The organism is Enterobacter sp. TCD1-1, assembly GCF_020567405.1.
GTDB lineage: Bacteria > Pseudomonadota > Gammaproteobacteria > Enterobacterales > Enterobacteriaceae > Enterobacter > Enterobacter quasiroggenkampii.
In genome coordinates this window covers 631,808-689,478 of the sequence record NZ_JAJCXF010000001.1, presented here as the reverse complement: position 1 = coordinate 689,478, position 57,671 = coordinate 631,808, and the positions used below count along the sequence as shown (strand labels likewise).

The 57,671-nt window shown below is 55.3% G+C and carries 43 protein-coding genes (2 of these 43 running past the window's edge); 12 read left to right on the top strand and 31 right to left on the bottom strand.

All coding sequences use genetic code 11. The annotated features are described in order from the left end of the window. On the bottom strand, positions 1–1,115 hold the 5' end (the start) of the coding sequence (pepN, locus tag LJA86_RS03250) for an aminopeptidase N (RefSeq protein WP_047651293.1). 1,498 nt of this gene lie to the left of the window's left edge; 1,115 of the gene's 2,613 nt are visible here — the first part of the coding sequence; the start codon lies at positions 1,113–1,115; its stop codon lies off the left edge, out of view. 254 nt (positions 1,116–1,369) lie between these two features. On the opposite strand from pepN, the gene pncB reads away from it, so the two are divergent. From pncB to aspC, 4 genes are all read left to right on the top strand, one after another. Beyond that, the gene (gene pncB / locus LJA86_RS03245; RefSeq protein ID WP_048027215.1) at positions 1,370–2,572 is read left to right on the top strand and encodes a nicotinate phosphoribosyltransferase; all 1,203 of its coding nucleotides are present in this window, start codon (positions 1,370–1,372) and stop codon (positions 2,570–2,572) included. Positions 2,573–2,738: 166 nt separating this feature from the next. Then, positions 2,739–4,139 (top strand): asparagine--tRNA ligase, encoded by a 1,401-nt coding sequence (asnS, locus tag LJA86_RS03240; RefSeq protein ID WP_023615887.1) that lies wholly within the window; start codon positions 2,739–2,741, stop codon positions 4,137–4,139. A 605-nt stretch (positions 4,140–4,744) separates the two neighbouring features. Then, entirely contained in the window at positions 4,745–5,878 is a 1,134-nt protein-coding gene (locus tag LJA86_RS03235; RefSeq protein WP_111966978.1) for a porin, read from the top strand. A 184-nt stretch (positions 5,879–6,062) separates the two neighbouring features. After that, on the top strand, positions 6,063–7,253 hold the full coding sequence (gene aspC / locus LJA86_RS03230) for an aspartate transaminase (protein WP_045908377.1): 1,191 nt from the start codon (positions 6,063–6,065) through the stop codon (positions 7,251–7,253). Positions 7,254–7,301: 48 nt separating this feature from the next. Here the strand turns inward: aspC and LJA86_RS03225 are convergent, their stop codons facing one another. The 7 genes from LJA86_RS03225 to cmoM form a co-directional block, all read right to left on the bottom strand. Continuing rightward, entirely contained in the window at positions 7,302–7,949 is a 648-nt protein-coding gene (locus LJA86_RS03225) for an MBL fold metallo-hydrolase (RefSeq protein ID WP_063621313.1), read from the bottom strand. Between the two features lie 20 nt (positions 7,950–7,969). Then, the gene (locus LJA86_RS03220; RefSeq protein WP_014169403.1) at positions 7,970–8,521 is read right to left on the bottom strand and encodes a YcbK family protein; all 552 of its coding nucleotides are present in this window, start codon (positions 8,519–8,521) and stop codon (positions 7,970–7,972) included. 174 nt (positions 8,522–8,695) lie between these two features. After that, positions 8,696–10,519 carry a L,D-transpeptidase gene (gene ldtD, locus LJA86_RS03215; protein WP_229225636.1) on the bottom strand — a complete coding sequence of 608 codons (1,824 nt, stop codon included), beginning with the start codon at positions 10,517–10,519 and terminating at the stop codon, positions 8,696–8,698. Between the two features lie 178 nt (positions 10,520–10,697). Further along, positions 10,698–15,149, bottom strand: a complete 4,452-nt coding sequence (mukB, locus tag LJA86_RS03210) for a chromosome partition protein MukB (protein WP_229225635.1) — start codon at positions 15,147–15,149, stop codon at positions 10,698–10,700. Further along, entirely contained in the window at positions 15,149–15,853 is a 705-nt protein-coding gene (gene mukE / locus LJA86_RS03205; RefSeq protein WP_008499954.1) for a chromosome partition protein MukE, read from the bottom strand. The genes mukB and mukE overlap by 1 nt, the downstream gene beginning before the upstream one ends. Continuing rightward, positions 15,834–17,156 (bottom strand): chromosome partition protein MukF, encoded by a 1,323-nt coding sequence (gene mukF / locus LJA86_RS03200; RefSeq protein ID WP_008499955.1) that lies wholly within the window; start codon positions 17,154–17,156, stop codon positions 15,834–15,836. Before mukF ends, mukE begins: the two co-directional genes overlap by 20 nt. Before the next feature lie 3 nt (positions 17,157–17,159). After that, the gene (cmoM, locus tag LJA86_RS03195; RefSeq protein WP_032649174.1) at positions 17,160–17,939 is read right to left on the bottom strand and encodes a tRNA uridine 5-oxyacetic acid(34) methyltransferase CmoM; all 780 of its coding nucleotides are present in this window, start codon (positions 17,937–17,939) and stop codon (positions 17,160–17,162) included. Positions 17,940–18,063: 124 nt separating this feature from the next. Here cmoM and elyC point away from each other — a divergent pair, with 124 nt between their 5' ends. Further along, positions 18,064–18,843: an envelope biogenesis factor ElyC gene (gene elyC, locus LJA86_RS03190; RefSeq protein ID WP_048027210.1), complete on the top strand. Its 780-nt coding sequence runs from the start codon at positions 18,064–18,066 to the stop codon at positions 18,841–18,843. On the opposite strand, the gene LJA86_RS03185 is transcribed toward elyC, so the two are convergent. The 13 genes from LJA86_RS03185 to LJA86_RS03125 form a co-directional block, all read right to left on the bottom strand. Next, positions 18,820–19,713: a YcbJ family phosphotransferase gene (locus LJA86_RS03185; protein WP_229225634.1), complete on the bottom strand. Its 894-nt coding sequence runs from the start codon at positions 19,711–19,713 to the stop codon at positions 18,820–18,822. The two genes, elyC and LJA86_RS03185, sit on opposite strands and share 24 nt — an antisense overlap. 142 nt (positions 19,714–19,855) lie before the next feature. Next, positions 19,856–20,602, bottom strand: coding sequence for a 3-deoxy-manno-octulosonate cytidylyltransferase (gene kdsB, locus LJA86_RS03180; RefSeq protein WP_008499959.1), 747 nt, complete (start codon positions 20,600–20,602; stop codon positions 19,856–19,858). Then, positions 20,599–20,781 (bottom strand): protein YcaR, encoded by a 183-nt coding sequence (gene ycaR / locus LJA86_RS03175; RefSeq protein ID WP_006174474.1) that lies wholly within the window; start codon positions 20,779–20,781, stop codon positions 20,599–20,601. The genes kdsB and ycaR overlap by 4 nt, the downstream gene beginning before the upstream one ends. 45 nt (positions 20,782–20,826) lie before the next feature. Further along, positions 20,827–22,056, bottom strand: coding sequence for a winged helix-turn-helix domain-containing protein (locus LJA86_RS03170; protein ID WP_229225633.1), 1,230 nt, complete (start codon positions 22,054–22,056; stop codon positions 20,827–20,829). A gap of 44 nt (positions 22,057–22,100) precedes the next feature. Continuing rightward, complete coding sequence (lpxK, locus tag LJA86_RS03165; RefSeq protein WP_111966982.1) at positions 22,101–23,078, bottom strand: tetraacyldisaccharide 4'-kinase; 978 nt, start codon at positions 23,076–23,078, stop codon at positions 22,101–22,103. After that, positions 23,075–24,823: a lipid A ABC transporter ATP-binding protein/permease MsbA gene (msbA, locus tag LJA86_RS03160; RefSeq protein WP_045908385.1), complete on the bottom strand. Its 1,749-nt coding sequence runs from the start codon at positions 24,821–24,823 to the stop codon at positions 23,075–23,077. Before msbA ends, lpxK begins: the two co-directional genes overlap by 4 nt. A 35-nt stretch (positions 24,824–24,858) precedes the next feature. Beyond that, on the bottom strand, positions 24,859–27,123 hold the full coding sequence (locus LJA86_RS03155) for a ComEC family protein (protein WP_229225632.1): 2,265 nt from the start codon (positions 27,121–27,123) through the stop codon (positions 24,859–24,861). A gap of 214 nt (positions 27,124–27,337) precedes the next feature. After that, positions 27,338–27,625, bottom strand: a complete 288-nt coding sequence (ihfB, locus tag LJA86_RS03150) for an integration host factor subunit beta (protein ID WP_008499965.1) — start codon at positions 27,623–27,625, stop codon at positions 27,338–27,340. A gap of 170 nt (positions 27,626–27,795) precedes the next feature. Continuing rightward, the gene (gene rpsA / locus LJA86_RS03145; protein ID WP_008499966.1) at positions 27,796–29,469 is read right to left on the bottom strand and encodes a 30S ribosomal protein S1; all 1,674 of its coding nucleotides are present in this window, start codon (positions 29,467–29,469) and stop codon (positions 27,796–27,798) included. A 111-nt stretch (positions 29,470–29,580) separates the two neighbouring features. Next, positions 29,581–30,264: a (d)CMP kinase gene (gene cmk / locus LJA86_RS03140; protein WP_024907794.1), complete on the bottom strand. Its 684-nt coding sequence runs from the start codon at positions 30,262–30,264 to the stop codon at positions 29,581–29,583. Positions 30,265–30,448: 184 nt separating this feature from the next. Further along, on the bottom strand, positions 30,449–31,732 hold the full coding sequence (aroA, locus tag LJA86_RS03135; protein ID WP_045908387.1) for a 3-phosphoshikimate 1-carboxyvinyltransferase: 1,284 nt from the start codon (positions 31,730–31,732) through the stop codon (positions 30,449–30,451). 69 nt (positions 31,733–31,801) lie between these two features. After that, the gene (gene serC, locus LJA86_RS03130) at positions 31,802–32,890 is read right to left on the bottom strand and encodes a 3-phosphoserine/phosphohydroxythreonine transaminase (RefSeq protein ID WP_045908388.1); all 1,089 of its coding nucleotides are present in this window, start codon (positions 32,888–32,890) and stop codon (positions 31,802–31,804) included. A gap of 162 nt (positions 32,891–33,052) precedes the next feature. Further along, positions 33,053–33,745, bottom strand: a complete 693-nt coding sequence (locus LJA86_RS03125) for a DUF421 domain-containing protein (protein ID WP_045908389.1) — start codon at positions 33,743–33,745, stop codon at positions 33,053–33,055. A gap of 127 nt (positions 33,746–33,872) precedes the next feature. On the opposite strand from LJA86_RS03125, the gene ycaO reads away from it, so the two are divergent. The 4 genes from ycaO (at position 33,873) to pflA (ending at position 40,175) form a co-directional block, all read left to right on the top strand. Then, complete coding sequence (gene ycaO, locus LJA86_RS03120; protein ID WP_045417297.1) at positions 33,873–35,633, top strand: 30S ribosomal protein S12 methylthiotransferase accessory factor YcaO; 1,761 nt, start codon at positions 33,873–33,875, stop codon at positions 35,631–35,633. A gap of 406 nt (positions 35,634–36,039) precedes the next feature. Beyond that, complete coding sequence (gene focA, locus LJA86_RS03115) at positions 36,040–36,897, top strand: formate transporter FocA (RefSeq protein WP_008499974.1); 858 nt, start codon at positions 36,040–36,042, stop codon at positions 36,895–36,897. Positions 36,898–36,948: 51 nt separating this feature from the next. After that, positions 36,949–39,231 carry a formate C-acetyltransferase gene (gene pflB, locus LJA86_RS03110; RefSeq protein ID WP_023310992.1) on the top strand — a complete coding sequence of 761 codons (2,283 nt, stop codon included), beginning with the start codon at positions 36,949–36,951 and terminating at the stop codon, positions 39,229–39,231. A gap of 203 nt (positions 39,232–39,434) precedes the next feature. Further along, a complete protein-coding gene (gene pflA, locus LJA86_RS03105; RefSeq protein WP_008499976.1) occupies positions 39,435–40,175 on the top strand; it encodes a pyruvate formate lyase 1-activating protein in 741 nt (246 codons plus the stop codon). Positions 40,176–40,211: 36 nt separating this feature from the next. Here pflA and LJA86_RS03100 read toward each other — a convergent pair whose 3' ends face one another. The 10 genes from LJA86_RS03100 to lrp all read right to left on the bottom strand — a co-directional run bounded on the left by LJA86_RS03100 (position 40,212) and on the right by lrp (position 54,236). After that, entirely contained in the window at positions 40,212–40,742 is a 531-nt protein-coding gene (locus tag LJA86_RS03100; protein WP_024907800.1) for an anti-virulence regulator CigR family protein, read from the bottom strand. Between the two features lie 123 nt (positions 40,743–40,865). Next, complete coding sequence (locus LJA86_RS03095) at positions 40,866–42,014, bottom strand: MFS transporter (protein WP_008499979.1); 1,149 nt, start codon at positions 42,012–42,014, stop codon at positions 40,866–40,868. 276 nt (positions 42,015–42,290) lie between these two features. Continuing rightward, positions 42,291–43,154, bottom strand: a complete 864-nt coding sequence (locus LJA86_RS03090) for a dimethyl sulfoxide reductase anchor subunit family protein (RefSeq protein WP_048027192.1) — start codon at positions 43,152–43,154, stop codon at positions 42,291–42,293. 1 nt (position 43,155) lies between these two features. Further along, the gene (locus LJA86_RS03085) at positions 43,156–43,773 is read right to left on the bottom strand and encodes a DMSO/selenate family reductase complex B subunit (protein ID WP_021240882.1); all 618 of its coding nucleotides are present in this window, start codon (positions 43,771–43,773) and stop codon (positions 43,156–43,158) included. Positions 43,774–43,783: 10 nt separating this feature from the next. Then, positions 43,784–46,228 carry a dimethylsulfoxide reductase subunit A gene (gene dmsA, locus LJA86_RS03080; RefSeq protein WP_229225631.1) on the bottom strand — a complete coding sequence of 815 codons (2,445 nt, stop codon included), beginning with the start codon at positions 46,226–46,228 and terminating at the stop codon, positions 43,784–43,786. Between the two features lie 210 nt (positions 46,229–46,438). Then, positions 46,439–47,731: a serine--tRNA ligase gene (gene serS, locus LJA86_RS03075; protein WP_008499983.1), complete on the bottom strand. Its 1,293-nt coding sequence runs from the start codon at positions 47,729–47,731 to the stop codon at positions 46,439–46,441. A gap of 92 nt (positions 47,732–47,823) precedes the next feature. Next, positions 47,824–49,167 carry a replication-associated recombination protein RarA gene (rarA, locus tag LJA86_RS03070; protein WP_008499984.1) on the bottom strand — a complete coding sequence of 448 codons (1,344 nt, stop codon included), beginning with the start codon at positions 49,165–49,167 and terminating at the stop codon, positions 47,824–47,826. Positions 49,168–49,176: 9 nt separating this feature from the next. Then, positions 49,177–49,791 (bottom strand): outer membrane lipoprotein chaperone LolA, encoded by a 615-nt coding sequence (lolA, locus tag LJA86_RS03065; protein WP_024907806.1) that lies wholly within the window; start codon positions 49,789–49,791, stop codon positions 49,177–49,179. 128 nt (positions 49,792–49,919) lie between these two features. Beyond that, entirely contained in the window at positions 49,920–53,606 is a 3,687-nt protein-coding gene (locus LJA86_RS03060) for a DNA translocase FtsK 4TM domain-containing protein (protein WP_229225630.1), read from the bottom strand. 135 nt (positions 53,607–53,741) lie between these two features. Then, the gene (lrp, locus tag LJA86_RS03055; protein WP_000228469.1) at positions 53,742–54,236 is read right to left on the bottom strand and encodes a leucine-responsive transcriptional regulator Lrp; all 495 of its coding nucleotides are present in this window, start codon (positions 54,234–54,236) and stop codon (positions 53,742–53,744) included. Between the two features lie 544 nt (positions 54,237–54,780). Between lrp and trxB the strand changes: the two genes are divergently transcribed. The 3 genes from trxB to cydC form a co-directional block, all read left to right on the top strand. Beyond that, positions 54,781–55,749, top strand: a complete 969-nt coding sequence (gene trxB, locus LJA86_RS03050) for a thioredoxin-disulfide reductase (RefSeq protein ID WP_032638969.1) — start codon at positions 54,781–54,783, stop codon at positions 55,747–55,749. A 114-nt stretch (positions 55,750–55,863) separates the two neighbouring features. Beyond that, positions 55,864–57,630 (top strand): heme ABC transporter permease/ATP-binding protein CydD, encoded by a 1,767-nt coding sequence (cydD, locus tag LJA86_RS03045; RefSeq protein ID WP_045908396.1) that lies wholly within the window; start codon positions 55,864–55,866, stop codon positions 57,628–57,630. Next, positions 57,630–57,671, top strand: partial view of a heme ABC transporter ATP-binding protein/permease CydC gene (cydC, locus tag LJA86_RS03040; protein WP_229225629.1) — the 5' end (the start) only. 1,680 nt of this gene lie beyond the right edge of the window; the window shows 42 of its 1,722 coding nt (coding positions 1–42); its start codon is at positions 57,630–57,632; its stop codon lies off the right edge, out of view. The genes cydD and cydC overlap by 1 nt, the downstream gene beginning before the upstream one ends.

The following is a 57,671-nucleotide window of genomic DNA, read 5'->3' as shown; positions in this document are numbered from 1 at the left end:
ATTTCGATGACTTTATCCGGGCGGATTGGATGCGCCATTGGGCTGGCATCTTCCGCAAACTGCAGGCCGCGCATGGTACGCACGTTGTTGATGCGGTTCACCGCGCGTGACCCCAGATCGGAGCTAAACTCCTGGTCACGGAAGACGGTCAGGCCCTCTTTCAGGCTCAGCTGGAACCAGTCGCGGCAGGTGACGCGGTTACCGGTCCAGTTGTGGAAATATTCGTGGCCGATGACGCGTTCGATATCGAGATAATCTTTATCGGTGGCGGTATCGGTGCGCGCCAGCACGTATTTGGAGTTAAAGACGTTCAGGCCTTTGTTTTCCATTGCGCCCATGTTGAAGAAATCAACGGCGACGATCATATAGATGTCGAGGTCATATTCGAGGCCGAAGCGCTCTTCGTCCCACTTCATGGAGTTGATGAGCGAGGTCATCGCCCACGGCGCGCGGTCCAGGTTACCACGATCAACAAACAGCTCCAGCGCCACCTCGCGGCCTGAGCGCGTTTTGAAGGTGTCGCGCAGCACGTCGAAATCGCCCGCCACCAGCGCAAACAGGTAGCACGGTTTCGGGAAGGGATCCTGCCACTGAACCCAGTGACGGCCATTCTCCAGCTCGCCTTCACCTACGCGGTTGCCGTTGGAGAGCAGGAAGGGATACAGGGTTTTATCGGCGATGATTTTAGTGGTGAAGCGCGCCAGGACATCCGGGCGGTCGAGATACCAGGTAATGTGGCGGAACCCTTCCGCTTCACACTGGGTACACAGCGCCACGCCAGACTGGTACAGCCCTTCCAGCGCGGTATTGGCGGCCGGGCTGATTTCATTCACGATGCGCAGCGTAAACTGATCCGGCAGGTTGTCGATGACCAGCTGGTTGTTTTCTTCTTTATAGTCCGACCAGGCTTCATCATTAATATGCAGGGAGACCAGCGTCAGGTCTTCGCCATCCAGACGCAGCGGCACGGCAGTTGCGCTGTGGCGCGTCACCTGACTCACCGCCGTGACAACGGTTTTAGTGGCATCCAGGTCAAAAGTCAGATCGATTTCGCTAATCAGATAATCCGGCGCACGGTAGTCGTGGCGGTATTTGGCTTGTGGCTGTTGTGTCATAGAAAACCTTATGCATCGTTTGTCGAGTAACGTTTCAATATATTCCTGTTGCGCAAAACGCGCTATGCAGAATGTTCATCTTTTCAGGGTCAACACCTTTTTTTGCTACATTTGTATAACACGGGGCACAAAATGCCCTCGACCATAAAACGCGCTTATGTTGTGATCGGGGTTCAATAAATCACTAAACAAGGTATACTCCGGAGTTGTTTATTGTACTAAACGCTCCTGTGAGAGGATGCTACTGCGCACCTATGACTCAATTCGCTTCTCCAGTTCTGCATACGTTGCTGGATACCGACGCGTATAAACTGCACATGCAGCAAGCCGTTTTCCACCATTACTATGACGTTCATGTCGCGGCGGAATTCCGCTGCCGTGGCGACGACTTGCTCGGTATCTACGCAGACGCCATTCGTGAACAGGTCAATGCTATGCAGCATCTGACGCTGCAGGACGAGGAATATCAGTGGCTTTCTGGCCTGCCTTTCTTCAAAGCCGACTACCTGAACTGGCTGCGCGATTTCCGCTATAGACCGGAGCAGGTCACCGTGGTTAACGATAACGGCAAGCTGGATATTCGCCTTGAAGGTCCGTGGCGGGAAGTGATCATGTGGGAAGTGCCGCTTCTGGCGGTGATCAGTGAACTGGCTCACCGCTATCGCTCACCGGAAACGGGCGTAGCGCAGGCGGTTGCCTCGCTGGAAAATAAGCTCGCTGACTTCTCCACGCTGACCGCAGGGCTGGACATGTCCCGCTTCCGCCTGATGGACTTTGGCACCCGTCGCCGTTTTTCGCGCGACGTCCAGGAGGCCATCGTTAAACGTCTGCAACAGGAGCCATGGTTCGTGGGCACCAGTAACTACGATCTGGCCCGTCGCCTCAACCTGACGCCAATGGGTACCCAGGCACACGAGTGGTTCCAGGCGCATCAGCAGATCAGCCCTGACCTGGCAAACAGCCAGCGCGCGGCACTGGCCGCATGGCTTGAGGAGTACCCGAATCAACTCGGGATCGCCCTTACCGACTGTATTACGATGGATGCCTTCCTGCGCGACTTTGGACCTGAATTTGCGGAGCGTTATCAGGGGCTACGCCACGATTCAGGGGATCCGATTGAGTGGGGCGAGAAGGCCATTGCCCATTACGAGAAACTGGGCATTGACCCGATGAGCAAGGTGCTGGTCTTCTCCGATAACCTCGATCTGGCGAAAGCCGTCGAACTCTATCGCCATTTCAACGCCAGAGTGAACCTGAGCTTCGGGATTGGTACCCGGTTAACCTGCGACATCCCTCAGGTAAAACCTCTGAATATCGTGATAAAGCTGGTGGAATGTAACGGCAAGCCGGTGGCGAAACTCTCCGACAGCCCGGGCAAAACCATCTGCCATGACAAGGCGTTTGTCCGCGCATTGCGCAAAGCCTTCGATCTTCCCCAGATCAAAAAAGCCAGTTAAGCGCTTAAGGGAGCCTTCATGGCTCCCCTCTTCTTATTTATTTCTCAATTCTTCTCTTTTGACTGCGAAATTTACTTGTCTGATAGCGGATGGCAGGTAACATAGATATCCCCCCATAAGGGTGGACAAGTGTTTATTTTTTCCGACTATTAACAGAGAGAATATTATGAGCGTTGTGCCTGTAGCCGACGTACTCCAGGGCCGTGTCGCCGTTGACCAGGAAGTCACCGTGCGCGGATGGGTGCGTACCCGCCGAGATTCTAAAGCTGGCATCTCCTTCCTTGCCGTCTATGACGGTTCCTGCTTTGATCCTGTACAGGCCGTCATTAATAATTCTCTGCCCAATTACAATGATGACGTTCTGCACCTGACGACGGGCTGTTCCGTTATTGTCACCGGCGTGGTCGTGGCATCCCCGGGTCAGGGTCAGAGTTTCGAAATTCAGGCTTCTGCCATTGAAGTCACCGGCTGGGTTGAAGATCCGGATACCTATCCGATGGCGGCTAAACGTCACAGCATTGAGTATCTGCGTGAAGTGGCGCACCTGCGTCCACGTACCAACCTGATTGGTGCGGTTGCTCGCGTACGTCATACGCTGGCGCAGGCGCTGCATCGTTTCTTCGATGAGCAGGGTTATTTCTGGGTGTCTACCCCGCTGATCACCGCGTCCGATACGGAAGGCGCCGGTGAGATGTTCCGCGTCTCAACGCTGGATCTCGAAAACCTGCCGCGCACCCCGGAAGGTAAAGTGGACTATGACAAAGACTTCTTTGGTAAAGAGGCCTTCCTGACCGTATCCGGTCAGCTCAACGGCGAAACGTACGCCTGCGCGCTGTCTAAAATCTACACCTTTGGCCCTACCTTCCGTGCCGAAAACTCCAACACCAGCCGTCACCTGGCGGAATTCTGGATGCTGGAGCCTGAAGTGGCGTTCGCCAACCTGGACGATGTCGCGGGTCTGGCGGAAGCGATGCTGAAGTATGTCTTCAAAGCGGTGCTGGAAGAGCGTCCGGACGACATGAAATTCTTCGCCGAGCGCGTAGACAGCGACGCAGTAGCTCGTCTGGAGCGCTTCGTCTCTGCCGATTTTGCGCAGGTGGACTACACCGATGCGGTGGCGATCCTCGAGAAATGCGGTGAGAAGTTCGAGAACCCGGTTTACTGGGGCGTAGACCTGGCGTCTGAGCACGAGCGCTATCTGGCCGAGAAGCATTTCAAAGCGCCGGTTGTCGTTAAAAACTATCCGAAAGACATTAAGGCCTTCTATATGCGCCTTAACGAAGACGGTAAAACCGTGGCGGCGATGGACGTCCTGGCGCCGGGCATCGGTGAAATCATCGGTGGTTCACAGCGTGAAGAGCGTCTTGACGTGCTGGACGCGCGTATGGAAGAGATGGGTCTCAACCCTGCGGACTACAGCTGGTACCGCGATCTGCGTCGTTACGGTACCGTACCGCACGCTGGTTTTGGTCTGGGCTTCGAGCGTCTGATCGCCTACGTGACCGGTGTGCAGAACGTTCGTGACGTGATTCCGTTCCCACGTACACCACGTAACGCCAGCTTCTAATCAGTAAAGACTAAAATGGCCAGCTTATGCTGGCCATTATTTTATTCTGCATTGTCAGTTTTCGTCAGCGCAAAGTCAGCTTCTTTAAACCATCACCCCGTCACAATCCCTGGTTGTTACGTTTTATTTCCACGAAATATCCAGCCACAAAAAATAAACCCCATTCTTATTGCGATTATTACATTCTCAAGCGATAGCACAAGTTTCAACCAGTTTTACAGCCATCTAGAAGGCTTTTCGGCGCCATAAGAAAAAACGAGTCGTTTAGCGTCTGTTTATATGAAATGCCTTTATCCAAATTAATCATAAGGAATTCATATATATAGGATATGTCCTGTCGCTTAATTCGCCAGGACGCTCTGAAGTTTGAGGTGGTTCACAAAGTTCCCAAAAATACACATTTAGTTACACATATTTTCTTTTGGTTACCTAATCTTGAGAATTGTAGCACTTTCAGGCTAGCGAAACGCTTCGGCGAATGGAAAGATGCCTGTCAGATACATAAAGACACCAAACTCTCATCAATAGTTCCGGAAATATTTATTGACAGAATTTATTGACGGCAGTGGCGAGTGTCATAAAAAAACCAATGAGGGTAATAAATAATGATGAAGCGCAATATTCTGGCAGTGGTAATCCCTGCCCTGCTGGTAGCCGGTGCAGCGAACGCTGCAGAAATCTATAACAAGAACGGCAACAAACTGGATCTGTACGGGAAAGTTAATGCTGAGCGTGACTTCGTTACCAATGGTGATAACACCAATAACTCAGATTCAACTTACGCTCAGATCGGTTTCAAAGGCGAAACTCAGATCAACGACCAACTGACCGGTTATGGTCAGTGGGAATACCGTGCACTGGCAAGCTCTGCGGAAGGTGAACAATCTGCAAACAACTCTACTCGTACTCGTCTGGCTTTCGCTGGCCTGAAAATGGCTGACGCTGGTAGCCTCGACTACGGCCGTAACTACGGCATCGTATACGATGTAGAATCCTACACCGACATGGCGCCAACCTGGTCCGGCGAAACCTGGGGTGGTGGTTATGTTGATAACTACATGACCAGCCGTTCTACTGGCCTGCTGACCTACCGTAACAACGATTTCTTCGGTCTGGTTGATGGTCTGAGCTTCGGTCTCCAGTACCAGGCTAAAAACGAACGCGCTGACCTGCGTCGTGCGAATGGCGACGGTGTTGGTTACTCTGTAGCTTATGACTTCGGCAGTGGCTTTGCTCTGACTGGTGCGTACAGCAATGCTAACCGTACTGTTGACCAGAAGGCCGATGGTAAGGGCGACAAAGCTGAAGCATGGGCAATTGGCGGTAAATACGATGCCAACAGCCTGTATCTGGCAGCTGTGTATGCAGAAACCCGCAACATGAGCATCCTGGGCAACAGCACCGGTTCTAATACTCCGGATGCTGATGGTGACGTGTTCAACGTAGCGAATAAAACCCAGAACTTCGAAGTCATTGCTCAGTACCAGTTCGACTTCGGCCTGCGTCCGTCCCTCTCCTACGTCCAGAGTAAAGGTAAAAACCTGAACACCGTATCTGGCGGCGATGCAGATCTGGCTAAGTACGTTGAAGTTGGTGCTACTTACTACTTCAACAAAAACTTCAACGTATCTGCTGACTACCGTATCAACCTGATCGACGAAGATCAGGCCAAGCGCACTGGCGGCGGCTGGGTTGGTACCGACGACCAGGTTGGCCTGGCAGCTGTTTACCAGTTCTAATCAGTACACCACTTTGTTATATGCTTAATGAACAGGGCTTCGGCCCTGTTTTTTTATGCCTGACAGAAAATAATGGCGACTTTTGAAAAGCCGCACGCTTTTCGTCGCAAACGGTTGGCATTTTGTAAATCTACCGTTAACCTGATAGCGGATTTCACTTCTGTAATCACAATGGAACTTCGTCATGTTTGAGAACATTACCGCCGCTCCTGCCGACCCGATTCTGGGCCTGGCCGATCTGTTTCGTGCCGACGACCGCCCTGGCAAAATCAACCTGGGTATTGGTGTATATAAAGATGAAACCGGCAAAACTCCGGTACTGACCAGCGTTAAGAAAGCTGAGCAGTATCTGCTGGAAAACGAAACCACCAAAAACTACCTCGGTATTGATGGTATCCCTGAATTTGGTCGCTGCACCCAGGAGCTGCTGTTCGGTAAAGGCAGCGCAATTGTGAGTGACAAACGTGCCCGTACAGCTCAGACCCCGGGCGGTACCGGCGCGCTGCGCGTGGCGGCGGATTTCCTTGCGAAAAACACCTCTGTGAAGCGTGTCTGGGTAAGCAATCCAAGCTGGCCGAACCACAAGAGCGTGTTTAACTCTGCGGGTCTGGAAGTGCGTGAATACGCCTACTACGACGCAGCAAACCACTCTCTGGACTTTGACGGCCTGCTGGCAAGCCTGAACGAAGCGCAGGCGGGTGACGTGGTGCTGTTCCACGGCTGCTGCCACAACCCAACCGGTATCGATCCAACGCTTGAGCAGTGGGAACACCTGGCGAAGCTGTCCGTAGAGAAAGGCTGGCTGCCGCTGTTTGACTTTGCCTACCAGGGCTTCGCCCGTGGTCTGGAAGAAGATGCTGAAGGCCTGCGCGCGTTCGCTGCCGTGCATCAGGAGCTGATCGTTGCCAGTTCCTATTCCAAGAACTTTGGTCTGTATAATGAGCGTGTAGGTGCCTGTACGCTGGTTGCGGCTAACGATGAGACCGTCGATCGCGCGTTCAGCCAGATGAAATCCGTTATCCGCGCTAACTACTCTAACCCGCCGGCTCACGGTGCATCTGTCGTTGCGACTATCCTGAGCAACGATGCGCTGCGCGCCATCTGGGAACAAGAGCTGAACGATATGCGTCAGCGTATTCAGCGCATGCGCCTGCTGTTTGTGAACACCCTGGCGGAGAAAGGCGCGGATCGCGACTTCAGCTTTATCATCAAACAGAACGGCATGTTCTCTTTCAGCGGCCTGACCAAAGAGCAGGTTCTGCGTCTGCGTGAAGAGTTCGGCGTGTACGCCGTGGCGTCTGGCCGCGTGAACGTTGCAGGCATGACGCCTGACAACATGGCGCCGCTGTGCGAAGCGATTGTCGCCGTACTGTAATTTGCGCCTATAAAAAAGCCTGCATTATGCAGGCTTTTTTTATGCGGGTTACCAGACAGGCATTTCATCCTGAAGGAACGGATTATGGAGCCGTTCATAGCCCAGCGTCGACATCGGACCGTGCCCAGGGATAAACGTCACATCATCACCCAGCGGCAATAACTTCTGTTTAATCGACTGAATCAGCTGTCCGTGATCGCCGCGCGGAAAATCGCTGCGTCCTACGCCACCTTTGAAAATCACATCGCCGGAGATCAGCAGACGGGACTGGTCATCAAAGAAGACGATATGGCCTGGCGTATGCCCAGGACAATGCAACACCTGTAAAGTCACATTCCCTATGCTAACGCGCTCTCCTTCATCCAGCCAGCGATCGGGCGTCAGAGGCTGACACTCATCAAGGCCAAACATGCGGCTTTGGGCAGGTAACCCCTGCAGCCAGAACTCATCTTCTTTTTCCGGACCGACAATCGGCACGCCGTAGTGTTCAGCCAGTTCAGCCGCTGCGCCCACATGGTCGAGGTGACCATGCGTCAGTAAAATCTGCATGAGCGTCACGCCGCTGTCGGCGACTTCCTGCTTGATCTTCTCAGCGTCACCGCCGGGATCGACAAGCGCGGCCAGTTTAGTTTGTTCGCACCAGATGAGTGAACAATTCTGGGAGAACGCGGTAACCGGAATAATACGATAGTTCATACTGCTCCTGTGTTTCGTTATTACCAGTGCCGAACCGGACCGGTATCAATATGCACAAAGTTGCTGCTGGGGTAATATCCTACACCACCTGCGCGCATAGATAACGCAGCTTTGCGAATATTGGCTAACGAAACGCCCTCAATATGGAAATCCATTGCCTGGCCCTTCGTGTGATAGCTTTTTTTCGCTACCCCGCGACTGTGGGCGCGCAGTTCATTATTGGTATCAACCGAGCGATAACCAGAAATAAGCTGCACCGGCTTGCTGGTACCCAGCAGGCCCTGAAGGCGGAAAAGCTGATCAAACAGTCCTGGGTCGATGGCTTTAATTTTATTCGCGCGGAAATCACGGAAAAAATGGTTAAGTCTTGCTAATTCATCCTGAATATAGCCTCTGCCATCGAAGAACTCCGCTTTTAACGACTCACCGGTATGAAGATTGTTGAGCGTTAAAACTCGCGGACGAGGTGTCGAGAGGGTGGCAAATGCTGGCGTCGGCAAGATGGCCGCTGCGCCAAGCGCAACACCACCTAACGCCAGCAGTTTGCGGCGATTAGCGTCAAATTTGTCCATGATAATCAGGTCTACAGGTAAAAGAAATCGTAATATGCTTAGCGCACGAAGGGCACCTTAACTGGCAAAACCGGGTACGTCAAGGCGCCCAACCCCAGTGAATACGCGGCTTGCAGCGATATAGCCCCTTATTCACCCTAACTTACGACAATCATTTTTCCCGAACTGCTTCATTTACCTGATTAATTGTTCCGCTTTTGGCAAAATTTGTGCGCCGGATCGCGCGGTGAGATCATAATTGTAAATATCTGTACGGTACTGAGTCCGCCCGTCTTCGCCAACAAACGCCGTCAGATAGTAAAGATTGACCGGAATATTGTGTCGAATATTAACGTAACGCGTATCCCCCTGCTTCAGGGCATCCGAAATGCGCGTATCGTTCCAGCCCGCATCCTGCAGCAGCATATTGGCCAGCTCCGAGGCTTTGTTCACGCGCACGCAGCCAGAACTCAGCGCGCGCGTATCTTTCTGGAACAGATTGTGGTTCGGTGTATCGTGCAGATAGATAGCGTCAGAACTCGGCATATTGAATTTGTAACGCCCTAAAGAGTTATGCGCCCCCGGTGCCTGCTGGAAACGGAACGGCAGGTTAGAAGCCGTGATTGTCGACCAGTCGACCATATAAGGATCGATGGCCTCTTTACTGTTCCAGCCACGCATCACCGTATAACCATGACGTTCCAGATAACCCGGATCGTTCCAGACCTTCGGTAGAATGTCTTTACGCGCCAGCGTCGGTGGCACGTTCCACGGCGGGTTAACCACCACGTTATTCAGCGCGCTGCTCATCATCGGCGTTTTGCGATCCGGACGCCCGACAATCACGCGTGACGCCAGTTTTTCGCTACCGTCCTGGTAATAGACCAGTGAATACGCCGGAATGTTAACCATAATCCCGGTAGAGAGGGTTCCAGGCAGCAGGCGCAAACGCTGGATATTGAGCGCCAGCACCCCAGCCCGCTGCGCAGGCGATACGTTCAGCCAGTCTCGTGTCGTCTGGCCAATGACTCCATCGGCTCCCAGTCCCTGAGCGGCCTGGAATTGCTTCACTGCCGCAACCAGCTCACGATCGTATGCTGCAGGTTTATTGCTGACGGCAATCGCTTTTTTCTCTTTCACGGGCGCTGACGGGCTGACCGCCGCGTTTTGTGGATCGTCACCAGGCAGAGCGATATGTGGCCCGCCATCAAGAAGACCGGAGCGCGTCAGGATCTCACGCAGAGCAGGCACATCGCTGCTCCACTGCCCCGGACGCAGCGTCGCGGTGCCGCGCATCTGCGGCCATGGACGCGAGTCGCCCACCAGCGCGAGAAGCGACTGGTGCAGAGTGGCATATTGTGGATGTGCCGGTGCGAGGCTGGCAATAAAGCGCGGCAGTTCGCCGTTATCCAGGGCTAACTGCCACTGGTTAATCACCGACAGCGCCGGCGTCGCCAGCTTATACGGCTTATCGCTGTACAGCCAGCGGTTGCCATTGACCGGAATACCCGCCACAAACTGCAGATAGCCCATCATGGCATCGGAAAGCACGACGTCACGTGCCTGACCGGACACGGCAGGATCGGTTAACAACTCAACCCACTTTGTAAACTGTGGCTGAAACCCGGCAATCGCGACCTCCGCCAGCTGCTGCTGGAAGGCGCGCACGGCATCGCGGTTTTCCCACATCGGTTTCATATCGCGGGCAGCATAGAGGAGCGTGAGCTGATTGATATAGACCGGCGTGTAGCCTGACGGCAGCCCTGACTGCAGCTGCTGGCTGAGCGATTCGGCATCGATGCCTTCCGGCAGCGGCTTAATACCGGCCATGATAGCCGTCGCCGGAGACTGTTCCAGCGGCTGGGACAACGACGTAGGCTGCGTGCCTGTCGTTGCCGAGCTGTCAGTCGGCACAATTTCAGGCTCGTCGGCCTGGGCGGTTAACAGTGGAGCAAACATCACTGCCAGGCATAAACTAAGCGCCGACAGCTGACGACCACATTCTTTCTTAAGCAACATCCCTTGCCCCCTGTTTTCACGACATGCCCATCACGTTGGGGCTTTCTTTCATTATAGGTAGACGGCTAAGCTGTTGCCTTACCTTATGTAAAGAAGTTTAAAGATAACGCAGCCCTAAGCACAAGTTAAGTTTAAAAAAAAAGCGGCGCCAGGGCGCCGCTTCGGATCGGAAAATGCGTCAGGAAGCGTCCGCCGTGGTTTCTGGCAGTGACTCTGGCGGCTGCGGCGCAAAGCCACGCAGCCCCACAACGTGGACGTGTTCGCTGTTCTGGAACACTTTACGCACCAGCTTGTAGGTTGTCCCTTTTTCAGGACTGATGTTCTCTGGTGCCGCAATGATGAGCTGCATATCGAGACGTTCGCAAAGCTCAAACAGCGTAGCAATGGAGCGCGCATCAAGACGCGCCGCCTCATCCAGGAACAGCAGTCGGCATGGGGAGATATCTTTGCCGCGCAGGCGGCGCGCTTCGTCTTCCCAGCTCTGTACCACCATCACCAGAATTGACATACCGGTACCGATCGCTTCACCGGTTGAGAGCGCTCCGGATTCCGCACGCAGCCAGCCGTCTGAACCACGGTTTACCTCTACCTCCATTTCCAGGTAGTTACGGTAATCCAGCAGCTCTTCACCGATGGTTTGCGGCGTACGCTGACCCATATCAATTTGCGGGTTCAGGCGTTGATACAGTTTCGCCAGCGCTTCAGAGAAGGTCAGACGGTTACTGTTGAACAGATCCTGATGCTGTTCGTGCTGCTCAGACAGCACTTCCAGCAGGGTGGCATGCGCTTCGCGCACGTTAACGTTGAGGCGCACGCTGTTCACCTGGCCAAACGACACGCTCTGCAGACCCTGGTTGAGCTGGCGAATACGGTTCTGCTCGCGCTGAATGGTTTTACGAATGATGTTCGCCACGCTGCGGGAGCTGATTGCCAGCTTCTGCTCGCGGGAGGTCAGCTCTTCCGTCAGACGACCCAGCTCGATTTCCATCTGTTCGATAGCCTCGACCGGATCGTCAGTACGAATGATGTCCTGACGAATACGTTCGCGCAGGTGCTGGTAAACCGCCACGAAGAACTGGATTTTACGTTCAGGACGTTTCGGATCTTCGGACATGCGCAGGACATCGCGCAGGTGTTCGTTATCCGCCACCGCCAGACGCAGAGCACCCAACGCCTTATCCGACATGGAACGCAGCTCATCGGCAGAAAGATATGCCAGCTCGCGACGGTGCAGGCGACGCTCAACGTTATTGTCTTTCACCATGCGCATCACCGCGCACCAGCCCGCCTTCGCGGTCACGACCTGCTCGCGCATCTCAAAGTAGTCGCGCTCCAGCTTGCGCAGGCGACGGGTCAGGTTATCCATTTCTGCTTCGCAGAAGGTCAGCGCTTTTTCCAGCTGATTGCGACGCGCACGGTTGTTGCTCAGCTGAGCATGCAGCTCGTCACGACGAATGCGCGCGCGCTCCTCTGCCCCGCTGTCGGCACGAACGCCTATGTCCTGAAGCTCTTTCTGCAGGTCGTTTAACAGCTCCTTCTTGGTATCGAAGGAGCTTTTCAGCGAGGCCAGCACCTGGTTGTACTGGTTCAGCTGAGCGGAATGGCTGCGCATTGCTTCGCGGGCGCGGGTACGTTCCGCTTCCGCCTGCTCAAGGCGCTGACGCAGCTTTTCATTCAGATCGCTGTTACCGCTCAGCATTTCTGCCGAATCGGAGTAGCCGAAGTGGGCGCGACGCTGCACCACCTCCGTCAGGGCGAACGCCTGCTGACGCGCCTCGCGCTGCACCTGCTGCGACCAGGCATAGTCTTCTTTCAACTGCTCAAACTGTTCCGGGTCGCTCTGCAGGACAGAGACAACCGGCTCCAGCTTCGCCAGCTGATTGCCGTGCTGCTGCACGAAGCGCGCGGCTTCCTGCGCTTCATCCAGGCGCTCCTGGATCTCGTCCACGCGATCGGCCAGGGTGTCATCCGCCAGCAGATTCAGGCGCGGCAGAATGCGGTTAAGAGCCGCGACGCCCTCTTTCGCCTGCTCGAACTGGACGCGGCTCTGCTGGTTGTCGCTTTCATGACTGGCAATCGCCCGCTCCAGCTCGCCGCGACGGGTATTGAGCTTGCGAATTTCCGCTTCCGGATCAGCTTCAAAGGCCACGGCCAGATGGCTGCCGATAAAGCGGCTAAACGCCTGATGCAGGCGCTGGGTTTTCTGCACGTCAAACGACAGCGTCGCAAAACGTTCAGATAGCGTTTCACGCTCGGCGTGCAGGCTTTCGATGCGGCTTTCGCGCGCGGCGCGGCCAAACAGCGGCAGCTCAGGGAAGCGGGAATAGCGCCACTGACGGTCAGCGATTTTCACCACCACCGCTTTTTCCAGTTCGTCGACGCTGAATACGCTGTCATCGAACGACTGCGGATCCCCTTCGATCAGGTAGAGATCTTCCGGACAATCTTCCAGGCCGGCAAGCTGCTCAGAAATCAGCGACAGATCCGGCACCACAATCGCATTACGGGATGGACCGTACAGCGCGGAGAAGTATGGCGCATCGTCCAGACCGACATCGTCGTAAATCTCGGACAGCAGCACGCCGCCAAAACGCTCCGCCAGGGCATTGAGACGCGGGTCTTCCGCACCGCCCGGCTGGCTTAAGCGTTCAATTTCTTCGTCGACTTCACGCTTGCGCGTGCCGACTTCATCACGCTCAACAATGGCTTCGCGCTCGCGCTCCAGCAGTTGCTGCAGGTATTCGGTCACTTCCTGACTGGATTCAAACTGCTCGCCGCACTGTTCGCTGAGCTGGTTAAGGCTACTCTGGGCCGCCAGCCAGACCGGTGCACGCTGCAGAAGCGCTTGCGAACGGGACTGCAGCTGTTCCAGCTCCTGACGCAGGGTCATACGCTGTTCGCTGGCGCTGGAGACCGTGTCTGAAAGCGCAGCGATACGCGCCTCGAGTTCCTGATGCAGGGCCTCAAGCTCGTCAAAATCGTAATTTTTGCCCTGACGTTTGCAGAATTCCGCCAGCAGACGCTCGGCTTCCTGCTGCTCGCGCAGGCGCTGTTCCAGCTCGTTCAGACGCATACGCAGCGGCTGAACCTGCTCGGCCAGATGGCGCTGGTTCACGCCGTCGCGCAGCAGTTCACGGGCAACGTCCCAGGCTTCGTTACGCGCCAGCGGGCCGTTAATCGCCACAACTAGCTGATAAGCCTGCTCAAACTGGCTGTGCGCCGTTTGCGCAACGCTCATTTTCTGTTCGAGGGACAGCAGTTTCTCAGTGGCTTCCTGCTCTTTGGCCTGGAAGGTATCCAGCCACTCGTCGGCGCTTTCCGGCGTCAGGTCAGGCAGATGGCACAGCTCTTTCGCGCGCTGTAATGCCTGCAGTGCCTGGGTGTACTGGATCGCACGCGTCTGCTGCACGTCCAGCGCCTGCTGGTAATCGGCAAGCTGGCTTTTCAGCTCATCCACTTCCAGCTCGGCCGCTTCGGCGCGGGCTTCGTTCTCTTCCTGCATCTCGGCGGCTTCGGCCACCACTTCATTTTGCTCTTCGAGACGGATCTGCAGCTCGTCGAGGTCCGCTTCATAGCGCTCGATTTTTTCCTGCTGACGGAGCGCAGTTTGCACCAGGTTCAGGTGATCGCTGGCGGCCTGGTAGTCGGCTTCCAGGTCGCCCTCGGCACCGTTGTGCTCACCGAGCTCGCGCGCCATTTCGACGTGCTTGTACTGCTCGGCCACCAGCTGTTTACGGGAGGTAAACAGCTCGCGGCGATATTCTAATGCCTGATCGAGGTGGACGCGGCGCTCGTTGGCGTGGCGCATGTAGTCCGCCGCCACGTAGTTGGTGGCTTCGCTGATCAGGTGTTTAAACAGGTCACGGTCAGACTGGGTAACGCGAATCGCTTCCAGCGTCATGCGGTTTTCACGCAGCGCCGCTTCCATATCCTGGAAGGCCTTACGCACGCCGCTGTTTTCCGGCAGCAGGTAGTCGCGCAGGGAGCGGGTAATGGCGCTGGAGATACCGCCGTACAGGGACGCTTCAATCAGGCGATAGTATTTGCTGCGGTCTGATGCCGTGCGCAGACGACGCGCCACCACGCCCAGATCGAACATTAACGAGTGGTAGTCGGTAATCGAGTTGAACTGCTTGAACTGCACGCCTTCGATCGCTTCGAGCTTATCTTTCAGCTCCTGGAGCGTCAGCACGCGCGCCTGGCGTTCGTTCAGGGTTTCCGTCAGCAGCGCCGTTGGCTGCATGGACGTTGGCAGCCCCTGGATGGCGAACGGTTTAATATCGACTTTACGATCGCGACCGGCAACCTGCTGCAGGCGTACGCCCACCACCACGCGCCGATGGCGGGAGTTAATGACGTCCAGAACCGAATAGCAGACGCCGGCCTTCAGCTTCCCGTGCAGACCTTTGTCACGGGAGCCGCTTGTGGCACCCGCTTCAGTGGTGTTACGGAAGTGAAGCAGCGTCAGGTCAGGGATCAGCGCCGTGACAAAGGCCGCCATGGTGGTGGATTTACCCGCCCCGTTACCGCCGGAGAGCGTCGTGACCAGCTCATCCAGATCGAACGTTCGGGCAAAGAAGCCGTTCCAGTTAATCAGCGTCAGTGAGCGAAATTTACCGCGTTCAATCATTACTCTTCCTCCCCGCTATCCGGCAGATTCTCTTCATGCTCATCATTGAGCTGCAAATGGTTTTCCACCGGCATCGCTTCACCGTCGCGGATCATGCGAAGCTGCGCTTCACGCGCGTCATCGCCCGCACGCACGTCGGCGCCGAAGCGGAAGACAGATTCCGTAATGCGGAATTTGCTGCTGTCGTGACCCATAAACCAGACCATCCCCAGACGACGCAGACGGTTCAGGGAAGAGCGAACCTTTTCCTGTAATTTCTGACGGTCAAGATCCGACCCTGTGGAGCGGTTGTTCACCAGCTTGAGCAGCTTGCTCTCATCTGCCAGCGTCAACAGCTCGTCGTAAAGCTCCTGCTGGGTGAAGATCCCTTCATTCGCCAGACGTTCCGGGCTGAGGTAGAGGTAGCAAAGAATTTTGCCGACCATCATATCCAGCTCGGAGAGCACGGAACGCGGAATCAGCGTCGTGGAGCGCGGGCGCAGGTAGAAAAACCCTTCCGGCGCGCGGATAAGCTCCACGTTGTAGCGTGCGTAAAACTCTTCCAGGTACTCCTGGAAGTCCATCAAAAAGGCGTGATTATCCAGCTCGTCTAAGCCAATGTGACGACCGGCACGCAGCTGGCTGTCCAGCGCCGGAAATAACGGATTCGCCAGCGCCTGTGCCAGCTTAACCGGCATCACTTGTTCAATATTTGTCAATGACATGCGCCTGTACCTTGGCTCCGTAATCGTTAATTGGCTGCCACTTCGGCGGCAGTCCGGTGAAGTCTGCTTGCGCGATACCCAGGCGAACCGCCTGGTCTACCACAATGCGGGCAACGTCGAAGTGGCGCGCGCGCGGATATTGCGCCAGATAGTCGCGCACCACGAGTCCAAGATCCAGCGGAGCTTGTCTGGTTTTATAGACCGCGAGCTGTTCTTCGATCATCGCCGCAAGCTGCTCGCGAATTTCGTTAAATTCTTCGTATTCGAGATCCGGCGGCAGTTCACCGGTCACCTCTTCATCGCGCAGCGCCATCTCTTCGTCGCGCATATCCAGCAGACGATCGGCATTGGCGTAGGTCAGCGCCCACGGCGCATCGAAATAGGTCTGCACCGACTGGCGCAGACGCTGGGCAAAGACGCGGTTTTTATCCATATCGATCGCGGTACGGATAAATTTATGCACGTGTCGGTCATAGCCAATCCACAGGTCGATCGACTGCTGGCCCCAGCTGATAATACGGTCCAGTTTGCTCTGCAGGTCGAACACTAAACGATCGATAAAATGCAGATCGTCGTGCGCCAGCGTCGCGTCCTGGATGCGCAGCAGGTTCGCCTGCAGCTTATCCCCTGCGGCTTCCAGCGTATCCTGCAGCTCACGCAGCGTACCGGAGGTTTCTGACAGCAAAAGTTCACAGCTGGAGATGGCCGCTCGCCAGTCTTTATTCAGCAGCTGTGCGATATCGTCTTTCACCTGCTGCTGCTGTTCGTCCATCAGGCGCTGGGTCAGATCGATACTGTCGAAGATTTCCGCCACCGAATATTTCAGCGGTGCATAGACGTTTCGGTGCCAGTGGAATTCGTCACCGTCTTCATCTGCCGCATCGGCGGCGCGCTTAAGCTCACCCGCCACGATCGACAGCTGCATGGAAAGACGCAGCGTGGAAAATTCACGCTGGCGGATATAATAATCGGTGATGCCGATGCCCAGTGGCGTCAGGCGATAGATGGCGTTTCCTTCCGCCTGCTCGCTGGTAAAGCGGTTCAGCAGACGTTGACGCACCATATCGTTGATCGCGTTGTTGGCACGGACGCTAATGGTTTCGCTGGTTTGCTCAAACGCATCACTGACGTGGCGGAACGCATCCACCAGTTCACCCTCGCTCATTTCACCATCCAGCCGCTCGCCGTTCAGCGTGGCGACCGCCAGCAGGAAAGAGAGTCTGTCTACCGGCAGCGAGATGGAGAAATCGTTTTTCCTGGCCCAGGCAACCAGTTCGGGGACTGTCTGGGAAAATTCACTCATAGGTTATCCTTGCATCTGCGGCTTGTGCGCGGTGACGTGAATATAGCGGCCAAGGCTGACAAAAGGCTCCTGACGGCAATACCGCGTTTCCAATTCTGTTAAGGTGTCAAAACAGTCACGCTGTTTGTGTTTTTCACGCAGATAATCATGAAACACCCTGACGCCCGTCTTCCCGACAATCTGCCAGCCAATCGCTTCCAGCCAGCCATAAACCTGCTGTGGATCGCGCGGATAGTCCGGGGAAAGCGTGCGCTTTTTCTTTTTAGGCATCCCGACCTGAACATAGTCGAAGTTTCCCGCAACCATGTTGTGCATCAGGAAGCCGTTAGCATTGTAGAACATCAGCGACAGCGTGCCGCCCGGGCGCAACATAGACCACAGGGTTTGTAACACGCTTTGCGGATCGGCAACCCACTCCAGCACCGCATGAAACAATATCAGATCAACCTGGGTTTCCAAATGCTGTGCGATGTCCTGAGCGGCGCATTGTATAAAATGCATGTTGTCGCTCACACCTTTCTCTTCTGCCGCACGCGTCGCGCGGGCGACCATTTCAGCAGAAAGATCGCAAAGCGTGACGTGATGACCGCGTTCAGCCATTTTTATGGCCGTCTGCCCTTCACCACCACCGGCGTCCAGCACGCGCAACGTTTGGCCACCGAACGTAGCCAGAATGGTGTCCAGATCCTGCCAGAGGATCGTCTGACGAAGCTGCCCCTTCGTGGTGCCATAAATGTTGCGCGAAAATTTTTCCGCGATGTCATCAAAATTGCGATCCCGCATTGGGAGAGTTCCACTCGCTAACTGCAAAACCGCTATTTTGTCACACCCGCGCGGAGAATGAACCTCTCTGGTGTAATATCACCGGCAATCACCTGCTATATGGTCAAAAAAGGAACCAAAAAGGATGCTTTTTACCCTTAAGAAATACATTGGAGGGATGATGCTTCCCCTTCCGCTGCTGCTCATCATCATCGCGCTGGGGCTGGCGCTGGTGTGGTTCAGTCGCTTTCAGAAGAGTGGTAAAACGCTTATCACGCTCGGCTGGCTGGTCTTATTGCTGTTGAGCCTGCAACCGGTCGCGGATGGCCTGTTACGCCCCATCGAAAACAGGTACCCAACATGGCAGGGAAATCAGAAAGTGTCGTACATCGTGGTGCTGGGCGGTGGATATACCTGGGATCCTGACTGGGCCCCGAGCTCAAACCTGATCAACAACAGCCTGCCACGGCTGAACGAAGGTATTCGCCTGTGGCTGGCGAATCCGGGATCAAAAATGATCTTCACCGGCGCGGCGGCGAAAACGAACCCGGTGAGTACGGCTGAAGCGGGCGCCAGGGTCGCGGAATCTCTCGGCGTACCGCGTTCCTCGATCATCACGCTGGACAGCCCGAAAGACACCGAAGAAGAGGCTGCTGCAGTGAAGCAGGCGATTGGCGATGCCCCGTTCTTGCTGGTGACCTCCGCCTCACACCTGCCGCGTGCGATGATTTTCTTTGAGAAGCAAGGCCTGCACCCGCTTCCCGCACCGGCAAACCAGATGGCCATCGACGCACCGCTCAACCCGTGGGAACGGGCGATCCCCTCCCCGGTATGGCTGATGCATAGCGACCGCGTCGGCTACGAGACGCTCGGACGCCTCTGGCAGTGGCTGAAAGGATCCTCAGGCGAGCCAGGGCAAGAGTGATTTTGTTGCCAGATCGAAGTTTGCGCGATTGAATCGTCCGGTGTTCACCAGCTGCGCGACTTCGTCCCAGAGCAGGTAGAGCCAGCGTCGCCAGAGAAACGCTTCCGCAACGGGGGCGCGTTGAAGGTAATGCCACAGTAAGCCTTCCGCCGCCCCGCTGTCGCTGAGCCTGAACAGCTCATATTCGCGCGGTGCCCAGAGCATGATGCCCGGCCCCACCATTGCCAGAAGCTGATCGCTGCGGGCGTCTTTGAGCATGCTGCGCAGGGTAAAATTGCCGTGGATCAGCACGCAGTTGTCATTAAAACCTTCGAACAAGGCCGGTAAGCACTCCCGGGTACGAAACAGGATACGTTTGTCCTGCATGGTTAAACCGGTATTGTTGAACTGGTTAAGCGTTCCCCACAGCACTTCAACCCGCTGGCGGTACCACATCGGCCAGAGGTTTTCCTGGGTGCTGTCAACCGGTCCGACAAGTCCACGGCTATCCTGACGGTGCCAGGCCAGCAGCGCCTCGACAATCTGATCTTTCAGCTGCTCCCAGCGTTCCGGCGTTCGCGCGGGCGCTTCAACGGGCACACCGCGTAAACGTTCAATCAGCAGTACGTCCGGGCCGGGGTGTTCCTCATGGGTCATCACGCCATATACCGTCGGCATACGCACGGTTCCCTCCCGCGCCAGCATCGACATTTTCCATGCAAGCTGCCTGGCAACGCCGGGTGACGTGAAACTTCTTGCCATTAGCGGCATCGGGTTACCCTGACTGTCGTAAAGCGACCAGAGCGCGGTATCGGCTTTTTCACTCACGCATTCGACCCGGCTTAACTTTTCACCCAGCAGATGGCTAAGTTCGGCACGCAGCTGTTCCATATGAGATTACCCCCATTAAGACTACTGCTTTTATAATGAGCGTCCTTAATGAAGATGTCACCCGGAAGAGATCAATCAGGAAAAAGAAAGTGAAAAATAAAGCGGAGAGTGCATCCCTCCCTGCGGAGAGATGCCGGTAAGATTAACGCAATTCGGCGCGAACGCGCTCAAGATCTTCAGGGGTGTCTACGCCCGTGCCGGGGACTTCCTCAGCAACGGCAACGTGAATTTTCTCGCCGTACCAGAGCACGCGAAGCTGCTCCAGCATTTCGATATGCTCCAGCGGGCTCGGCGCCCAGGCCACATAGCGGCGAATAAAGCCCGCGCGATAGCCGTAGATCCCAATATGACGCAGGAAGGTATCACCGATGGTCTCTTTAGAGAGCGCAAAGCGATCGCGATCCCACGGGATCGTGGCGCGGGAGAAATAAAGCGCATAGCCTTCCGCATCCATGACGACCTTCACCGCATTCGGGTTGAAAGCTTCTTCTGCATGATGAATGGGTACCGCCAGCGTCGCCATTCCGACCTGACGCTGCGCCAGGTTTTCGGCCACCTGACGGATAATGACCGCGGGGATCATCGGCTCGTCACCCTGCACGTTTACGATGACCGTATCATCACTGAAACCGCATTTCTCAACCACTTCCGCCAGACGTTCGGTGCCGGACTGGTGATCGGCGCGAGTCATGCACACCTCTCCGCCTGCGGCCTCAACCGCACGAGCGACATCCGGATGGTCGGTGGCAACAATCACGCGGTCAGCACCCGATTCACGCGCGCGCTCGAGGACATGCACAATCATCGGCTTGCCGTTAATATCCACCAGCGGTTTACCCGGCAGACGCGTTGAGGCATAACGAGCAGGAATAATGACGACAAAACTCATGGCTTGCTCTCTTCTGCCACCAGGGAACGGGCTTCATTTTCCAGCAATACCGGAATACCGTCACGCAGCGGGAAAGCCAGACTATCCAGCTTGCAAATGAGCTCTTGTTTGTCCTGGCTGTAGTACAGTTTGCCGTTGCATACCGGGCAGGCAATAATTTCAAGTAAACGGTGATCCATAGTTCCTCCGTATGGGTAATCGCTAAAGCTTAACACATTCCCTTTTCAGGGCGTGCCTGTTTCCCAGCCACTTCGACAGGATGTAAACAATCCATCAGGTACCCTGCCCAGCGTCACGTCGTCGGCACCCTGCCAGCGCGCGAATTCGCTAATGACGGACGTTAATCCTTTTTCCAGGCTCGCCGTCACCCTGACGCCCTCTTGCAGATAAAGCGCAATGATTTCAAGCGTGCCGGTCTTGCGGTGCATTTTGGCATCCATGCGCCCGACCAGCTGTCCCTTATGCAGCAGCGGTAAAACAAAGTAGCCATACTGGCGCTTTGGGGCCGGGGTATAACATTCCAGCCGGTAGCTGAAATCAAAGAGCTGCTCGGCGCGTTTTCTGTCCCAGACGACCGGGTCGAAAGGCGACAATACCGCGCTGTGGGTTGCCTGAAGTTTCCCCTCCAGAGCCTGCGGCAATAGCGGAAGGAGATCCGCATGCAGCCACATTTCGCCCAGTGTTTCCACGGTAACGGAAATAACGCGCTGCTCGTGTTGCCACATGTCCAGCAGCGGTTTCAGCACAGGCTGGCGCAGGCGATAATAATCTGCCAGCCACTGCGCGCGAAAAATCCCCAGACTGCGGGCGCTGTTCTCCAGCATAATGGCCTCGGCCGCCTCCTGGGTAAGCAGGTCGCGCTCGTCGTCCCAGTGCGGCATCACGCGATGCGTCAGATCGTAGACGCGCTGAAAGTTACGCCGCTCAATCACCATGACTTTCCCAGAGGTAAATAACCCTTCGAGATGACGTTTGTGCGGTTTCCACTCCCACCAGCCGCTTGTCCCCTTGCGCGGGTGTTCAAAATCGGCGGAGCGTACAGGGCCGTTTTCCTGAATATGCGCGATGAGCTGCTCTATTTCAGCCGCATGTTCCTGCATCCAGGCCTGTCGGTATTTCCAGCCCATCTTTTCCGGCGCAAGCATACGGTGACGCACCAGGGCAAAATCGCTGCGAGGAAGGAAGCAGGCTTCATGCGCCCAATACTCCATCAACTCCCCCTTGCTGAGCGCCTCATCCAGCCACTGGGAAGGATAACTCCCCAGGCGGCTAAACAGCACCAGGTAAGGGCTGCGGGCCACAATATTAATGGTGTCGATCTGGAGGAGCGACATGCGCTGTACGGTAGAGAGGATATCGGCAGGCTGCGCGCGGCGGCGGGGCTTTTTGAGCAGCCCCTGCGCGGCCAGGTGGAGATTACGTGCGGCTGAAAGCGAGAGTTGCGGTAGAGACATGCGTTTTCCTGTCAGTCAAAGCGTCACCAGAACCGCGTAAGCCTTTAGTGCACCAACGCAATCAGTTCCTTGAGCAAATGTTCCGGCTGCTCACCGCTGAGTTCGGCGTCAACCGGCAGATACCACCAGTTATCTTTCGCAAAGGCGCGGCATTTCACCGCATCTTTTTCGGTCATGATCAGCGACTGCCCGGGTGCGGTCAGGGCGTCTACCTGCCCTTCCACCAGCGCCTGATGGTCGGCCAGCGGAACGCGTTTTTCCAGCCGGGCACCACACTGTTCCAGCGTCGCGAAGAAGCGCGGCGGATGACCAATGCCCGCCATCGCTACCAGTGAAGGCAACTCTGAAACCGACCGGCGTTCCCCCGTCACCAGGTTGATTGCCAGACCCGGCTGCAGGTGCATCGGGATTTCACCCGTTTTCGCCTCACCCCCGTTCACGATCACCGCATCCACAGACTTCAGACGTGAAGCGCGTTCGCGCATGGGCCCGGCAGGTAACCACCAGCCGTTACCAAAACGGCGAACGCCGTCGATGACCACAATCTCTTTATCACGCGCCAGGGCGTAATGCTGCAGACCATCGTCAGTGATGATGATTTGTACCGCGTGTTCGGCAAGCAGTGCCTGTACGGCATCGCTGCGCACCGGGGAAACCGCGACCGGTACGCCGGTACGCTGGAAAATCAATACCGGTTCATCACCCGCTTCAGCCGTCGTGGTTTCCGCCGTCAGCAACAGCGGGTAATGCGCCGCTTGACCACCATATCCGCGCGATACCACGCCCGGGCGTATACCGCGTTTTTGTAACTGCTCCACCAGCCAGATCACCACCGGCGTTTTGCCGTTGCCGCCCGCCGTAAGATTACCGACAACCACAACCGGCACCGGCGCGCGCCAGGCCCGCTTCACCCCCAGACGATAAAGCAGGCGGATGATGCCGCTCACCAGGCCGTAGAGCCAGGAGAGCGGCAAAAGAAGCAGCCACAGCGGGGACTCCCCGGACCAGATGCGTGCAATCATTCGCCGAACTGCATCTTATGAAGCTGAGCGTAAACGCCGCGGTGTTCCAGCAGGTCAGCATGGCTTCCACGCTCAACAATGATACCGTCCTCAACCACGACGATTTCATCAGCCTGCTCGATAGTCGACAGACGGTGCGCAATCACCAGCGAGGTACGGTTCTTTTGCAGCTCATCCAGCGCGGACTGAATCGCGCGTTCAGATTCCGTATCCAGCGCAGAGGTCGCTTCGTCCAGGATCAGGATCGGGCTGTCGCGCAGCAGCGCACGGGCAATAGCGATACGCTGACGCTGCCCACCGGAGAGCAGTACGCCGTTCTCACCGATGATGGTATCCAGACCGTTATCCATCTTGTTGATAAAGTCCATCGCGTAGGCCATACGCGCGGCGTTCTCAATCTGCTCGCGGCTGTACTCTTCAGTACGCGCATAGGCAATATTGTTTGCCACGGTATCGTTGAAAAGGTGCACGTTCTGAGAGACCAGCGCTACCTGGTTACGCAGCGACTGCAGGGTATACTCCCGCAGGTCGTGGCCGTCTAACAGAATTTCACCTTCGTCAATGTCGTAGAAACGGGTGATCAGGCTGGCAATGGTCGATTTACCCGAGCCAGAACGGCCTACCAGCGCAACGGTTTTCCCCGCTGGAATGGTCAGGTTGATATTGCGCAGAGCCGGTGTTTCGCGGCCAGGATAGGTAAAGGTCACATTGCGGAACTCAACGTCGCCGTTCGCGCGCTCAATGACGCGTTTGCCTTCATCTTTTTCCTGTTCGGAATCCAGAATGCTGAACAGGGTCTGGCAGGCGGCCATCCCACGCTGGAACTGGGCGTTTACGTTCGTCAGTGACTTCAGCGGACGCATCAGGGCAATCATTGAGGAGAAGACCACGGTAATGGTACCCGCCGTCAGCGTCTCCATGACGCTCGGGAAGCTTGCTGCATACAGGACGAACGCCAGTGCCAGCGAAGCAATCAGTTGAATAATCGGGTCAGAGATGGAAGAGGCCGAGACCATTTTCATTCCCTGCAGACGCATTTTGTTGCTGACTTTATCAAAGCGTTTGGTTTCGACGTCCTGACCACCAAAAATCAGCACTTCTTTATGCCCTTTCAGCATCTGCTCTGCGCTGGTGGTCACCTGCCCCATCGTGTTCTGCATATTCTTACTGATATTGCGGAAGCGCTTTGACACGACGCGGATAGCAATGGAAACCACCGGTGCCAGAACGATAAGGATAAGCGACAGCTGCCAGCTGTAGTAGAACATCATCACGAACAGGCCGATGATCGACGCGCCCTCGCGCACAACGGTAATCAGCGCGCTGGAAGAGGAAGAAGCAACCTGCTCGGAGTCGTAGGTAATACGCGACAGCAGCGTCCCGGTTGACTGCTTGTCAAAGAACGCAACCGGCATGCCCATCATGTGACTGAACAGTCGACGGCGCATGGTCATCACCACTTTCCCGGATACCCAGGAAATGCAGTAGCTTGAGATATAGCTGGTGATACCGCGTAAGATCATCAGTCCGATAACCACCAGAGGCATCCATAGCAGCACTGAGCGATCCGTTTTACCAAAACCGTCATCCAGTAACGGTTTAAGAAGCGATAGCATAAAAGTATCGCTGGCTGCGTTGAGGATTAACGCTACACCCGCCACGATCAAGCCTGCTTTAAAAGGGGCAATCATCGGCCAGAGTCGGCGGAACGTTTGCCACGTGGAGAGATCTTTGTCGTTATGCATTCAAAAAACCAGCATTGTTGAAATAGCCGCATATTCTACCCGTTATCGACGGGCGCGCCAAACCACTGATGATACCAACGTGGTAAAATTTGCTCTCGCAAGCGCCGGATTTGCCAGTGATGTTGCGAGAATGTCACCGATATTTGTCCTGAGTGAGGGGTATCGTGCCAGATATAACCCTCTTTTCGATAGCGTCGGACAACTTTTGGCGACGGGAAATGCCATGCGTTATAGCGGGCCGCGGAATCCAGGGCAATCTGTCCTCCCACCCGCTGTACCAGCGGCAATGAAGACGAGGTATTGCTGCCATGATGGGGCACCTGTATCAACGTGGACGTCATATAGCGCCAGTAATGGCTAAGCATAGCCTGTTCCGCTTGCGCTTCAATATCTCCTGTTAACAGAACACTTTGCTCCCCGTCGTCCACCTTTACCACGCAGGAACGGTTATTCCCCTGGGCCGGGTAATTTTCAGGGGGCCAGTGGACGGTGAAAGTTAACCCCTGCCATTCCCATTTCTGCCCACGAAAACAGGGACGGTGTCCCGTCCTGCGCAACGGGCTTCTTATCCATATATCCGGCCATGCTTTTTGCAAAGAAACGAGACCTCCTGCATGGTCAAGATGTTCATGACTGAGAATCACCCCGTCTGGCGGCAGGTGATGCCAGCGAAGCCAGGGAATAATTAACCGCTGCGCGCTGTCTCCGTCCGGCCAGGCGAGCCCGGTATCATAAAGAATGGCTTTTCCCTGCCTTTCAATAACCATGGCCAGCCCCTGCCCCACGTCCAGCATATGCAGCGTCCAGCTCTCGCTTTTTGCCGCTCGCCAGACGGGAAACGTCAGTAAGACGCTGCCTGCAAGACAAACGGCAGGAACGGTTTTCCAGGCACGAAAACGCCAGGCAATGATGATCAACCACGGCAGTAATGCCATGGTTTGCCAGCGTTGATCGACATTCTGCCAGCCATCAGGCAGGCGCATCAGTAGCCAGAAGAGTCCCGCAAGCGACTTATCGGCAGCAAACCAGATGGCACTTTCAACCGCTGCCAGCGGTAGCAGATGGAGCAGCATACCGAGCAGGATCAGCGGGACAGAGACAAACGTTACCAGGGGCACGGCAAAGAGATTCGCGACCAGGGATGAGAGGCTGAAGCCATGGAAAATCAGAACCTGTAGCGGCATGAGCAGAAGCAACATGCCAACCTGCAGATAAATCAGGTTCACTAGCGGCCGTATACGTCTTATCCGCTGCCAGTCAGGAAGCGGCAGCCACTGAAACCAGAAAATCAGCGCGGCGACGGCAAAGGCTGACAAAGCCAGACTCTGCGAAAGTACGGCTAACGGATCGTTTAACAGTATCGCCGCGATACAACACCCCCATACCTGCCAGGGAGACCATTGACGGCCAGCGATCCGCAACATAGCAAGCACAGCAAGTGCGATGACCGTCCGCAGCGCAGGCGGTTGCAGGCCGGTAAGCCAGGCGTAAAAAGCAGCAAAGATTAACCCGGCAAGGAGAGGCATTTGCCAGTGGACCCGATGGCTGGGTAATAAAAACTGGAGTCCACGTGCAAGTAACCAGACGAGAGAGGCTGCCAGTGCGATATGCAGACCCGAAATCGCCATCAAATGCAGCGTGCCGGTTTCCCGCATCAGATCTTTTATTTCCCGTGGTACATCCAGGCGTTCCCCCATCCCAAGGCCCAGGATAACCGCTCCCCATGGATAAGCAGAAAGTCGGTTTTGCAGCGACAGCAGATATTGCGCACGCAGGCTGCAGCGCCCGTCGACGAGTTCCGCACGGGTGAAGCGCCCGCTCAGCGTTTGATGTCGGGCAAAAGCGCTGCGCTGAGCATCATAACCGCCATCGTTCAGTTCGCCGTGTGCAGGCCTGAGCCTGAGCGTCATGGTCCAGCGCTGACCGGCACAGGCTTTCTGCGGCAGATAATTGCCATACAGCGTTACACCGGTGGAGGCCCGCCAGCGCTTGCCATCGACGCTGCGAATGTTTCCCTGATGCAGAGTGGCGCCGTCGGTCGCGGTGAGCTCTACCTCAGCCTGCACGGCCCCCATTGTTAAATGCTGCATCGGCCAGACGCTCTCTTGCGCGGCCAGAATGCCCCACGCACAAAATAACAGCGTGATACCAGCATACTTCATTCGACGGTTTTGCCATGCAGCAAGCACTATCCCGCCAGCCACCATGACCCACACGGTGTAAGGTGACGGCAATTCAGGTAACCAGAGTAACGGAACTATCGCCAGCATGGCGCAGACACTAAGCGCGGGAATTCCCATTGCTACCTCCCTGTTTCAGGGTGGCAGTATGCATGCAGGGTGAGCGGGTCGTCAGGTGTGAAGGATGCGATTTACAGCAAGCGCAGCAAGGTATTTAACGGGTTGCAGAAAACGAAACGGAAAATGCGGGGCACCTTCAGAAAGAAAGCGACAGGTACAAAAAAAGCACCCGCAGGTGCTTTCTTTCGAACCCAGTTTAACCGGCTGGCTAAACTCAGTTGCCGTAAATATTGGCGCGATCGCGCAGTTCTTTACCCGGCTTAAAGTGTGGAACGTACTTACCTTCCAGCTCGACTTTATCGCCAGTTTTCGGGTTACGCCCGGTACGTGGAGCACGATAGTGCAGAGAAAAACTACCGAAACCGCGGATTTCAATGCGCTCGCCCTGGGCAAGAGTGGAGGCCATATGCTCCAGCATCTCTTTTACGGCATCTTCCACTGCTTTGGCAGGGATATGCGGTTGCTGACTGGCAAGTCTTTCAATCAATTCTGACTTGGTCATGATTCCTCCGGTTCCTTTCAAACCAATTAGCTGAACAGCTCATTAAACAAGGGCGGCCGTAGCCGCCCTTTGTTATTGATTACAGGACGAATCCTGTAATCTGTCAAGTTTGCTCCTCATCCTTCACGCTGTAAATGCATTACAGCGCACATGATGCTGAGAACCTGATATTACTCGCCTTTAGCTGCTTTGAAAGCTTCAGCCATTGCGTTGTTAGAGAAGTTTGCATCTTCCTGTTTGTTAACAGTTGCGATTGCATCTTTCTCATCAGCTTCGTCTTTAGCACGAACAGACAGGCTGATTGCACGGTTCTTACGGTCAACACCGGTGAACTTAGCTTCAACGTCGTCGCCTACGTTCAGAACCAGAGTGGCATCTTCAACGCGGTCACGGGAAGCTTCAGAAGCGCGCAGGTAACCTTCAACGCCGTCAGCCAGTTCTACGGTTGCGCCTTTAGCGTCAACTGCAGTCACTTTACCGTTTACGATTGCGCCTTTCTTGTTCAGTGCAACCCAGTTGTTGAACGGATCTTCTGCGAGCTGTTTAACGCCCAAGGAGATACGCTCACGCTCTGCGTCAACCTGCAGAACAACTGCAGCGATTTCGTCGCCTTTTTTGTATTCACGAACTGCTTCTTCGCCTGCAACGTTCCAGGAGATGTCAGACAGGTGAACCAGGCCATCGATGCCGCCGTCCAGGCCGATGAAGATACCGAAGTCAGTGATAGACTTGATTTTACCTTCAACACGGTCACCCTTGTTGTGGGTTTCCGCGAACTGCTGCCATGGGTTGTTTTTGCACTGCTTCAGGCCCAGGGAGATACGACGACGTTCTTCGTCGATATCCAGAACCATCACTTCCACTACATCACCAACGTTAACAACTTTGGATGGGTGGATGTTTTTGTTGGTCCAGTCCATTTCGGAAACGTGCACCAGACCTTCAACGCCTTCTTCGATTTCAACGAAGCAGCCGTAGTCAGTCAGGTTGGTTACGCGACCAGTCAGTTTAGTACCTTCTGGGTAACGCTTAGCGATAGCTACCCATGGATCTTCGCCCAGCTGTTTCAGGCCGAGGGATACACGAGTACGCTCACGGTCGAACTTCAGCACTTTAACAGTGATTTCGTCGCCCACGTTCACGATTTCGCTTGGGTGCTTAACGCGTTTCCACGCCATGTCGGTGATGTGCAGCAGGCCATCAACGCCGCCCAGGTCAACGAATGCGCCGTAGTCAGTGAGGTTCTTAACGATACCTTTGACTTCCATGCCTTCCTGCAGGTTTTCCAGCAGCTGATCGCGTTCTGCGCTGTTTTCGGATTCGATAACGGCACGACGGGAAACAACAACGTTGTTACGCTTCTGGTCCAGCTTGATTACTTTGAACTCAAGCTCTTTGCCTTCCAGGTGCAGAGTGTCACGAACTGGACGAACGTCTACCAGAGAACCTGGCAGGAACGCACGAATACCATTCAGCTCAACAGTGAAGCCACCTTTAACTTTGCCGTTGATAACACCGACCACAGTTTCAGCTTCTTCGTAAGCTTTTTCCAGCGTGATCCATGCTTCGTGACGTTTCGCTTTCTCACGAGAAAGCAGGGTTTCACCGAAGCCGTCTTCTACTGCGTCCAGAGCAACGTCAACTTCGTCGCCAACCTGGATTTCCAGCTCGCCCTGGGCGTTTTTGAACTGCTCTGCCGGAATGGCGGACTCAGATTTCAGACCGGCGTCAACCAGTACTACGTCTTTGTCGATAGCAACAACAACACCGCGAACGATGGAACCCGGGCGGGTTTCGATTTCTTTTAAGGATTCTTCAAACAGTTGAGCAAAAGATTCAGTCATGTTTAATCTTCAGGTTAATATTAACGTCCACCTGGCTCCGTGCCGGATGGGGTTGTTTCACATACCCGCCGTCAATCCCTTGCAGCGGGGGTACTGCTAAATCGGTCGCGATTACGCGAGTGCCAGTTTTTGGCGCGCATATTGTAGCGCTTTTTCAATCACTTGCTCAATAGTTAAACTGGTTGAATCCAGAACTAATGCATCTTCTGCTGGAACAAGTGGGGCGACGGCGCGGTTACGATCGCGGTCATCGCGCTCTTTTATCTCGGATAAAAGGCGATCAAAGTTAACACTAAACCCCTTTTCCTGCAACTGAAGCATGCGGCGTTGAGCACGTTCTTCCGAAGAGGCGTCAAGGAAAATTTTCACAGGTGCATCAGGGAATACCACGGTTCCCATATCGCGTCCGTCTGCGATCAAGCCCGGTGCTTCACGAAACGCGCGCTGACGACGTAACAGCGCCTCACGAACGCGCGGGAAGGCTGCTACCTGGGAGGCCGCATTCGCCACTTCCTGAGTACGAATTTCCCCGCTCACGTCTTCCCCTTCAAGGATGACTTCCAGGTTGCCATCGGTCGACACGAAACGCACATCAAGATGCGCAGCCAGCGGAACCAGCGCTTCTTCAGACGCCACGTCCACATGATGATGCAGCGCAGCCAGGGCCAGCACGCGATAGATTGCTCCCGAATCTAAAAGATGCCATTGCAACGCTTCCGCCATCGCTTTGCACAGAGTCCCTTTCCCTGCGCCACTCGGCCCATCAATGGTGATTACCGGGGCAATTGCCGTCATCTTTTTCTCCTTAAATAAGGCATACCGTTTACATGAACGCCGCGCATTATACGCGTCAACGTGCGCAACTGTTACCTTTGCGTGCAAATTACGGATTGATTGAAGCAGAGTGTAGAAGAAATGAACGGAAGTGTTCGTCAGGAAGCGTAAGGAAATGCCGCATCGGGTGATGCGGCAGGCGTTATCAGGCCAGCGTGCTAATGCGTGCCAGCTGTTCGAAGTAGTCAGGGAACGTTTTCGCCGTACATTTTGGATCAAGAATGGTGACAGGCGTGTCTGACAACGCCACCAGCGAGAAGCACATCGCCATACGGTGATCGTTGTAGGTTCCGATCTCGGCAACCTGCAGTTTTGCAGGAGGCGTGACGCGAATGTAGTCTTCGCCCTCTTCCACCTCAGCGCCGACCTTACGCAGCTCAGTCGCCATCGCGAACAGTCGGTCGGTTTCTTTTACGCGCCAGTTATAGATATTACGCAGCGTGGTGGTGCCTTTTGCAAACAGCGCCGCTGTGGCAATGGTCATCGCCGCATCCGGAATATGGTTCATGTCCATGTCGATGGCCTTCAGCTCGCCGCGGGTACAGGAGATGAAGTCATCGCCCCAGGTCACAACCGCGCCCATTTTCTCCAGCACGTCCGCAAAACGGATATCGCCCTGCACGCTGTTGCGGCCAATACCGGTTACCTTCACGGTACCGCCTTTGATCGCGCCCGCCGCCAGGAAGTAAGAAGCCGACGAGGCGTCGCCTTCAACAAGATAGCTGCCCGGCGACTGGTACTGCTGCGCCCCACGTACCACGAAGCGCTGATAAGACTGGTTTTCCACCTCGACGCCGAAGGTTTTCATCAGGTGCAGCGTGATATCGATATACGGTTTGGAGACCAGCTCGCCTTTAATCGTAATTACCGTATCCTGCGGTGCCAGCGGCGCGGTCATCAGCAGCGCGGTCAGGAACTGGCTGGAAACGCTGCCGTCAACCTCGACGTGACCGCCGGTAAAGCCCCCGCGCAGACGCAGTGGCGGATAATTTTCCTGCTCCAGATACTCAATCTGCGCGCCGCCCTGACGCAGGGCATCCACCAGATGGCCAATTGGACGCTCTTTCATGCGCGGCTCACCGGTCAGCACAATGTTGTTGCGCCCAAGACACAGAGCCGCCGCCAGCGGACGCATCGCGGTACCCGCGTTGCCCAGAAACAGCTCAAGCTCTTCACCCGTCTGCAGCGCGCCGCCGTTGCCGGTCACTTCGCAGCGGGTGCGATCGTCGGAGAGAGTGTAATGAACGCCCAACGCTTTCAGCGCATTGAGCATATGGCGCACGTCATCGCTGTCCAGCAGGTTTGTAAGGACGGTGGTGCCGTTTGCCAGTGCTGCCAGCAGCAGAGCGCGGTTCGAGACACTTTTTGAACCAGGCAGATTAATGGTGCCATCTACCCGCGCGATAGGTTGTAACGTCAGGGATTCCATGAAAACTTAACTCTCAACTCAACATAATAAAAACCCCGCAGCAGGGCTACGGGGGTGAAAACAGCGCAATTAACCGTGGCGACGTTCGAAGTCGATCATGAAATCGGTCAGAGCTTTAACGCCTTCCAGCGGCATCGCGTTATAGATGGAGGCACGCATGCCGCCCACGACACGGTGACCTTTGAGCGCGTGCAGGCCTGCCGCGAAGGACTCTTCCAGGAACACTTTATCCAGGTTGCTGTCCGCCAGCTGGAACGGCACGTTCATGCGGGAACGGTTAGCTTTCGCCACATCGTTGCGGTAGAAATCGCTCTTGTCGATCACGCCATACAGCAGTTCGGCTTTCTGCTGATTCACTTTGTCCATCTGCGCCACGCCGCCGTTTTGCTTCAGCCATTTGAAGACCAGGCCGGAGAGGTACCAGGCAAACGTCGGTGGGGTGTTGAACATAGAATCGTTGTCGTTCAGCACGGTGTAATCAAGAATCGACGGGCAGGATGTATGTGCTTTACCCAGCAGGTCTTCACGCACGATAACAATCGTCAGGCCTGCAGGGCCGATATTTTTCTGTGCGCCCGCGTAGATCACGCCATAACGGCTAACGTCAATTGGCGCAGACAGAATGGTGGAGGAGAAGTCAGCGGCAACCACGACATCGCTGCCGAAGTTTGGCGTCTCGTCGATGGCAATGCCGTCAATGGTTTCGTTCGGGCAGTAGTGCAGATACGCGGCGTTATCAGAAAGCTGCCACTCGCTCATTGGCTTCACCGCGCGCAGGCCGTCAACGGTCACTTTGGCGTCGATCACATTCGGCGTGCAGTATTTGTGCGCTTCTTTCACCGCACTGGCCGCCCAGTAGCCTGCGTCAACGTAGTCTGCCGTCGTTTTATCGCCCAGGATGTTCAGCGGTACGCCCGCAAACTGGCCGCGCCCGCCGCCGTGACAGAACAATACTTTGTAGTTCGAGGGAATATTCAGCAGATCGCGAAAATCCTTTTCTGCCTCTTCCGCCACCTGAATAAACTCTTTACCCCGGTGGCTGATTTCCATCACCGACGTTCCCAGACCATTCCAGTCACAAAGTTCCTGTTGAGCCTGTTTAAGCACGTCTGCCGGTAACATTGCCGGACCTGAACTGAAATTAAAGACTTGAGCCATTTCCCCTCACCACGCTAAAAGCCATAAGTTATAACTGTGGATATCGGTTTTATCATTCAGTGACACGCGCCGCAATGTCTAAAACTTATGACCCGTGAAATGTGCCCCACGTCACACAAAACAATCTGCCGCCTCGCCAGGACAAAACCGACAAAATGGCTGTCAGGTGATGCGTTTAGCCCGGCTAACCTTCGTCCATTCCGGATTTGCACAGCGGGGGCATAATTGACGATCCCCCGGCTGCATCGCGACGACATGGCTACATCTCACGCAGGCGTACTCGCCTGACTCAGGTACGGTTCTGAAACGCTCGATCAGCATATCCGGCAGGATGCACAGTCCCGGCCTCACCTCATCGTCAGAATAGTAATAGACGCTAATCTGCCCGTTGGTTTCCATGATCGCCAGACGCACCTGCCCGAGCTGTTCCACGCTGTTGAGGCGTAGCTCCATAAAGAACTCAAACTCGGTCATATTGGCGCTCTGAACGTTTTCCCAGGCCAACTGACCGTCCTCGACGATAACGACCGGCTTCCCTTCAAGCAGATCTTCCAGCTTTTCACTTTTCGACATCAGCCACATGACAAGCCGGTAAAGCAGCGCCAGGGAGACAAAAACGATGAAGACCGGCACCATCGGCACATCATCATAGAAGGCGACATCCCCCGCCGCGGAACCCAGCGTCAGGATAATCAACACTTCAAAGAGCGACATCTGCCGTACGCCACGGCGGCCCGTGATTTTGAGAAACAGGAAGACGAGGACGAAGGTATACAGGCTGCGAAGCGCGACTTCGCCTAAAAACTCTGGAGGGACTTTATCAAACGCCATCCGCTGGAGATCAAACGCTTTCATTTTTCTATGCCTTAACAGTAGGTTACTGAGTGTAAGCATAGCTCAGGCATTTATTTTCGCCGAAGATAGCACCCGTCACGCAAAACCCGTATCATTGCGCGCTTTACGTACGATAAAAGTGAACGCCATGACTCAAACGTTTATCCCCGGCAAAGACGCCGCTCTGGAAGATTCCATCGCTCGCTTCCAGCAGAAACTGACCGACCTGGGTTTTAACATCGAAGAAGCCTCCTGGCTCAATCCGGTGCCTCATGTCTGGTCCGTGCATATTCGCGATAAAGACTGTGCCCTGTGCTTTACCAACGGTAAAGGCGCGACGAAAAAAGCGGCACTGGCCTCCGCGCTGGGTGAGTATTTTGAGCGTCTGTCCACCAACTATTTCTTCGCTGACTTCTGGCTGGGCGAAACCATCGCCAACGGCCCGTTCGTTCACTATCCGAACGAAAAATGGTTCCCACTGACGGAAGACGACGAACTGCCGGAAGGTATTCTCGACGCGCGTCTGCGTGCTTTCTACGATCCGGAAAACGAACTGACCGCCAGCATGCTGATCGATCTGCAGTCCGGAAACGACGATCGCGGTATTTGCGCCCTGCCCTTTACCCGTCAGTCTGACGAGCAGACCGTCTATATCCCGATGAACATCGTCGGCAACCTGTATGTGTCTAACGGCATGTCCGCCGGTAACACCCGCAATGAAGCGCGCGTGCAGGGTCTGTCTGAAGTCTTCGAGCGTCACATCAAAAACCGCATTATTGCCGAATCCATCAGCCTGCCTGAAATTCCGGCAGACGTGCTGGCGCGCTACCCGGGCGTGGTGGAATCCATCGCCAAACTGGAAGCAGAAGGTTTCCCAATCTTCGCGTATGACGGCTCGCTGGGCGGCAAGTATCCGGTGATCTGCGTCGTGCTGTTTAACCCGACCAACGGTACCTGCTTCGCCTCCTTCGGCGCGCACCCGGACTTCGGCGTGGCGCTGGAGCGTACCGTCACTGAGCTGCTGCAGGGCCGTAGCCTGAAAGATCTCGACGTGTTTACGCCGCCAACGTTTGACGATGAAGAAGTGGCCGAGCATACCAACCTCGAAACCCACTTCATCGATTCCAGCGGCTTAATTTCCTGGGATATGTTCAAGCAGGACGCGGACTATCCGTTCGTGGACTGGAGCTTCGCCGGTACCACGGAAGAAGAGTTCGCCACGCTGATGGCGATCTTCAACGCGGAAGACCAGGAAGTGTACATTGCCGATTACGAGCACCTGGGCGTTTACGCGTGCCGCATCATCGTGCCTGGCATGTCTGATATCTATCCAGCGGAAGACCTGTGGCTGGCAAACAACAGCATGGGCGCCCATCTGCGCGAAACGCTGCTGGCTCTGCCGGGCAGTGAATGGGAGAAAGAAGATTACCTGAACCTGATCGCCCAACTGGACGAAGAAGGCCACGATGACTTCACCCGCGTACGCGAACTCCTGGGTCTGGCGACCGGTAAAGATAACGGCTGGTATACCCTGCGTATCGGTGAACTGAAAGCAATGCTGGCTCTGGCGGGTGGCGATCTGGATCAGGCCCTGGCCTGGACCGAGTGGACCATGGAGTTCAACCAGTCGGTCTTCTCTGCCGAGCGCACCAATTATTACCGTTGCCTGCAAACCCTGCTGCTGCTTGCACAGGAAGAGGATCGCGAACCGCTGCAATACCTGAATGCTTTCGTGCGTATGTACGGGGCTGAGGCCGTTGAAGCAGCCAGCGCGGCCCTGAGCGGCGAAGCGCCGTTCTATGGCCTGCAGGCTGTTGATAGCGATCTGAAAGCCTTCCCGGCGCATCAGTCACTGCTGAAGGCCTACGAAAAGCTGCAGAAAGCAAAAGCTGCTTACTGGTCAAAATAAGCGCATATAACATTACCAGCAGTAGGCGTATTCAATCGTCTGGGCTATATTACGGGGCAATTTCATTGCCCCGTTTTTTATTTTCTTCGGCAATGATTGTTGATTGTAATAATAAAGTTAAACACGGGTAAATATAATAATATTGATCTGGGCTTTACTGTTACTTTTTATGGTTAATACTCCATATTAATTAACTGATAAAGAGGTGGCTGAACGAAAAAATTCAACTCTTTTCATAACTTTTAAAATTTATTTTTATACGGATAATCAAACACTTACTCCGCATTTGCTGTAAATCCATACACACTGCGGGCCTATAAGCCAGGCGAGATATGATCTATATCAATTTCTCTTCTATAATGCTTTGTTAGTATCTCGTCGCCGACTTAATAAAGAGAGAGTTAGTGTGAAAGCTGACAACCCTTTTGATCTTTTACTCCCTGCTGCGATGGCCAAAGTTGCCGAAGAAGCAGGTGTCTATAAAGCAACGAAACACCCGATGAAGACGTTCTATCTGGCGATCACGGCTGGTGTGTTCATCTCTATCGCTTTCGTCTTCTACATCACCGCCACCACCGGTACTGCCGGAATGCCTTTCGGCATGGCCAAACTGATTGGCGGCATTTGTTTCTCACTGGGTCTGATTCTTTGCGTCATTTGCGGCGCCGACCTCTTCACCTCAACGGTGCTGATTGTCGTGGCAAAGGCCAGCGGAAGAATTACCTGGGGTCAGCTGGCACGTAACTGGCTTAATGTTTACGTGGGTAACCTGGTTGGCTGTCTGCTCTTTGTTTTGTTGATGTGGCTTTCTGGCGAGTACATGACCGCCAACGGTGGCTGGGGCCTTAACGTCCTGCAAACCGCCGACCACAAAATGCACCACACATTTATCGAAGCCGTTGCTCTCGGCATCCTCGCTAACCTGATGGTCTGCCTGGCTGTATGGATGAGCTACTCGGGTCGTAGCCTGATGGACAAAGCCTTAATTATGGTTCTGCCGGTTGCGATGTTTGTTGCCAGCGGCTTTGAGCACAGTATCGCGAATATGTTCATGATCCCAATGGGCATTGTTATCCGCGACTTTGCGAGCCCGGAGTTCTGGACCGCAGTTGGTTCATCCCCGGAAAGTTTCTCTCACCTGACTATTATGAATTTCATTACTGATAACCTGATCCCTGTCACTATCGGGAACATTATTGGTGGGGGTCTGTTAGTTGGGTTGACATACTGGGTCATTTACCTGCGTGGCGACGATCATCACTGATGGTTTTCTCAGGCAGTAAATAAAAAATCCACTTAAGAAGGTAGGTGTTACATGTCCGAGCTTAATGAAAAGTTAGCCACAGCCTGGGAAGGTTTTGCGAAAGGTGACTGGCAGAATGAAGTAAACGTACGTGACTTCATTCAGAAAAACTATACCCCGTATGAAGGTGACGAATCCTTCCTGGCTGGCGCAACTGACGCGACCACCAAGCTGTGGGACAGCGTAATGGAAGGCGTTAAACTGGAAAACCGCACTCACGCGCCAGTTGATTTTGACACCTCCGTTGCTTCCACCATCACTTCTCACGATGCTGGCTATATCAACAAAGCCCTTGAGAAAATCGTTGGTCTGCAGACTGAAGCACCACTGAAACGCGCAATCATCCCGTTCGGTGGTATTAAAATGGTTGAAGGTTCCTGCAAAGCGTATAACCGCGAGCTGGACCCAATGCTGAAAAAAATCTTCACCGAATACCGCAAAACCCACAACCAGGGCGTATTCGATGTTTACACCAAAGACATTCTGAACTGCCGTAAATCTGGCGTTCTGACTGGTCTGCCAGATGCGTATGGCCGTGGCCGTATCATCGGTGACTACCGTCGCGTTGCGCTGTACGGTATCGACTTCCTGATGAAAGACAAGTACGCGCAGTTTGTTTCCCTGCAGTCCGATCTGGAAAACGGCGTAAACCTGGAAGCGACTATCCGTCTGCGTGAAGAGATCGCTGAACAGCACCGCGCGCTGGGTCAGATCAAAGAGATGGCGGCTAAATACGGCTGCGATATCTCTGGTCCTGCTACCAACGCTCAGGAAGCTATCCAGTGGACCTACTTCGGCTACCTGGCCGCAGTTAAGTCTCAGAACGGTGCAGCGATGTCCTTCGGTCGCGTATCCACCTTCCTGGATGCTTACATCGAACGTGACCTGAAAGCAGGCAAAATCACCGAGCAAGACGCTCAGGAAATGATTGACCACCTGGTCATGAAACTGCGTATGGTTCGCTTCCTGCGTACGCCTGAATACGATGAGCTGTTCTCCGGTGACCCAATCTGGGCAACTGAATCCATCGGCGGTATGGGCGTTGACGGCCGTACTCTGGTGACCAAAAACAGCTTCCGCTTCCTGAACACCCTGTACACCATGGGTCCTTCTCCGGAGCCGAACATCACCGTTCTGTGGTCTGAAAAACTGCCTCTGAACTTCAAGAAATTCGCCGCTAAAGTGTCCATCGACACCTCTTCTCTGCAGTACGAGAACGATGACCTGATGCGTCCGGACTTCAACAACGACGATTACGCTATTGCTTGCTGCGTAAGCCCAATGGTTGTTGGTAAACAAATGCAGTTCTTCGGTGCGCGTGCAAACCTGGCGAAAACCATGCTGTACGCAATCAACGGCGGCGTTGATGAAAAACTGAAAATGCAGGTTGGTCCTAAGTCTGAACCGATCAAAGGCGACGTTCTGAACTTCGACGAAGTGATGGACCGCATGGATCACTTCATGGACTGGCTGGCGAAACAGTACGTCACTGCGCTGAACGTTATCCACTACATGCACGACAAGTACAGCTACGAAGCTTCTCTGATGGCGCTGCACGACCGTGACGTTATCCGCACCATGGCGTGTGGTATCGCAGGTCTGTCCGTTGCTGCTGACTCCCTGTCTGCAATCAAATATGCGAAAGTTAAACCAATTCGTGACGAAGACGGTCTGGCTATCGACTTCGAAATCGAAGGCGAATATCCGCAGTTTGGTAACAACGACTCTCGCGTTGATGACATGGCGGTTGACCTGGTAGAACGTTTCATGAAGAAAATTCAGAAACTGACTACCTACCGTAACGCTATCCCGACTCAGTCTGTTCTGACCATCACCTCTAACGTTGTGTATGGTAAGAAAACCGGTAACACCCCAGACGGTCGTCGTGCTGGCGCGCCATTCGGCCCAGGTGCGAACCCAATGCACGGTCGTGACCAGAAAGGTGCGGTTGCCTCTCTGACTTCCGTTGCTAAACTGCCGTTTGCTTACGCGAAAGATGGTATCTCTTACACCTTCTCTATCGTGCCAAACGCGCTGGGTAAAGACGACGAAGTGCGTAAAACTAACCTCGCGGGTCTGATGGATGGTTACTTCCACCACGAAGCGTCCATCGAAGGTGGTCAGCACCTGAACGTGAACGTCATGAACCGTGAAATGCTGCTCGACGCGATGGAACACCCTGAGAAATATCCTCAGCTGACCATCCGCGTATCTGGCTACGCAGTACGTTTTAACTCCCTGACTAAAGAACAGCAGCAGGACGTTATCACCCGTACTTTCACTCAGTCCATGTAAGTGGAATTGACTGAAATCACGCGTTAACAAGCGTACAATAAAGGCTCCACGTCAGTGGGGCCTTTTTAGCACCCTCTCCACCTCAGTCTCTTTTGTCCGCTATCTATACTGAATGGATAACAGCCAAAACAGACTTAACACAGCCGGCTTTGAGCTGTGCATACACAGGCCCGGGACGGGCCGATGATGGAGATATCACCGCAATGTCAACTATTGGTCGTATTCACTCCTTTGAATCCTGTGGCACCGTCGATGGCCCGGGTATCCGCTTTATCACCTTTTTCCAGGGCTGCCTGATGCGCTGCCTGTACTGCCATAACCGCGACACCTGGGACACGCACGGCGGTAAAGAAGTCACCGTCGACGATCTGATGAAAGAGGTGGTGACCTATCGCCACTTTATGAACGCCTCCGGTGGCGGTGTGACCGCATCCGGCGGTGAAGCCATTCTTCAGGCTGAATTTGTCCGCGACTGGTTCCGCGCCTGCCACAAAGAAGGCATTCATACCTGCCTGGATACCAATGGCTTTGTACGTCGCTACGATCCGGTGATTGATGAACTACTCGAGGTGACCGATCTGGTGATGCTCGATCTCAAACAGATGAATGATGAGATCCACCAGAACCTGGTGGGCGTCTCCAACCACCGCACGCTGGAGTTTGCCAAATACATTGCCGATAAAGGCATCAAAACCTGGATCCGCTACGTGGTGGTACCAGGCTGGTCAGATGACGACGACTCCGCGCACCGCCTGGGGGAATTCACCCGCGACATGGGCAACGTCGAGAAAATCGAGCTTCTGCCCTATCACGAGCTGGGTAAACATAAATGGGTGGCCATGGGTGAAGAGTACAAGCTCGATGGCGTGAAGCCGCCGAAAAAAGAGACGATGGAACGCGTCAAAGGTATTCTTGAACAGTACGGTCACAAAGTGATGTATTAAAGAAAAGGCCCGGTGAAAACCGGGCCTTTTTATATTCTATTTAAAGACGCCGTTAATAACGGACGTCACAATGGCAGTACTCAGCGCAATTAAGACCAGGTCGTCACCCACTACGCGCCATTCATAGCCGGGATAGGAAGGAAGCTGGTCCAGCATCGAGGCCGGCACGGCCTTCTTCGCAATACCCGGAGGCAGTGGTTTACCGCGCGCCAGGTTTTTTGCGATCCCCGGAGGCAGAGACTTATAGCCCGTTAAGCCGTAATTCACGGCCAGATGGCGGGCATGATCGAAGCTCACGCGAGCATCAACGTCATTACCGACATCTTTGCTGTTTTTAACGCCCTTATCCGATTTACCAGGGTTATCCTGACCGTTATTTTGTTTATTACCATGGTTACCGGCGTTACCAGAATTCCCGTTACCATGATTGCCGCTGTTACCCTGTCCGCCTCCGTTTCCGTGACCATTGCCATTCCCGTTGCCAGGATTAGCCATGACCGGAGCCGTTGCAAACGTTAAAGACAACACTACGGCCAGTGCGGTAGTGGAAAAACGACGTATAGACATGATTGCTGCCTTATTGTGGTAGGACTCACCTGAATTATCGTCCGGCGCAATAAACAAACAATAAGTAAAACTCTGAGTTGTGATGGGGACAAAAAAGCCTGTCATCGACAGGCTTTTAATTCATCAGGCATGTGCCACCGGCGTTGGATGTTCGCCCGCTTTACGCAGCAGCATTAACAGATAAATAAACGACACGCTGGCGATCATGATAAACAGTAAATTGTCGGAGTAATTCTGCATCAGCATCGCGGTAAACGTCGGCCCTAACAGGCTGCCAATGGTATAGCTCAGTAACAGCGCCTGGTTCATTGCCACCAGCTGGTGATGCTCAACTTTCTCACAGGCCCAGGCCATCGCGACGGGATAGAGCGTAAAGCCAGCGGCCCCGAGAATGAACAGCGCAGGCGCCATCGCGGCGTTGCTGAGCATAGCAAGACAGCCCATGATCACCACGAAGACTTGAACGCGCAGCACCAGCAGACGTCCAAAGCGGTCCGCCAGGCGGCCAATTGGCCACTGCCCCACAATACCCGCACTCACCATCACCGCCATCCAGAAGCCAATCCCGGAGTCGCTGACGCCCTGATGGTTCAGATAGAGTGGCATCAGGCCATAGAGCGAGCCGAGGACAATCCCCGAGATAATGCAGCCGTTAACGCCAAGACGCGCCTGACGCAGTCTCAGCATTGGCCAGACGTGGGTTGCTTCCTGGTGTTCGCTGTTCTGGTTCACAATGCGCGTAAAGAGCAGCGGCAGGATCGCGGCCAGCACCATGCCCGTTACCCACGGCAGAACGCTCATCAGGTCAGTTGGCAGCTTGCTCACCATCAGTTGTCCCAACACGGTGCCGACATAGTAAACCATCATGTAGGCAGCCAGCAGGCGACCGCGGTTGCGGGAGGTGCCGCTGCACATCAGCGCACTTTCAACGACCACCCAAATCATCGCGCAGCCGACACCGGCGATAAAGCGCCATGCCATCCAGCTCCAGAAGCCGACCATCAGGCCCAACCCCGCACACCCGGCAGCGAAAATCAGCGAAGCCAGATAATAGCTACGGTTAAAGCCAAAGCGCTTGATCAGGCTCCCGGTCACCAGCGTACCCAGCAGGTTCCCGGTAAAAAAGGACGAGCTGACCATACCCACCTGCCAGGTCGGTAAGTTTTCATGGGCGAGCCACAGCGGGACGAGCGTATTTAACACTGCGATCGCCAGGGTCAACAGAAGCAGGCCACAGAGCAACAGCAGCACTGGCCGGGTATAGGTGGTCATGGATTAAAAAGCCGTGAGGAAGTTCAGATTTCGTGCGCATCATGCCACTGGCAAAAACAAAGTCAATCCACTGATTTAGCCGCCTCGCACAATATGTTCCCTGTCGATTTAAAAAACTTATCCTGCTAATGCCACGCCTGCTATAGATATTAATTATGTCTCTGTTTTCATTTATTAATGGGCAGAATTAAAACAAAACGACAGTCGAAAAATTTCATGATCGAAAAAAGAAAAAGCCGGGCACTCAGGCCCGGCTTGATATAACCAAATACAACGTTAACTGGCGATAGCCATACCTACAGTCATATGCAACCCGTAGAACACGCCGCGACCAATCAGTTCACCCGCCAGTACCAGCACAAAAGCCAGTGACAACAACGGCAGCGCAGGCTGATAGCCTTTGAGCTGAGGAGCAATCCAGAATACCAGCGCAGCAACCAGCAGGACGATACGCCAGGCCATCAGCGCACCGTAGTCCGGCACCAGGGCAGAGGCCTGCTGGATAGAGCTGTGAATGGTTGCCAGTTCAGAACCCTGCATCAGAGCGACCATCGCACTCACTACCAGCGCCAGAAGCGAAACAGCGGGCAGCAAACGCATAGCCCATCCGTCGACACCCGCCACGCGCAGCAGCAGGTAGCCCAACAGCGGCCCGCCGATAAACATCGTCAGGAAGAAGCTCATTGGCGTCCAGACGCTGTACCAGGTGGGGACGGTATCAATGGTGTTATAGACACGCACCATCATCCACACGAACACCACGCCCAGCACCATGGTCAGGATCAGCCACAGGCTGCGCAGACCCGCAGGCAACTTCTTCATAGCGGCCAGCAGCCAGCCTAGCCCACCGACGGCAAAGAAAATTGCGCCACTGGCAATCTCGTTACTCAGTGATGAGGCCCCCACGCGGTTCAGAGAGTTAAACGCGCGCATCGGCGAGCCCAGGTGCAGCGTTGAGGCGATAAAGCCAATCCCCATTAGCACCCACAGGCCAAACATGCTCAACACTAAACGCTGCTGCTGTTCAGCATTGAGCTGACCTTTCAACAACGCCAGCGCGAGCACAATAAAGCCGCCCGCCACGCACTGACCAAAGACCGTGAAGATCATCAGCGGCCATTCATGCCATCCACTTCCCATCTCACACCTCCTTCGGGTTTGCCAGGTAGCCGGTGGTGTCACCTGTAGGACGGCTGTTGGCGTTAGGTTTAATCACAATACTTGGCTTCGTGAAGTGCGCAGACGGCAGCGGTGCCACGGCGGCGAGCTGACCGTGTTTCTGACGCAGCTCTTCAATCGGGCCGAAGTCCAGCGCGCGCAGCGGACAGGACTCGACGCAAATCGGCTTTTTGCCATCCGCTACGCGGGTGTGGCAGCCATCGCATTTGGTCATGTGGCCTTTAGCGGCATTATACTGCGGTGCGCCGTACGGACAGGCCATATGGCAGTAGCGACAGCCAATGCAGACATCTTCATCCACCACCACAAAACCGTCTTCTCGCTTGTGCATCGCCCCGCTCGGACAAACCTTCGTGCAGGCAGGATCTTCACAGTGGTTACAGGCAATCGACAGGTAATACGCAAAGACGTTCTGATGCCAGACGCCGTTATCTTCCTGCCAGTCGCCCCCGGCGTATTCGTAGATGCGGCGGAAGCTCACGTCCGGCGTCAGGTCTTTGTAATCTTTACAGGCCAGCTCGCAGGTTTTGCACCCGGTGCAACGGCTGGAATCAATAAAAAATCCATACTGGGTTGTCATCGGCTACTCCTTAAACCTTTTCAACCTGGACAAGGTTTGTGTGGGATGGGTTACCCTTCGCCAGCGGCGACGGACGCTGTGTGGTCAGTACGTTAATACTGCCTGCCTGGTCGATGCGGTTGGCATCCGGGCTGTACCAGGCCCCTTCCCCTAACGCCACCACGCCGGGCATCATGCGTGGGGTGACTTTGGCTTCAATATGCACCTCGCCGCGACCGTTGAAGATACGCACGCGATCGCCGTTGCTGATGCCGCGCGCTTTCGCGTCCATCGGGTTAATCCACATCTCCTGGCGGCAGGCGGCCTTCAGCACGTCGACGTTACCGTAGGTAGAGTGAACACGCGCTTTATAGTGGAAGCCGGTCAGCTGCAGCGGGAATTTCGCCGTCAGCGGATCGTTATAGTTTTCAAAGCCCGGCGTGTAGATCGGCAGCGGATCGATAACGTCCCCTTCCGGCAGTTCCCAGGTTGACGCAATGTTTGCCAGCGCTTCGGAGTAGATTTCGATTTTGCCCGACGGCGTGGTCAGCGGGTTCGCCTGCGGATCTTCACGGAACGCTTTGTACGCCACATGGTGCCCTTCCGGATCGCGCTGTTTGTACATCCCCTGCTTGCGGAAGGTATCGAAGTCAGGGAGGTCCGGGATCGCCTTGCGGGAGAGTTCATGCAGATGGCGCATCCACCCTTCCTGAGTACGTCCCTCGGTAAACTGCTGCTCAACGCCAAGACGTTTCGCCAGCTCAGAGGTCATCTCATAAATGGTTTTGCACTCAAAGCGCGGTTTAATCGCCTGGTCGGTAAAGATCACGTAGGACATGTTGCCGCAGGAGGCGTCCAGCGCGAAATCCATCTGCTCAGAGGCGGTGCAGTCCGGCAGCAGGATATCGGCATATTTTGCCGAGGAGGTCATGTGGCAGTCGATCACCACAATCATCTCGCACTTCTTGTCGTCCTGCAGGATTTCATGGGTGCGGTTGATTTCAGAGTGCTGGTTGATGAGACAGTTACCGGCATAGTTCCAGATCATCTTGATCGGCACGTCCAGCTTGTCCTTGCCGCGCACGCCGTCGCGCAGAGCGGTCATTTCCGGGCCGCGTTCAATCGCATCGGTCCACATAAACATGGAGATGCTGGTCTGAACCGGGTTATCCAGCGTCGGCATACGTTCGAACGGCACTTCATATGAACCTTCACGCGCGCCGGTGTTACCGCCGTGAATGCCGACGTTGCCGGTCAGAATGGAGAGCATGGAGATGGCACGGGTCGCGATTTCGCCGTTCGCATGACGCTGCGGACCCCAGCCCTGGCTGATATAGGCCGGTTTGGCTGAGCCAATCTCGCGCGCCAGCTGAACGATACGCTCTGCCGGGATGCCGGTGATGGTGGAGGCCCACTCCGGCGTTTTCGCCACGCCGTCGCTGCCCTGTCCGAGAATATACGCCTTGTAGTGACCGTTTGCCGGCGCGCTGGCGGGCAGCGTTTTCTCGTCATAGCCGACGCAGTATTTATCCAGGAAAGGCTGATCAACAAGGTTTTCGGTGATCATCACCCACGCGAGCGCGGAGACCAGCGCGGCATCGGTACCCGGACGGATTGGGATCCACTCGTCTTCACGTCCGGCACCGGTGTCGGTATAGCGCGGATCGATGATGATCATGCGGGCATTGGATTTGGCGCGGGCCTGTTCGAGGTAGTAGGTCACCCCGCCACCGCTCATGCGGGTTTCACCCGGGTTGTTACCGAACAGCACGACCAGCTTACTGTTTTCGATATCGGACGGGCTGTTGCCGTCAGCCCAGCCGCCGTAGGTGTAGTTCAGTCCTGCCGCGATCTGCGCAGAGGAGTAGTCGCCATAGTGATTGAGATAACCGCCGCAGCAGTTCATCAGGCGCGCCACCAGCGTTTTTCCCGGTGGCCAGGAGCGGGTCAGCGTGCCGCCAAGCGTCCCGGTACCGTAGTTCAGGTAGATGGATTCGTTACCGTACTCTTTAATCAAACGCTGCATGTTGGTGGCGATGATATCGTAGGCTTCGTCCCAGCAAATCCGCTCGAATTTCCCTTCCCCACGCTTACCGACGCGCTTCATCGGGTATTTCAGGCGGTCCGGATTATAGACGCGACGACGCATGGAACGACCACGCAGGCAGGCACGGACCTGATGTAACCCTTCGTAGTTATCGTCACCGGTATTGTCGGTTTCGACATATTTAATTTCACCGTCCACCACATGCATACGCAGCGGACAACGGCTACCGCAGTTGACGGTACAGGCACTCCACACCACTTTTTCCGGCGAAGTGGCCGGAGACAGAGCCTCTGCCGCCGACGCCAGTCGGGTAAAGGGGAGCGAGAAGGCACTGCTGGCTACGGCCAGGCCGCCTATGGCCGTGGTTTTCATCAACCCACGGCGAGTGACCTCGGCAGCCATTAATGCTTCAGGCGCGTTGATTTTCATAGAGACTCACTTTGGTTGCTCACAAAGAAAAGAGAGGCGGCGCAAACCGCTATGTAGTTTTATATATAACGAATTTTTTCGTTATCAGCGTTTTATGCTGACTTTCATTCGGAGGAGTATTACTACTTTAGAGGGAGGGGTTATTGCGTCGTATCAAATCAAAGGCATAAAAAAAGCGCCCTGAGGCGCTTTTTTGTTTTAAGGCAAATATTAACCGATGTACTGCTGGCCTTTCATGTATGGACGCAGCACTTCAGGGATCTCGATACGACCGTCTGCCTGCTGGTAGTTTTCCAGCACGGCAACCAGGGTACGGCCCACAGCCAGACCAGAACCGTTCAGGGTATGCACCAGACGGGTTTTCTTGTCAGATTTGCTGCGGCAGCGTGCCTGCATGCGGCGCGCCTGGAAATCCCAGACGTTAGAGCAGGAGGAGATTTCACGGTAGGTGTTCTGCGCAGGCACCCACACTTCCAGATCGAAGGTTTTGCAGGCGCCAAAGCCCATATCACCGGTGCACAGCGCCATACGACGGTACGGCAGACCCAGCAGCTCCAGCACTTTCTCCGCGTGGCCGGTCATCTCTTCCAGCGCGTCCATGGACTCTTCAGGACGGACGATCTGCACCATCTCAACCTTGTCGAACTGGTGCATACGGATCAGACCACGCGTGTCGCGACCGTAAGAACCGGCTTCAGAACGGAAGCACGGAGAGTGCGCCGTCAGTTTGATTGGCAGATCGTCTTCGTCGATGATCTCATCACGCACGAGGTTAGTCAGCGGCACTTCCGCGGTTGGGATCAGCGCGTAGTTGCTGCTGTCTGCTTCTTCGTCCAGCGGACGGGTATGGAACAGATCGCCGGCAAATTTCGGCAGCTGGCCCGTACCGTACAGCGTATCGTGGTTGACCAGATACGGCACGTAGGTTTCGCTGTAGCCATGCTGCTCGGTGTGCAGATCCAGCATGAACTGCGCCAGCGCGCGGTGCAGATGGGCAATCTGGCCTTTCATCACCACGAAGCGAGAACCGGTCAGCTTAACAGCAGCCGCAAAATCCAGGCCCGCGTGCATTTCGCCCAGCGTCACGTGATCGCGCACCTCGAAGTCAAACTCACGAGGCGTACCCCAGCGTTTCACTTCAACGTTGTCGTTTTCATCTTTGCCGACAGGCACGCTGTCGTCAGGAATATTCGGGATAGCCAGGGCAATATCACGAATTTCGGCCTGAAGAACATCCAGCTCCGCTTTCGCCTGATCCAGTTCTTCACCCAGCTTGTTCACTTCCAGGCGTAATGGCTCAATATCTTCCCCGCGCGCTTTCGCCTGGCCGATGGATTTCGATCGAGAGTTACGCTCTGCCTGCAGATTTTCAGTTTGTACCTGCAGAACTTTACGACGCTCTTCAAGAGCGCGCAGCTTATCTACATCCAGCTTAAAGCCCCGGCGTGCCAGTTTTTCAGCGACTGCGTCTGGCTCATTACGCAGCAGATTGGGATCGAGCATGCTTATCCTGTGCTTATCGAATTAAAATAGGAAATGTGACCACAGCCTGCGGTCACAAGGATACAATTGCCAACATTACCGCAACGACTGAACTAACGGTAGCGTTTTATAGGGCTATTTTGATCCTGTCCGGCGAGCCAGGTGAGCTTTTCACCAATCTTGCCTTCAAGACCTCTGTTTGTGGGGTGATAATAGCGCGTTTGTGCCATCTCCTGCGGGAAATATTCCTCCCCGGCGGCGTAGGCATTGGGTTCATCATGAGCGTAGCGGTACTCCTGCCCATACCCCATCTCTTTCATCAGTTTGGTCGGCGCATTACGCAGATGAACCGGTACATCGTAGTCCGGGCGTTCGCGTGCGTCAGACATCGCGGCCTTAAACGCGGTATAGACGGCATTGCTTTTCGGCGCACAGGCCAGATAGACAATCGCCTGCGCAATGGCACGCTCGCCCTCCGCAGGTCCAACCCGGGTGAAACAGTCCCAGGCCGACAGCGCGACCTGCATGGCGCGAGGATCGGCATTGCCGACATCTTCTGAGGCAATCGCCAGACAGCGGCGCGCGACGTATAGCGGATCGCCACCCGCAGTAATAATACGCGCATACCAGTACAGCGCCGCATCCGGCGCGCTGCCGCGCACGGACTTATGCAGCGCCGAAATCAAATCGTAAAAACGGTCACCTTTATTATCGAAACGCGCGCTGCGTTCCCCGGCAATTTCGGTGAGCAGTTCCGGCTTCAGCACCCGCTTGCCGGCATCGTCGACTTCGGCCATATCGGCCATCATCTCCAGCGTGTTCAGCGCCCGACGCGCATCGCCGTTAACCAGTTCCGCAATCGCACGACGCGTCTCGTCAGGCAGAACGATATCCTGTCCCCCGTAGCCGCGCGATTTGTCGTCCATCGCCTGAGTAAGAACCTTTTCGATATCCTCGGTCGTCAGCGATTTGAGCAGGTAAACGCGCGCGCGGGAAAGCAGCGCCGAGTTCAGCTCAAACGACGGGTTTTCGGTGGTCGCGCCGATGAAGAAGATCGTGCCGTCTTCAATATGCGGCAGGAAGGCATCCTGCTGGCTCTTGTTGAAGCGGTGGACTTCGTCTACAAAGAGAATAGTGCGCCGCCCGGCATTGCGGTTCTGCCGCGCACGCTCGATCGCTTCGCGGATCTCTTTCACGCCGGACGTCACCGCCGAGATACGTTCGACGTCTGCGTTGGCATAGCGGGCAATCACTTCAGCGAGGGTCGTTTTACCGGTGCCGGGTGGCCCCCAGAGGATCATGGAGTGCAAATGCCCCGCCTCAATGGCGCGCGGCAAGGGCTTACCGGCAGCCAGCAGGTGCTGCTGGCCGATGTACTGCGCTAAATTTTCTGGCCGCATACGTGCGGCCAGAGGTTGAAACGCGTTATCTGAAAAATCGAGCGACAGATTGCCCACTCACGCCTCTTACTTATTGCGTTGGTCGTCCACCGTTACGCCCTTCGGCGGGGTAAAGGTGAATTTCGATGCATCAACGGCGCCGTTCTGCTGAGACTTGAGCTGATAGCTGCTGCGCTGATCGTCCTGCTCAACCGCGCCGAACTGATTAATGGTACCGTTAGTGCTGACATTGATGGTGAACTGCTTCAGGTTGCCGTTGCTGCCTTTCGGCGTCAGGACAAATTCGTCACCCGTCTGTTTAATGTTGTACTGCTGCCAGTCGCTGGCCTGGTTACGGGCAATCAGCATAAACGGCGTATTGCTGGTCGCATCCTTCAGCCAGGTCGCCGTGGCCTGCTCAACGAACGGGTTGAAGAACCATAAGGTTTTACCGTCAGAGACCAGGATGCTCTCATCCGGCTGGGTCATGTGCCAGTTGAACAGATTGGGGCGTTTTACCCACAAATCTCCCTGACCTTCCTGCACCGCGTTGCCGCTGCCGTCCGTCACTTTTTGGGTGAAGCTGGCGTGGAAGCTGCTTACTTTATCCAGTCGGCTTTTAAGGTCGCTGGCTGCATCAGCCCAGACGCTGCTGGCGACAAAACTGGTGAGTAATGCACAGGCGATGGCGATTTTTTTCATTGTTATTCCTTAAAATACGTCTTCCCGATAGGGGGTTTCCGTCTTCTATTCTGGACCTGCCCGAAGGCAGGCGACAGAAGAAAATGCTTAATTTTGGCTGATTTACCCTTCTTTGCAATTGCGGAAGGTTAATCAAACGGTGGCGGTGCCAGCACCTCGCGGTTACCGTTATGCCCCTGCTCGCTCACAATGCCCTGCGCTTCCATCTGCTCGATGATGCGCGCAGCGCGGTTATAGCCGATGCGGAACTGACGCTGTACGCCGGAAATAGACGCTTTACGTTTTTCGGTAACGAAGTTAACCGCCTGATCGAATAACGGATCCAGCTCTTCACCGCCGTCAAAGCCACCGCCACCGCCTTCGCTTTCCGTGTCGCTGGTGATGCCATCGACGTATTGCGGACGACCGCGCGCTTTCCAGTCCTGCACAACCGCGTGCACTTCCTGGTCGCGCACGAACGCGCCGTGAACACGCACCGGAGAAGTGGAGTTCGGACCGGAATAGAGCATGTCACCCATACCCAGCAGCGATTCTGCACCGCCCTGGTCAAGAATAGTACGCGAGTCAATTTTGCTCGATACGGTAAAGGCGATACGCGTCGGAATGTTCGCTTTAATCAGACCGGTGATAACGTCCACGGAAGGACGCTGGGTCGCCAGCACAAGGTGAATACCGGCCGCACGCGCTTTCTGCGCCAGGCGGGCAATCAGCTCTTCCACTTTCTTACCGACGGTCATCATCAGGTCAGCGAATTCATCGACCAGCACCACGATATAAGGCAGTTTTTCCAGCACCGGATGTTGGGCATCCATGCTGTCACCCGGCTTCCAGTACGGATCCGGAATCGGACGTCCCATGCGTGCCGCTTCGGCGATTTTCTCGTTATAACCGGCCAGGTTACGTACGCCCAACGCAGACATCAGCTTGTAGCGACGCTCCATCTCATTCACGCTCCAGCGCAGAGCGTTGGCGGCGTCTTTCATGTCGGTGACCACTTCGGTCAGCAGATGAGGAATACCTTCATAGACCGACAGTTCGAGCATTTTCGGGTCAATCATGATGAAACGCACATCTTCCGGCTGCGCTTTATAGAGCATGCTGAGGATCATGGCGTTCACACCGACGGACTTACCGGAACCGGTGGTACCCGCGACCAGCAGGTGAGGCATTTTTGCGAGGTCTGCCACCACCGGATCGCCAGCGATATCTTTACCCAGCACCACGGTCAGTGGAGATGGGTTATCACGGAACTTGGTGTTATCCAGCACTTCACGCAGGTAGACTGTCTGACGTTTTTTGTTCGGCAGCTCAAGACCAACGTAAGGTTTACCCGGTATCACTTCCACCACGCGCACCGCCACGGTCGACAGCGAACGCGCCAGGTCGCGGGACAGGTTAGAAATACGCGCGGCTTTTACGCCCGGCGCCAGGTTCAGTTCAAAACGGGTGATCACAGGACCCGGAGAGTAGTTCACCACGTCCGCCTTGATACGGAAGTCAGCCAGACGGGCCTCCACCAGACGCGCCATCTGCTCCAGCGCGAAGGTATCAACCGGCTCAACTTCTGACGGCGGCGGCGTTAACAGATCCAGAGACGGCAGCGGCGTGCTTGGACGCTGCAGCGGACGGCTGTCACCGTTACGCATCAGCAGCGGGTGAATCAGGCTCTCCTGAGGCTGAGGCGCAGGCTGCTGGAACTGCGGCGGCTGTGGTGGCTGCTGCGGTTGTGTATACGGCTGCTGAACGGGCTGTTGCGGCTGCGCGTAGGCCTGTGGTGCCGGTGGCTGGCGCACAGGCTCAGCTTCCGGCATCACGCTCGGGGTAAATAAAGGCTCGCTTGGGCCATCATCCACCAGATCTTTCATCGGCGAGAATTCAAAGTCCGACAGCGAGAACGGATTTGCACCAGCCGGTTGTTCACCGGAATAGCGCTGCTGCTGGGTGGCGGCAAACTGACGCGCCAGTTCCGCTTCTGCGGCGTCATCGTCGTCTTCCAGCGCCGGTTCATCGTGCTGATACTCTTCACCGTAGCGCTGATTCTGCTGCGCAGCGAACTGGCGGGCCAGCTCGTCCTGCTGCATTTCATCAGCATCATCGTCGTACTCAGACTCGCGCGCTTTTTCTTCAGCCATACGCTGGGAAGGCAGCTTGATGCCATAAGAAGCAAGCTCACGGCGGGTTGGCACGCGGACGCGGTTAGGACGAGGCAGCTGCGGACCAATCCCCTCTTTCACCTGAGGACGAGGTGCCCCCCCGGTTGCCAGGCTAAAGACGGGTGCAGCCACGGCCGCCGCCGCGGTAGCCTGCTTCACGCTTTCAGCTACGGGTGCAACAGCAGGCGTCGGGTCGACAGGTGGAACAGAAACAGAAGGCGCTTTCGTAACCTGCTCCTGCACTGGTTCAGGCACAGGCTGATACCAGGCGGCCAGTTGTTCGCGTTCACGCGCGCGGCGCTCTTCGACTTCTTCAAAATAGTACAGCGGTGGACGGGCAGGCTTCACCTCTTCCACGATTTCAGGCTCAGGCTCAGGCTGCGGTGCGACGTAAGACTGTACAGGCTCGACCGGTTCAGGCACATACTCCTGATACGGTTGAGCCACTGGCTGCTGATATTGCTGCGGCTCATACTCAGGCTGCGGCGGCTGATAAGGCTGCTGCCACTGTTCCTGCTGCACGGGAATGTAGCTTTCAGGTTCAGGCGCAATAACGGGCTCTGGCGTGTGAACACCCGGCGCAGTCTGCCACTCAACCTGAGGCTGCTGAATAACGGATTCCGGTGGCGGGACCGGCGCGGATGGCATCACGGCGTCGACAGGCGCGGCATACGCCTGGGCTGCAGTCGTCGCGGCAGCCGCGGCTGCTACCGGTTCGGTGACCGAGTGGCCGTTTAACAGCGGGTCGTATTCGTCAAAGTCCCCGGGCGTGGCCCGGCTGCCGGAGAAGAGCACATCGTCAGGATCGACGGCGACACCCGCAGCGCGATACGCCACCTGCTCGTCTTCATCCATGCGTTTACCGGAGAAGAGCGCCGCATCGGTTTTACGGCCCAGTGGGTTGGCAAATTTCTCAGCAACACGCTGGCGACGCGCCAGAGCGCCGCGCAGAATTCGGGCACGACGAGACTCGCGATGCTGCACAGGCGCATCGTCTTCCTCTTCATCTTCGTATTCGTCTTCATCCACCCACGTATCGTCACGGCGGGTACGATTGCTGGCAAAAGTCAGAATGGTGAGGATAAAGCTGCCAATTTTCTCGGCAATGCTCACCCAGGACCAGCCGGTAAACAGCGTCAGCCCGGCGGCCCAGATGCACAGCAGTGCCAGCGTGCCGCCGCTGCTGTGCAGCATCGGCTGGAGCGCAGAACTTAATAAGCTGCCGATCACCCCGCCAGAGGCGAAGTACCAGATATCATCGGCGTTAATCGCCGCCAGCCCGCAGGAGGTGAGGATCAGCGCCAGCGCGCCAATCAGGCGCAGCGAGACGGCGAAATAGTCGATGTAATCATCGTTCTGACGATGACGCCACGCAAACCAGCATCCGCCAATGATAATGACGGGAAGGGTGTAGGCCATCACACCGAAAATGAAGAACAGCGTGTCCGCAAGCCAGGCACCGGGGACACCGCCCAAATTATGGATAGGCTCATGCCATGCAGTTTGTGACCAGCTGGGATCCGAGGGGTTGAAACTGAGTAAGGCTGCCATCAGCCAGACGGCAAAAAGGGCAATAACAATCAGCAAAGCCTCGAGGAGACGACGTCCGCTGCTTAGCTTCGATAGTGTGACTTCTTTGTCTTCAGTGTATTCCTGGCTCAAGAAAGGCTCTCCAGGTATCAGGCATATCCTGCCTGTTTGCTAAAACGGACAACAGCGCCGGGACTCCCCGGCACTGTTGCTGTATGGATTAACAGGAGTGTAATCAAACTACGCTGATTTTGCACCTGTTCCGTGTTAGCGCGTCTTAATAACCAGACGATTGCTCTGTTTGACCTCTTCCATCACCACGTACGTACGGGTGTCGTTCACGCCCGGCAGACGCAACAGGGTTTCCCCCAGCAGCTTACGGTAGGCGGACATATCAGGCACACGGGTTTTCAACAGGTAGTCGAAATCACCGGACACCAGATGACACTCTTGAATTTCTTCAAGTTTTTGTACAGCGGCGTTAAATTGCTCAAACACATCCGGCGCACCACGATTCAGAGTAATCTCAACAAATACCAGAAGTGAGGCATCCAGATAATGCGGGTTCAGCAGAGCCGTATAGCCCTGAATAAAACCCTGTCTTTCCAGTCGGCGCACACGCTCAAGGCACGGCGTCGGGGAAAGTCCCACACGTTTTGAAAGCTCGACGTTGGAAATACGCCCATCCTTTTGCAATTCATTAAGAATGTTACGATCGATACGGTCGAGATCTTTGCCAGGGCGCTTCTTGCTATCTACCATTATTATTGTCTCTCTGTATTCCTTCCCTACTCCTGCCTGGACCCTGTGCACATCACTGTTCAGAGCCTGTACCCGTTAGTCATCACATCGCCTGATTATGTAATAGACGCGATGCGGATTCGGGTTCTGTTGGTAAGAAGACCGTTGCCCGAAGGCAGTCACCGACATCACGTATGGCGTCTGTCCACGCCATGCGTAGATTTCACTGACCCGGTAAAAATGGCATTTACGTGCATGCCTATGCGGCATACGGTTAACGCGGTTTTTTTTCTTCCTTGAATGTTTTCGCAAAAGCGCAGGGGATTGTCAAAGCAAAACATCGTTTTTTAGTACAACATGCCGGATATTCATTGCGGCAGGGTATTAATCCTCATTTTATTGCCTTACAAACGACCGCTTTTCTGGAGAAAGCGTGATGTTATCGCGCGCGATTCATCGTCCATGGCTATTACACAGATTGATATCAAAATTGCTGCGCTCTTTTTTTACGGCAACAAATTCCCTACAATCCAGCCAAATGTCTGCCAACAACAATGGGGATCTCATGGGCACGGCCAAACACAGTAAGCTGCTAATCCTTGGTTCTGGACCTGCGGGATATACCGCGGCGGTCTATGCTGCACGCGCTAACCTGCACCCGGTATTAATCACCGGCATGGAAAAAGGCGGTCAGCTGACCACCACCACCGAAGTGGAAAACTGGCCAGGCGACCCGAACGACCTGACCGGGCCGCTGCTGATGGAGCGTATGCACGAGCATGCCGCTAAATTCGAAACCGAAATTCTGTTCGATCACATCAATAAGGTCGACCTGCAGAACCGTCCGTTCCGCCTGACGGGTGACAGCGGTGAATACACCTGTGACGCGCTGATCATTGCAACCGGTGCCTCTGCCCGCTATCTCGGTCTGCCGTCCGAAGAAGCGTTTAAAGGCCGCGGGGTTTCTGCCTGCGCCACCTGCGACGGTTTCTTCTATCGCAATCAGAAGGTCGCGGTCATCGGCGGCGGCAACACTGCCGTGGAAGAAGCGCTGTACCTGGCGAACATTGCCTCTGAAGTGCACCTGATCCACCGCCGCGAGACCTTCCGCGCGGAGAAGATCCTGATCAAACGTCTGATGGACAAAGTAGCAAGCGGCAACATCGTGCTGCACACCAACCGTACGCTGGAAGAGGTGACGGGCGACCAGATGGGCGTTGCCGGTCTGCGTATTCGTGATACCCAGAACACCGATAATGTCGAAACGCTGGAAGTGGCGGGTCTGTTTGTGGCCATCGGTCACAGCCCGAACACCGCAATCTTCGACGGTCAGCTTGAGCTGGAAAACGGCTATATCAAAGTGCAGTCCGGCATTCACGGTAATGCGACTCAAACCAGCATCCCGGGCGTATTCGCGGCTGGCGACGTGATGGACCATATTTATCGTCAGGCGATCACCTCTGCGGGCACCGGCTGTATGGCCGCGCTGGACGCTGAACGCTACCTCGATGGACTGGCTGAACAAGGTAAATAATCTTTACAAGTCAGTAACAAACGTAAATAAAGGCGGCGATAAGTCGCCTTTATTGTCTCCCCGTTGTAACATTGCGCTGCCCAACTTCTAATAACGTCACCTGCAAAGTACGCAATGGAAAAAACCCGTCAACAAGAGTTAACACGCTGGCTGAAACAGCAAAGCGTTCTTTCCCGCCGCTGGCTTATGATTTCCCGTCTTTTGGGTTTCGTCAGCGGTCTGTTGATTGTTGCCCAGGCATGGCTGCTGGCCCGCATTCTTAATCACATGATCATGGAGAACATTCCACGCGAAGCGCTCCTGCTGCCCTTTATTGTCCTGATCCTGATTTTTATCCTGCGCGCCTGGGTGGTGTGGCTACGTGAGCGTGTCGGTTTTCACGCCGGACAGCACATCCGCTACGAGATCCGCCGTCAGGTGCTCGACAGGCTTCAGGAAGCCGGGCCCGCGTGGATCCAGGGTAAACCGGCCGGTAGCTGGGCGACGCTGATCCTTGAGCAGATTGACGATATGCATGACTACTACGCGCGCTATCTGCCGCAGATGGCCCTTGCCGTCTTCGTTCCGCTGCTGATCGTGATCGCCATCTTCCCGGTGAACTGGATGGCGGCGCTGATTCTGATGGGCACCGCCCCGCTGATCCCGCTGTTTATGGCGCTGGTCGGCATGGGGGCTGCGGATGCCAACCGCCGTAACTTCCTCGCACTGGGTCGCTTAAGCGGTCATTTCCTCGATCGTCTGCGTGGTATGGAGACATTGCGCATTTTTGGCCGCGGTGAAGCGGAAACCGAAAATATTCGCCTGGCGTCACAGGACTTCCGTCAGCGCACCATGGAAGTACTACGCCTCGCCTTCCTGTCTTCAGGCGTTCTGGAATTCTTCACCTCGCTGTCGATTGCCCTTGTGGCGGTCTACTTCGGCTTCTCCTACCTCGGTGCGCTGGATTTCGGCCACTACGGCACGGCGGTGACCCTTTCCGCCGGTTTCCTGGCGCTGATCCTGGCGCCGGAGTTTTTCCAGCCGCTTCGCGATCTGGGAACTTTCTATCACGCCAAAGCTCAGGCGGTTGGCGCCGCCGATAGTCTTAAAACGTTCCTGGAAACGCCGCTAGCCCACCCGGAGCGCGGTGACGTGACGCTGAATGCGAAAGATCCGGTGACCATTGAAGCGCAGGACTTTTCCATTCTGTCGCCCGAAGGCAAAGTGCTCGCCGGTCCGCTGAACTTTACCTTACCTGCCGGACAACGCGTGGTCCTTGTCGGCATCAGCGGTTCCGGGAAAAGTTCTCTGCTGAACGCGTTGTCCGGTTTTATGGCCTACACCGGTTCACTGCGGATCAACAAAACCGAACTGCGCAACCTCGACCCAGACGCCTGGCGTAAACAGCTCAGCTGGGTAGGCCAAAACCCACAGCTTCCCGCCGCTACGCTGCGCGAAAATGTGCTTCTGGCGCGCCCGGACGCGCGTGAAGATGAACTGCAGTCGGTTCTCGACCGCGCCTGGGTCAGCGAGTTTCTGCCGCTGCTGCCGCAAGGGGTGGATACCGTTGTCGGCGACCAGTCCGCCGGGCTGTCGGTCGGGCAGGCGCAGCGTGTGGCCGTTGCCCGCGCGCTGCTCAACCCATGCCAGCTGATGCTGCTGGACGAGCCTGCAGCCAGCCTTGACGCACACAGCGAGCAGCGCGTCATGGAAGCGCTCAACGCCGCCTCCCTGCAGCAAACCACCCTGATGGTTACCCACCAGCTGGAAGGGATTGCCGACTGGGATCAGATCTGGGTCATGGAAAACGGCCGTATTGTTGAGCAAGGCGATTACGCCTCTCTCGTTGCCGCCCAGGGGCCATTTGCTACCCTGCTGGCGAACCGTCAGGAGGATATCTGATGCGCGCTCTGCTGCCTTACCTGGCGCTCTATAAGCGCCAC

Excerpts from the sequence above, each read along its gene's own strand:
- pncB (WP_048027215.1), top strand. The coding sequence starts at position 1,370 with ATGACTCAATTCGCTTCTCCAGTTCTGCATACGTTGCTGGATACCGAC.
- asnS (WP_023615887.1), top strand. The coding sequence starts at position 2,739 with ATGAGCGTTGTGCCTGTAGCCGACGTACTCCAGGGCCGTGTCGCCGTT.
- LJA86_RS03235 (WP_111966978.1), top strand. The coding sequence starts at position 4,745 with ATGATGAAGCGCAATATTCTGGCAGTGGTAATCCCTGCCCTGCTGGTA.
- aspC (WP_045908377.1), top strand. The coding sequence starts at position 6,063 with ATGTTTGAGAACATTACCGCCGCTCCTGCCGACCCGATTCTGGGCCTG.
- LJA86_RS03225 (WP_063621313.1), bottom strand. The coding sequence starts at position 7,949 with ATGAACTATCGTATTATTCCGGTTACCGCGTTCTCCCAGAATTGTTCA.
- LJA86_RS03220 (WP_014169403.1), bottom strand. The coding sequence starts at position 8,521 with ATGGACAAATTTGACGCTAATCGCCGCAAACTGCTGGCGTTAGGTGGT.
- ldtD (WP_229225636.1), bottom strand. The coding sequence starts at position 10,519 with ATGTTGCTTAAGAAAGAATGTGGTCGTCAGCTGTCGGCGCTTAGTTTA.
- mukB (WP_229225635.1), bottom strand. The coding sequence starts at position 15,149 with ATGATTGAACGCGGTAAATTTCGCTCACTGACGCTGATTAACTGGAAC.
- mukE (WP_008499954.1), bottom strand. The coding sequence starts at position 15,853 with ATGTCATTGACAAATATTGAACAAGTGATGCCGGTTAAGCTGGCACAG.
- mukF (WP_008499955.1), bottom strand. The coding sequence starts at position 17,156 with ATGAGTGAATTTTCCCAGACAGTCCCCGAACTGGTTGCCTGGGCCAGG.
- cmoM (WP_032649174.1), bottom strand. The coding sequence starts at position 17,939 with ATGCGGGATCGCAATTTTGATGACATCGCGGAAAAATTTTCGCGCAAC.
- elyC (WP_048027210.1), top strand. The coding sequence starts at position 18,064 with ATGCTTTTTACCCTTAAGAAATACATTGGAGGGATGATGCTTCCCCTT.
- LJA86_RS03185 (WP_229225634.1), bottom strand. The coding sequence starts at position 19,713 with ATGGAACAGCTGCGTGCCGAACTTAGCCATCTGCTGGGTGAAAAGTTA.
- kdsB (WP_008499959.1), bottom strand. The coding sequence starts at position 20,602 with ATGAGTTTTGTCGTCATTATTCCTGCTCGTTATGCCTCAACGCGTCTG.
- ycaR (WP_006174474.1), bottom strand. The coding sequence starts at position 20,781 with ATGGATCACCGTTTACTTGAAATTATTGCCTGCCCGGTATGCAACGGC.
- LJA86_RS03170 (WP_229225633.1), bottom strand. The coding sequence starts at position 22,056 with ATGTCTCTACCGCAACTCTCGCTTTCAGCCGCACGTAATCTCCACCTG.
- lpxK (WP_111966982.1), bottom strand. The coding sequence starts at position 23,078 with ATGATTGCACGCATCTGGTCCGGGGAGTCCCCGCTGTGGCTGCTTCTT.
- msbA (WP_045908385.1), bottom strand. The coding sequence starts at position 24,823 with ATGCATAACGACAAAGATCTCTCCACGTGGCAAACGTTCCGCCGACTC.
- LJA86_RS03155 (WP_229225632.1), bottom strand. The coding sequence starts at position 27,123 with ATGGGAATTCCCGCGCTTAGTGTCTGCGCCATGCTGGCGATAGTTCCG.
- ihfB (WP_008499965.1), bottom strand. The coding sequence starts at position 27,625 with ATGACCAAGTCAGAATTGATTGAAAGACTTGCCAGTCAGCAACCGCAT.
- rpsA (WP_008499966.1), bottom strand. The coding sequence starts at position 29,469 with ATGACTGAATCTTTTGCTCAACTGTTTGAAGAATCCTTAAAAGAAATC.
- cmk (WP_024907794.1), bottom strand. The coding sequence starts at position 30,264 with ATGACGGCAATTGCCCCGGTAATCACCATTGATGGGCCGAGTGGCGCA.
- aroA (WP_045908387.1), bottom strand. The coding sequence starts at position 31,732 with ATGGAATCCCTGACGTTACAACCTATCGCGCGGGTAGATGGCACCATT.
- serC (WP_045908388.1), bottom strand. The coding sequence starts at position 32,890 with ATGGCTCAAGTCTTTAATTTCAGTTCAGGTCCGGCAATGTTACCGGCA.
- LJA86_RS03125 (WP_045908389.1), bottom strand. The coding sequence starts at position 33,745 with ATGAAAGCGTTTGATCTCCAGCGGATGGCGTTTGATAAAGTCCCTCCA.
- ycaO (WP_045417297.1), top strand. The coding sequence starts at position 33,873 with ATGACTCAAACGTTTATCCCCGGCAAAGACGCCGCTCTGGAAGATTCC.
- pflB (WP_023310992.1), top strand. The coding sequence starts at position 36,949 with ATGTCCGAGCTTAATGAAAAGTTAGCCACAGCCTGGGAAGGTTTTGCG.
- pflA (WP_008499976.1), top strand. The coding sequence starts at position 39,435 with ATGTCAACTATTGGTCGTATTCACTCCTTTGAATCCTGTGGCACCGTC.
- LJA86_RS03100 (WP_024907800.1), bottom strand. The coding sequence starts at position 40,742 with ATGTCTATACGTCGTTTTTCCACTACCGCACTGGCCGTAGTGTTGTCT.
- LJA86_RS03095 (WP_008499979.1), bottom strand. The coding sequence starts at position 42,014 with ATGACCACCTATACCCGGCCAGTGCTGCTGTTGCTCTGTGGCCTGCTT.
- LJA86_RS03090 (WP_048027192.1), bottom strand. The coding sequence starts at position 43,154 with ATGGGAAGTGGATGGCATGAATGGCCGCTGATGATCTTCACGGTCTTT.
- LJA86_RS03085 (WP_021240882.1), bottom strand. The coding sequence starts at position 43,773 with ATGACAACCCAGTATGGATTTTTTATTGATTCCAGCCGTTGCACCGGG.
- dmsA (WP_229225631.1), bottom strand. The coding sequence starts at position 46,228 with ATGAAAATCAACGCGCCTGAAGCATTAATGGCTGCCGAGGTCACTCGC.
- serS (WP_008499983.1), bottom strand. The coding sequence starts at position 47,731 with ATGCTCGATCCCAATCTGCTGCGTAATGAGCCAGACGCAGTCGCTGAA.
- lolA (WP_024907806.1), bottom strand. The coding sequence starts at position 49,791 with ATGAAAAAAATCGCCATCGCCTGTGCATTACTCACCAGTTTTGTCGCC.
- lrp (WP_000228469.1), bottom strand. The coding sequence starts at position 54,236 with ATGGTAGATAGCAAGAAGCGCCCTGGCAAAGATCTCGACCGTATCGAT.
- trxB (WP_032638969.1), top strand. The coding sequence starts at position 54,781 with ATGGGCACGGCCAAACACAGTAAGCTGCTAATCCTTGGTTCTGGACCT.
- cydD (WP_045908396.1), top strand. The coding sequence starts at position 55,864 with ATGGAAAAAACCCGTCAACAAGAGTTAACACGCTGGCTGAAACAGCAA.